General features: G+C 62.9%; 59 protein-coding genes and 1 pseudogene (1 of these 60 running past the window's edge). 30 read left to right on the top strand and 30 right to left on the bottom strand.

Translation table 11 applies throughout. The features are described 5' to 3' along the window. The 3 genes in view from SO180_RS28480 to SO180_RS28470 are tightly spaced (at most 8 nt apart) and all read right to left on the bottom strand, a layout consistent with a single transcriptional unit that may run on beyond the window. On the bottom strand, positions 1-335 hold the 5' portion of the coding sequence (locus SO180_RS28480) for an Isoquinoline 1-oxidoreductase subunit (RefSeq protein ID WP_449382151.1). It extends 283 nt beyond the left edge of the window; only the first 335 of its 618 coding nucleotides appear in the window; it begins with the start codon at positions 333-335; its stop codon lies off the left edge, out of view. 8 nt (positions 336-343) lie between these two features. Continuing rightward, positions 344-868 (bottom strand): (2Fe-2S)-binding protein, encoded by a 525-nt coding sequence (locus SO180_RS28475; protein WP_449382150.1) that lies wholly within the window; start codon positions 866-868, stop codon positions 344-346. Then, the gene (locus SO180_RS28470; protein ID WP_449382149.1) at positions 865-3,636 is read right to left on the bottom strand and encodes a xanthine dehydrogenase family protein molybdopterin-binding subunit; all 2,772 of its coding nucleotides are present in this window, start codon (positions 3,634-3,636) and stop codon (positions 865-867) included. Before SO180_RS28470 ends, SO180_RS28475 begins: the two co-directional genes overlap by 4 nt. A 246-nt stretch (positions 3,637-3,882) precedes the next feature. On the opposite strand from SO180_RS28470, the gene SO180_RS28465 reads away from it, so the two are divergent. Beyond that, complete coding sequence (locus SO180_RS28465) at positions 3,883-5,481, top strand: multicopper oxidase family protein (protein ID WP_449382148.1); 1,599 nt, start codon at positions 3,883-3,885, stop codon at positions 5,479-5,481. A 123-nt stretch (positions 5,482-5,604) separates the two neighbouring features. Further along, positions 5,605-7,227: an ABC-F family ATP-binding cassette domain-containing protein gene (locus SO180_RS28460; RefSeq protein WP_449382147.1), complete on the top strand. Its 1,623-nt coding sequence runs from the start codon at positions 5,605-5,607 to the stop codon at positions 7,225-7,227. Positions 7,228-7,259: 32 nt separating this feature from the next. On the opposite strand, the gene SO180_RS28455 is transcribed toward SO180_RS28460, so the two are convergent. Next, positions 7,260-7,721, bottom strand: a complete 462-nt coding sequence (locus SO180_RS28455) for a hypothetical protein (protein WP_449382146.1) — start codon at positions 7,719-7,721, stop codon at positions 7,260-7,262. 348 nt (positions 7,722-8,069) lie between these two features. Between SO180_RS28455 and SO180_RS28450 the strand changes: the two genes are divergently transcribed. After that, positions 8,070-9,560, top strand: coding sequence for an amidohydrolase family protein (locus SO180_RS28450; RefSeq protein ID WP_449382145.1), 1,491 nt, complete (start codon positions 8,070-8,072; stop codon positions 9,558-9,560). A gap of 3 nt (positions 9,561-9,563) precedes the next feature. Next, positions 9,564-10,499 carry a CobW family GTP-binding protein gene (locus SO180_RS28445; RefSeq protein ID WP_449382144.1) on the top strand — a complete coding sequence of 312 codons (936 nt, stop codon included), beginning with the start codon at positions 9,564-9,566 and terminating at the stop codon, positions 10,497-10,499. A gap of 100 nt (positions 10,500-10,599) precedes the next feature. Here the strand turns inward: SO180_RS28445 and SO180_RS28440 are convergent, their stop codons facing one another. The 6 genes from SO180_RS28440 to SO180_RS28415 form a co-directional block, all read right to left on the bottom strand. Further along, on the bottom strand, positions 10,600-10,848 hold the full coding sequence (locus SO180_RS28440; RefSeq protein WP_449382143.1) for a hypothetical protein: 249 nt from the start codon (positions 10,846-10,848) through the stop codon (positions 10,600-10,602). 88 nt (positions 10,849-10,936) lie between these two features. Next, a complete protein-coding gene (locus SO180_RS28435) occupies positions 10,937-11,815 on the bottom strand; it encodes a dienelactone hydrolase family protein (RefSeq protein WP_449382142.1) in 879 nt (292 codons plus the stop codon). Positions 11,816-11,882: 67 nt separating this feature from the next. Then, the gene (locus SO180_RS28430) at positions 11,883-12,845 is read right to left on the bottom strand and encodes an alpha/beta hydrolase (protein ID WP_449382156.1); all 963 of its coding nucleotides are present in this window, start codon (positions 12,843-12,845) and stop codon (positions 11,883-11,885) included. Positions 12,846-13,450: 605 nt separating this feature from the next. Next, positions 13,451-14,494, bottom strand: coding sequence for an HD-GYP domain-containing protein (locus SO180_RS28425; protein WP_449382141.1), 1,044 nt, complete (start codon positions 14,492-14,494; stop codon positions 13,451-13,453). Positions 14,495-14,584: 90 nt separating this feature from the next. Beyond that, positions 14,585-14,914, bottom strand: a complete 330-nt coding sequence (locus SO180_RS28420; protein WP_449382140.1) for a PilZ domain-containing protein — start codon at positions 14,912-14,914, stop codon at positions 14,585-14,587. Continuing rightward, positions 14,911-16,047: a DUF2336 domain-containing protein gene (locus SO180_RS28415; RefSeq protein WP_449382139.1), complete on the bottom strand. Its 1,137-nt coding sequence runs from the start codon at positions 16,045-16,047 to the stop codon at positions 14,911-14,913. The genes SO180_RS28420 and SO180_RS28415 overlap by 4 nt, the downstream gene beginning before the upstream one ends. Before the next feature lie 288 nt (positions 16,048-16,335). Here SO180_RS28415 and SO180_RS28410 point away from each other — a divergent pair, with 288 nt between their 5' ends. Next, complete coding sequence (locus tag SO180_RS28410; protein WP_449382138.1) at positions 16,336-17,259, top strand: helix-turn-helix domain-containing protein; 924 nt, start codon at positions 16,336-16,338, stop codon at positions 17,257-17,259. Between the two features lie 61 nt (positions 17,260-17,320). After that, on the top strand, positions 17,321-17,911 hold the full coding sequence (locus SO180_RS28405; protein WP_449382137.1) for an NADPH-dependent FMN reductase: 591 nt from the start codon (positions 17,321-17,323) through the stop codon (positions 17,909-17,911). A 2-nt stretch (positions 17,912-17,913) separates the two neighbouring features. Here SO180_RS28405 and SO180_RS28400 read toward each other — a convergent pair whose 3' ends face one another. Further along, positions 17,914-19,998 (bottom strand): methyl-accepting chemotaxis protein, encoded by a 2,085-nt coding sequence (locus SO180_RS28400; RefSeq protein WP_449382136.1) that lies wholly within the window; start codon positions 19,996-19,998, stop codon positions 17,914-17,916. Positions 19,999-20,097: 99 nt separating this feature from the next. Further along, complete coding sequence (locus tag SO180_RS28395; RefSeq protein ID WP_449382135.1) at positions 20,098-20,538, bottom strand: DUF1810 domain-containing protein; 441 nt, start codon at positions 20,536-20,538, stop codon at positions 20,098-20,100. Positions 20,539-20,677: 139 nt separating this feature from the next. Between SO180_RS28395 and SO180_RS28390 the strand changes: the two genes are divergently transcribed. Together SO180_RS28390 and SO180_RS28385 are read left to right on the top strand one after the other, a co-directional pair. After that, positions 20,678-21,712, top strand: a complete 1,035-nt coding sequence (locus SO180_RS28390) for a DUF2778 domain-containing protein (protein ID WP_449382134.1) — start codon at positions 20,678-20,680, stop codon at positions 21,710-21,712. Between the two features lie 67 nt (positions 21,713-21,779). Then, positions 21,780-22,037 (top strand): hypothetical protein, encoded by a 258-nt coding sequence (locus tag SO180_RS28385; protein ID WP_449382133.1) that lies wholly within the window; start codon positions 21,780-21,782, stop codon positions 22,035-22,037. A 75-nt stretch (positions 22,038-22,112) separates the two neighbouring features. Here SO180_RS28385 and SO180_RS28380 read toward each other — a convergent pair whose 3' ends face one another. After that, complete coding sequence (locus SO180_RS28380; protein WP_449382132.1) at positions 22,113-23,099, bottom strand: phosphotransferase enzyme family protein; 987 nt, start codon at positions 23,097-23,099, stop codon at positions 22,113-22,115. 443 nt (positions 23,100-23,542) lie between these two features. Between SO180_RS28380 and minC the strand changes: the two genes are divergently transcribed. The 4 genes from minC to SO180_RS28360 all read left to right on the top strand — a co-directional run bounded on the left by minC (position 23,543) and on the right by SO180_RS28360 (position 25,751). After that, positions 23,543-24,235, top strand: coding sequence for a septum site-determining protein MinC (gene minC, locus SO180_RS28375; RefSeq protein ID WP_449382131.1), 693 nt, complete (start codon positions 23,543-23,545; stop codon positions 24,233-24,235). Positions 24,236-24,256: 21 nt separating this feature from the next. Next, the gene (minD, locus tag SO180_RS28370) at positions 24,257-25,072 is read left to right on the top strand and encodes a septum site-determining protein MinD (protein ID WP_449382130.1); all 816 of its coding nucleotides are present in this window, start codon (positions 24,257-24,259) and stop codon (positions 25,070-25,072) included. Beyond that, complete coding sequence (gene minE / locus SO180_RS28365; RefSeq protein WP_449382129.1) at positions 25,069-25,350, top strand: cell division topological specificity factor MinE; 282 nt, start codon at positions 25,069-25,071, stop codon at positions 25,348-25,350. The genes minD and minE overlap by 4 nt, the downstream gene beginning before the upstream one ends. 215 nt (positions 25,351-25,565) lie before the next feature. Next, positions 25,566-25,751: a hypothetical protein gene (locus SO180_RS28360; RefSeq protein ID WP_449382128.1), complete on the top strand. Its 186-nt coding sequence runs from the start codon at positions 25,566-25,568 to the stop codon at positions 25,749-25,751. A gap of 16 nt (positions 25,752-25,767) precedes the next feature. Here SO180_RS28360 and SO180_RS28355 read toward each other — a convergent pair whose 3' ends face one another. The 5 genes from SO180_RS28355 to SO180_RS28335 form a co-directional block, all read right to left on the bottom strand. Then, positions 25,768-26,013 carry a hypothetical protein gene (locus tag SO180_RS28355; RefSeq protein WP_449382127.1) on the bottom strand — a complete coding sequence of 82 codons (246 nt, stop codon included), beginning with the start codon at positions 26,011-26,013 and terminating at the stop codon, positions 25,768-25,770. A 257-nt stretch (positions 26,014-26,270) separates the two neighbouring features. Next, positions 26,271-26,648, bottom strand: coding sequence for a hypothetical protein (locus SO180_RS28350; protein ID WP_449382126.1), 378 nt, complete (start codon positions 26,646-26,648; stop codon positions 26,271-26,273). A 163-nt stretch (positions 26,649-26,811) separates the two neighbouring features. After that, positions 26,812-27,048, bottom strand: coding sequence for a DUF6894 family protein (locus SO180_RS28345; protein WP_449382125.1), 237 nt, complete (start codon positions 27,046-27,048; stop codon positions 26,812-26,814). Positions 27,049-27,391: 343 nt separating this feature from the next. After that, positions 27,392-27,661, bottom strand: a complete 270-nt coding sequence (locus SO180_RS28340) for a hypothetical protein (RefSeq protein ID WP_449382124.1) — start codon at positions 27,659-27,661, stop codon at positions 27,392-27,394. A 92-nt stretch (positions 27,662-27,753) separates the two neighbouring features. Next, positions 27,754-28,737: a hypothetical protein gene (locus SO180_RS28335; protein ID WP_449382123.1), complete on the bottom strand. Its 984-nt coding sequence runs from the start codon at positions 28,735-28,737 to the stop codon at positions 27,754-27,756. A 323-nt stretch (positions 28,738-29,060) separates the two neighbouring features. On the opposite strand from SO180_RS28335, the gene SO180_RS28330 reads away from it, so the two are divergent. Both SO180_RS28330 and SO180_RS28325 read left to right on the top strand, forming a co-directional pair. Continuing rightward, complete coding sequence (locus SO180_RS28330) at positions 29,061-29,657, top strand: L,D-transpeptidase (RefSeq protein WP_449382122.1); 597 nt, start codon at positions 29,061-29,063, stop codon at positions 29,655-29,657. Between the two features lie 147 nt (positions 29,658-29,804). Next, positions 29,805-30,002, top strand: coding sequence for a hypothetical protein (locus SO180_RS28325; protein WP_449382121.1), 198 nt, complete (start codon positions 29,805-29,807; stop codon positions 30,000-30,002). Between the two features lie 16 nt (positions 30,003-30,018). Here the strand turns inward: SO180_RS28325 and SO180_RS28320 are convergent, their stop codons facing one another. Next, the gene (locus SO180_RS28320) at positions 30,019-30,450 is read right to left on the bottom strand and encodes a COG4315 family predicted lipoprotein (protein WP_449382120.1); all 432 of its coding nucleotides are present in this window, start codon (positions 30,448-30,450) and stop codon (positions 30,019-30,021) included. A 174-nt stretch (positions 30,451-30,624) separates the two neighbouring features. Between SO180_RS28320 and SO180_RS28315 the strand changes: the two genes are divergently transcribed. After that, positions 30,625-31,146 carry a DUF1993 domain-containing protein gene (locus tag SO180_RS28315; RefSeq protein ID WP_449382119.1) on the top strand — a complete coding sequence of 174 codons (522 nt, stop codon included), beginning with the start codon at positions 30,625-30,627 and terminating at the stop codon, positions 31,144-31,146. A 6-nt stretch (positions 31,147-31,152) separates the two neighbouring features. Here SO180_RS28315 and SO180_RS28310 read toward each other — a convergent pair whose 3' ends face one another. Then, complete coding sequence (locus SO180_RS28310) at positions 31,153-31,617, bottom strand: MarR family winged helix-turn-helix transcriptional regulator (RefSeq protein WP_449382118.1); 465 nt, start codon at positions 31,615-31,617, stop codon at positions 31,153-31,155. Positions 31,618-31,734: 117 nt separating this feature from the next. Here SO180_RS28310 and SO180_RS28305 point away from each other — a divergent pair, with 117 nt between their 5' ends. The 3 genes and pseudogenes from SO180_RS28305 (at position 31,735) to SO180_RS28295 (ending at position 35,805) form a co-directional block, all read left to right on the top strand. Next, entirely contained in the window at positions 31,735-33,660 is a 1,926-nt protein-coding gene (locus SO180_RS28305) for an FAD-binding monooxygenase (RefSeq protein ID WP_449382117.1), read from the top strand. A gap of 135 nt (positions 33,661-33,795) precedes the next feature. Beyond that, positions 33,796-34,653: pseudogene (locus tag SO180_RS28300) on the top strand (SH3 domain-containing protein); the annotation flags it as partial. 771 nt (positions 34,654-35,424) lie between these two features. Next, positions 35,425-35,805 (top strand): hypothetical protein, encoded by a 381-nt coding sequence (locus SO180_RS28295; RefSeq protein ID WP_449382116.1) that lies wholly within the window; start codon positions 35,425-35,427, stop codon positions 35,803-35,805. A 20-nt stretch (positions 35,806-35,825) separates the two neighbouring features. On the opposite strand, the gene SO180_RS28290 is transcribed toward SO180_RS28295, so the two are convergent. Both SO180_RS28290 and SO180_RS28285 read right to left on the bottom strand, forming a co-directional pair. Continuing rightward, positions 35,826-37,142: a hypothetical protein gene (locus SO180_RS28290; RefSeq protein ID WP_449382155.1), complete on the bottom strand. Its 1,317-nt coding sequence runs from the start codon at positions 37,140-37,142 to the stop codon at positions 35,826-35,828. 499 nt (positions 37,143-37,641) lie between these two features. Continuing rightward, positions 37,642-37,974, bottom strand: coding sequence for a GYD domain-containing protein (locus SO180_RS28285; RefSeq protein WP_449382115.1), 333 nt, complete (start codon positions 37,972-37,974; stop codon positions 37,642-37,644). A gap of 324 nt (positions 37,975-38,298) precedes the next feature. On the opposite strand from SO180_RS28285, the gene pdxY reads away from it, so the two are divergent. Beyond that, entirely contained in the window at positions 38,299-39,102 is an 804-nt protein-coding gene (gene pdxY, locus SO180_RS28280; RefSeq protein ID WP_449382114.1) for a pyridoxal kinase, read from the top strand. A gap of 159 nt (positions 39,103-39,261) precedes the next feature. After that, complete coding sequence (locus SO180_RS28275) at positions 39,262-39,741, top strand: hypothetical protein (protein WP_449382113.1); 480 nt, start codon at positions 39,262-39,264, stop codon at positions 39,739-39,741. Positions 39,742-39,843: 102 nt separating this feature from the next. On the opposite strand, the gene SO180_RS28270 is transcribed toward SO180_RS28275, so the two are convergent. After that, positions 39,844-40,467: a phasin family protein gene (locus SO180_RS28270; protein ID WP_449382112.1), complete on the bottom strand. Its 624-nt coding sequence runs from the start codon at positions 40,465-40,467 to the stop codon at positions 39,844-39,846. Positions 40,468-40,620: 153 nt separating this feature from the next. Between SO180_RS28270 and SO180_RS28265 the strand changes: the two genes are divergently transcribed. Further along, a complete protein-coding gene (locus SO180_RS28265; protein ID WP_449382111.1) occupies positions 40,621-40,884 on the top strand; it encodes a hypothetical protein in 264 nt (87 codons plus the stop codon). A gap of 197 nt (positions 40,885-41,081) precedes the next feature. Next, positions 41,082-41,246: a Flp family type IVb pilin gene (locus tag SO180_RS28260; RefSeq protein ID WP_449382110.1), complete on the top strand. Its 165-nt coding sequence runs from the start codon at positions 41,082-41,084 to the stop codon at positions 41,244-41,246. Between the two features lie 215 nt (positions 41,247-41,461). Here the strand turns inward: SO180_RS28260 and SO180_RS28255 are convergent, their stop codons facing one another. Together SO180_RS28255 and SO180_RS28250 are read right to left on the bottom strand one after the other, a co-directional pair. Beyond that, positions 41,462-41,635: a hypothetical protein gene (locus SO180_RS28255; protein ID WP_449382109.1), complete on the bottom strand. Its 174-nt coding sequence runs from the start codon at positions 41,633-41,635 to the stop codon at positions 41,462-41,464. Positions 41,636-41,671: 36 nt separating this feature from the next. After that, positions 41,672-42,022: a zinc ribbon domain-containing protein YjdM gene (locus tag SO180_RS28250; protein ID WP_449382154.1), complete on the bottom strand. Its 351-nt coding sequence runs from the start codon at positions 42,020-42,022 to the stop codon at positions 41,672-41,674. A 192-nt stretch (positions 42,023-42,214) separates the two neighbouring features. Here SO180_RS28250 and SO180_RS28245 point away from each other — a divergent pair, with 192 nt between their 5' ends. Both SO180_RS28245 and SO180_RS28240 read left to right on the top strand, forming a co-directional pair. After that, positions 42,215-43,621 (top strand): adenylate/guanylate cyclase domain-containing protein, encoded by a 1,407-nt coding sequence (locus SO180_RS28245; protein WP_449382108.1) that lies wholly within the window; start codon positions 42,215-42,217, stop codon positions 43,619-43,621. Positions 43,622-43,986: 365 nt separating this feature from the next. Then, a complete protein-coding gene (locus tag SO180_RS28240; RefSeq protein ID WP_449382107.1) occupies positions 43,987-44,133 on the top strand; it encodes a hypothetical protein in 147 nt (48 codons plus the stop codon). Between the two features lie 103 nt (positions 44,134-44,236). On the opposite strand, the gene SO180_RS28235 is transcribed toward SO180_RS28240, so the two are convergent. Continuing rightward, a complete protein-coding gene (locus SO180_RS28235; protein WP_449382106.1) occupies positions 44,237-45,199 on the bottom strand; it encodes a hypothetical protein in 963 nt (320 codons plus the stop codon). 213 nt (positions 45,200-45,412) lie between these two features. On the opposite strand from SO180_RS28235, the gene SO180_RS28230 reads away from it, so the two are divergent. Continuing rightward, on the top strand, positions 45,413-45,700 hold the full coding sequence (locus SO180_RS28230) for a hypothetical protein (RefSeq protein WP_449382105.1): 288 nt from the start codon (positions 45,413-45,415) through the stop codon (positions 45,698-45,700). Between the two features lie 628 nt (positions 45,701-46,328). Here SO180_RS28230 and SO180_RS28225 read toward each other — a convergent pair. Continuing rightward, positions 46,329-47,126, bottom strand: a complete 798-nt coding sequence (locus SO180_RS28225; RefSeq protein ID WP_449382104.1) for a transglycosylase SLT domain-containing protein — start codon at positions 47,124-47,126, stop codon at positions 46,329-46,331. Between the two features lie 216 nt (positions 47,127-47,342). Between SO180_RS28225 and SO180_RS28220 the strand changes: the two genes are divergently transcribed. The 5 genes from SO180_RS28220 to SO180_RS28200 all read left to right on the top strand — a co-directional run bounded on the left by SO180_RS28220 (position 47,343) and on the right by SO180_RS28200 (position 52,332). Next, positions 47,343-48,356 (top strand): acyl-CoA desaturase, encoded by a 1,014-nt coding sequence (locus SO180_RS28220; RefSeq protein ID WP_449382103.1) that lies wholly within the window; start codon positions 47,343-47,345, stop codon positions 48,354-48,356. 457 nt (positions 48,357-48,813) lie between these two features. Next, on the top strand, positions 48,814-49,017 hold the full coding sequence (locus SO180_RS28215) for a hypothetical protein (RefSeq protein WP_449382102.1): 204 nt from the start codon (positions 48,814-48,816) through the stop codon (positions 49,015-49,017). A 185-nt stretch (positions 49,018-49,202) separates the two neighbouring features. Then, complete coding sequence (locus SO180_RS28210) at positions 49,203-49,796, top strand: GDSL-type esterase/lipase family protein (RefSeq protein ID WP_449382101.1); 594 nt, start codon at positions 49,203-49,205, stop codon at positions 49,794-49,796. Positions 49,797-50,371: 575 nt separating this feature from the next. Continuing rightward, positions 50,372-50,638 (top strand): DUF2312 domain-containing protein, encoded by a 267-nt coding sequence (locus SO180_RS28205; protein ID WP_449382100.1) that lies wholly within the window; start codon positions 50,372-50,374, stop codon positions 50,636-50,638. A gap of 446 nt (positions 50,639-51,084) precedes the next feature. Further along, a complete protein-coding gene (locus tag SO180_RS28200; RefSeq protein ID WP_449382153.1) occupies positions 51,085-52,332 on the top strand; it encodes a lipase family protein in 1,248 nt (415 codons plus the stop codon). Between the two features lie 208 nt (positions 52,333-52,540). On the opposite strand, the gene SO180_RS28195 is transcribed toward SO180_RS28200, so the two are convergent. From SO180_RS28195 to SO180_RS28185, 3 genes are all read right to left on the bottom strand, one after another. Then, positions 52,541-53,056 (bottom strand): ParB N-terminal domain-containing protein, encoded by a 516-nt coding sequence (locus SO180_RS28195; RefSeq protein WP_449382099.1) that lies wholly within the window; start codon positions 53,054-53,056, stop codon positions 52,541-52,543. A gap of 281 nt (positions 53,057-53,337) precedes the next feature. Beyond that, positions 53,338-54,771 carry a chromosomal replication initiator DnaA gene (locus tag SO180_RS28190; RefSeq protein WP_449382098.1) on the bottom strand — a complete coding sequence of 478 codons (1,434 nt, stop codon included), beginning with the start codon at positions 54,769-54,771 and terminating at the stop codon, positions 53,338-53,340. A gap of 152 nt (positions 54,772-54,923) precedes the next feature. Next, on the bottom strand, positions 54,924-55,130 hold the full coding sequence (locus SO180_RS28185; protein WP_449382097.1) for a DUF2188 domain-containing protein: 207 nt from the start codon (positions 55,128-55,130) through the stop codon (positions 54,924-54,926). Between the last annotated feature and the right edge of the window lie 174 nt (positions 55,131-55,304).

Below are 55,304 nucleotides of genomic sequence, written 5' to 3'. Positions count from 1 at the left end.
AAATTGGCCTTCTGGTGGCAGGTATGACAGCGCATCGCCTCCAGGCCGTGGCCGTCGGCGCCGCGCGTGACCGGCGGCTGATGGAGACGCGGATTGTCGCCTTGCCGCGGGCTGTCGCCGGCGGGATGGCAGTTGGTGCAGCGCGGATGCGTCAGCACCTTGCCGAGCTCGGTGAAGATCGCGGCCGAGCGCTTCTCAGTGTCGGCAATGTTGGCGAAGCTCTCGGGCGAGGCCAGAGCATGGCTCGCGGTCTCGGAGGCGGCAAAGCCAGCGCAAAGGCTGCTGGCGAGCGCCGCGATCGCAGCCATCATCTTGAAGCGCGCGTCGGAGATCATGGCTCGTGTCACTTGGTAGCCATCAGGTAGCGATTTGAATCGGCGAGGATCACGTCGCGCACGGCCTCGTGATACTTGACGTAGCCGGTACAGCGGCAGAGGTGGCCGTCGAGCGCGTCGGCGATCGTCTGCTCCAGCGCGTCGCGGGCGACCGGCTTGCGTGCCAGGCGCTCGAGCAGGACCTGGCCCTCATTGAGAAAGCCCGCCGTGCAGTAGCCGCACTGAAACGCGAAATGATCGATGAAGGCTTTTTGCAGGGCCGAGAGCTCGCCGTCTCTGGCATGTCCCTCGACGGTGCGGATCGACTTGCCGTCGAAATTCACGGCCGGCGCGATGCAGGTCGGGCTGGTGTAACTGTTGCCGTCGGGTTCGTCGACGATGATGGCACAGCTCAAACATTGCGCGGCGCCGCAGCCGAATTTCGTGCCGGTCATGCCGAGCATTTCGCGCAAGAAATCGTTCATCGAGAGGTCGTCGCGCACCTCTACCGGACCATGCTTCTGGCCGTTGATGGTGAGGCTGAGGATCGTCACGCGAGCACTCCCTTCAAAAGGCTTTGCGTCACCGGCAGCGCGCGGAAGCGGTGGCCGGTGGCATCATGGATGGCGTTGATGAGCGCCGGCACGATCGGGATCATGACGACCTCCGCCATGCCCTTCGGCTCTTCGTCCGGCGTCAACGGTTTCAGCATCTCGATCTCGAGATCGCGCAAGGGGAGGTCCGAGCCGCGCGCGACGAGGTAGCGCCCGAGATTCCATTCGCCGTTGCCCGGGCCGCCTTCGAAGGGCGGCAGCGTTTCGAGCAGCGCGTAGCCGACGCCCATCGCGAAGCCGCCATGGGCCTGGCCCATGACGACCTCGGGCACGAGCGCGGTGCCGCATTCGAACACGCTGTAGGCTTTTGCGATGCGCAAGCTGCCGGTCGCGCGCTCGATCTCGACACGGACGACCGTGCCGCACATCGAGGTGTAGGCGGTGCCGATGCGATTGTTGTCGGTCGGGGGAAACTTGACGCTGGTGCGGTTGATGCGTTCGAACTTGCCGTTGCCGCGGCGGATCGCGAGGGCGTCGATGTCGGCGCGGTATTGCTCGCCGAACAGCGGGAAGCGGGCGCGCGACCAGGCCCAGCGGGAAAAGCTGTGCGCGACGGCGCCGGTGACGTAGCCGCGCGCATGGGCGGTTGCGGCGAGCGTGGGCAGCGCCAGCGGCTCCTGGCCGGGCATGATGAGCTGGCCATTCTCCCAACGCGCGCTAGCCCATTGCCGTGCGCGCGGATCGGTCTTTGGGATATGCCAGAGCTCCAGCGCCGCCGGCCACAGGCCGAAGCGGAAGATGACGCGGGCAGCTTCCGCAGACGAATGCGTGCCGACATGCGCGCCGATCGAGGCTGATGTCGCCGAGCTGATCGAGGGCACCCAGCGCGGATTCCTTTCGGCTGCATCCTGAGTCTTCTGATCCATCGTGTAGGGATCGCCGGAGGTGACGAGCCCGAGGGCGTCGTAGCTGTCGACGCGGGCGACCGAGACCTCGTCGGCGATCGTGCCGAGATGGCTCGCCACCCGGTTCGCCAGCGCCGTGCCGATGCCGTTGCCCATCTCGACGTGATCGCAGAAGATCGCGATCTTGCCGTCGGCGGTCAGCTCGACGCGTCCGAGCGAGCAATCCGCGCCGGAGCCGTAGTCCTTGGTCACGCAGGCAACGCCGGTACCGATCAGCCGGTCGGATGAGCCTTGCTTGAACCGCGCGCGCTGTTGCCAGATCGGATGCTTTTCGAGCTTGTCGAGGATTTCGGGCGTACGGACCGAAACGATGTACGGATTTCCCGTCATGGTCCGGCCGTTCTGCTTCAAGGCATTGCGACGGCGGAATTCGATCGGGTCGAGCTTCAGCTCGCTTGCCGCCTCGTCGATCAGCACCTCCAGCGCGGTCATGGTTTGCAGCGTGCCGTAACCGCGCATCGACCCTGCGGTGACGCCGCGCGAATGCAGTGCCACGGTCGTGACGTCGACCTTTGGAATGTCGTAGATGCCGATTGCACCGGTGGCGGCAACCACGGCGACGTTGGCCGAAAAATTGGCGAGACCGCCGCCGTCGAGCACGTGATCGGCGGCGAAGGCCTTGATCTTGCCGGTCGTGCGATCGATGCCGATGCGCGAGCGCATCTTGATCGGGTGGCGCTTGATGCCGCCCTGGAATTGCTGGTAGCGGTCATGGGCGAGCCGCACCGGCTTGCCGGGAAAGCAGATCGCGGCGAGCGCGACATAGAGAATGAATGGCGTGTGATCGCGGCCGCCGAAGCCGCCGCCAACATGGGCGAACTGCGCATTGATATGCGCCGGCCTGTAGGGCGCACGGGCCTTGGCCAAGAGATGCGCGATCGACTCTGCCGCCTCGTAGGGTGACTGGACGCCGAGCACCAGCTCGAGATTGCTGGCCTTGTTGTCATACCAGGCGAGGCCGCTTTCGGGCTCGAGGAACATCGGATCGACCGACTGCGTCTCGAATTCGCGGTCGAGCACGAGCAGCGAAGCATCTTCCGCCGCAAGCTCCGCGCGGGTTTGCTCGCCATGTTTGGCGGCCTTGGTGTAATCGGCCGGCATCTCCTTGGCGAGCGGCGACCACACCGGCAGCGCGGCGCTCTGGACCTTCTTGGGAGAGACCCAGCCGGCCTGGATCGGCGAGTAGATATCCGGCTTCTCAGGTGCGCTACCTGCCACGCGGGTGAAGCGGAAGGAGCCGTAATCAGGCGCGATCACCGGCCCGGTTTCCTCGCCGAATTTGACGAAGGTGCCATCGCGCAGCACGAGGCGCGCCTGGTCGAAGGCATCGAACTTTTCGAAGATGAGGAGCGCGACCGGCTGACCCAGATAGAGCGGCGTCTTGCCGACGGGACAGAAGAGATCACCGGCATAGAATTCGGGCACCTGCGTGCCGATCCGGTCGAGATCGAGGGCCGTAACGACAACGGACGGCTTCAGTGCGCCCGACAGGCGGGCGAGATCCATCCCGGTGTAGACATGCGTGGCGTCGTTGGCGCGAACCAGGATCGCGTGCGAGGTGGCTTTTGGCCAGCCCGGAAGGTCGTTGGCGCGGAAATCGGAGGCGTAGAGCTTTGCGCCCGTCACCTTGGCGACGCCGTCGACGCGGCCGGCACCCTTGATCGCAGGATTGAAATTGCCGCGTCCGGGAAGCGTCTCGTGCGAGGCGAAGGGAGACTCCTTCGCCAGACCGAGATGTGACAGGCTGACCGAGATGCCGCCTGCCGATAACCACTTCACGAGCTCGCGTCGCGAAGGCCGCATGTTCTGATCCTTGTACAAGATTTCGAGGACATCACGATGCTGACGGCATCGGTGCCCGGAGGGTACGCGCCAACGCTCGCGTGAAGCTGTCATGATTCGTCATGCAGGCATAGAAACGGCAGGGCGTTTACATCAGATGAAGACGCTGCGTGTCACATGTGCGCGGATTGAGAATTCCATTTCCGCTTGCCTAGCAGTCGAATCAAATTGATTGAGGGAATTGGATGACGAGGGGCGGGAACTCACATGCAGCAGAATTCGAACGATCTCTCTCCGGTTAGCACGTCGACCGGAATGACAAGGCGCCAACTGCTCGATTGCGGTCTCAAGATGGGCGCGCTGTCATTGTTCGCTGGCGCCGCGAACGCCCAACACGCGATGCACGACCATGCCGACGCCTCGCACGCCGCGGACATGTCGCCGACGACGGGCATGGTACCGGAAACGACGGTTCCGGCCATAGATCAGAAGCTGGTCGAGCCCGAGGTGCGCAGGTCCGTCAGTGGCGTTCTGAGCACCACCTTGCGCTGCGGCTACGCCTATCGCCAGATCGGCGGCGTCAGGCTCTATGTCAGATCTTACGAGGGCGGCAGTCCGGGACCGACCTTGCGCATGAAGCCGGGCGAGACGCTGCGGATCAAGATGATCAACGATCTGCCGCCGAACCGCGACGGGCTCCCCGCCGACATCAGCCACCCGCATCAGTTCAACAACACCAATTTCCATTTCCACGGCGCGCATGTCAGCCCAAGCGGCATCGCCGATAACGTCATGCGTTCGATGGCGCCCGGCCACAGCTACAATATCGAGATCACGCTGCCGGCCGACCACACCAAAGGCACCTACTGGTATCACCCCCACCACCACGGCAGCGCCGACATCCAGATGTCCAGCGGCATGGTGGGCGCTGTCATCATCGAGGGCGATTTCGCCGACGTTCCGGAGATCGCGGCCGCGCGCGAGCGCCTCCTGGTGCTGACCCAGGTCGTCTTCGATGCCAACGGCATGGTGGAGAATTTCGAGACGCTATTCCCGGAGACGGCGACTCGATTCCTCGCGATCAACGGCCAGCGGCGGCCGGTCGTCGAGATGCGCCCCGGCGAGGTGCAGCGCTGGCGGATCCTCAATGCCGCCTATCAGGACGACATGCTGCTCGCTCTGGAGCAGCATGATCTGCACGCGATTGCATATGACGGCATCCAGCTCGGCGCCGTGCAACCGTTGAAGCAGCTCCTGATCGCGCCGGGCCAGCGCGCCGACATCCTCGTGAAAGCTGGCAGCCCGGGTACCTATGCCTTCAACGCGGCGCCCTACGATCAGGGGCATCCGTCTCCGGTGGGGCCGCTGGCGCGCATCGTAGTGTCGGGCGCGCCGATGGACATGAAACTGCCGAAGGCTCTTCCGCCGGCGCCGCTCGCGACCATCAAGGACGCGGAAATTACCAACCGGCGCAAGGTGGTGCTGTCGGCGACCGCGCCCGAAGCCGATGCCGCGGGCCATTGGCAGGAGTTCGGCTTCTTCATCGACGGCAAGAAGTTCGATCCCGCCCGTATTGATCACCGGGTCAAACTTGGCGCGGTCGAAGAGTGGAGCATCGTCAACACGCACGAACATGACGACCATGTCTTCCACATCCACACCAATCCGTTCCAGATCGTCTCGGTCAACGGGAAAGCCTTGGCGGCGCCGGAATGGCGGGATTCCGTGATCGTGGAGCGCCAGGGCGGCGAGGTCGTGTTCCGCTCCCGCTTCCTCGATTTCACCGGCGTTTTCATGCTCCACTGCCACATGATGAACCATGAGGAGATGGGCATGATGCAGACGGTCGAGGTCTACAAGTCCTAAACCCAGGGGCGGATTGCGGGAATTTGGTGTCTCGCGGGGGGAATCCGGGTGCGGCCGGGCTTCCCCTGGCGACCGGCATGGCCTATTTACGCTGCAACGCAAAACTCCCCCAAAAAAGACCCCATGATCCGCCTCGACAACGTCAGCAAGCAAGCCGGCCACCAGATCCTTTTCATCGAAGCCTCTGCAGCGCTCAACAAGGGCGAGAAAATCGGGCTCGTCGGCCCGAACGGCGCCGGCAAGTCCACCCTGTTCCGCATGATCGCCGGGCAGGAGCTGCCCGATGAGGGCCAGGTCTCGATCGATCGCGGCATCACCATCGGCTATTTCAGCCAGGACGTCGGCGAGATGAGCGGCCGCAGCGCCGTGGCTGAAGTCATGGACGGCGCAGGCCCGGTCAGCGTGGTCGCGGCCGAGCTGCGCGAGCTCGAGGCCGCGATGGCCGATCCGGACAAGGCCGACGAGATGGACGAGATCATCGCGCGCTATGGCGAGGTGCAGCATCGTTTCGAGGAGCTCGACGGCTATGCGCTCGACGGACGGGCGCGTGAAGCGCTGTCCGGCCTCGGCTTCAGCCAGGAGATGATGGAGGGCGACGTCGGCGCGCTTTCCGGCGGCTGGAAGATGCGCGTGGCGCTGGCGCGCATTCTCCTGATGCGTCCCGACGTGATGCTGCTCGACGAGCCGAGCAACCATCTCGATCTGGAAAGCCTGATCTGGCTGGAGAAGTTTTTGCGCGACTACGAGGGCACGCTGCTGATGACCTCGCACGATCGCGAGTTCATCAACCGCGTGATCTCCAAGGTGGTCGAGATCGATTCCGGCTCGCTGACTACTTATTCCGGCGATTACGAGTTCTACGAGCAACAGCGCGCGCTGAATGAGAAGCAGCAGCAGGCGCAGTTCGAGCGCCAGCAGGCGATGCTCGCCAAGGAGATCAAGTTCATCGAGCGCTTCAAGGCGCGCGCCTCGCATGCCGCGCAGGTTCAGAGCCGGGTGAAGAAGCTCGACAAGATCGAGCGGGTCGAACCGCCGCGCCGCCGCCAGACAGTCGCGTTCGACTTTCTGCCTGCGCCGCGCTCGGGCGAGGACGTCGTCGCGTTGAAGAATGTCCACAAAGGCTATGGCAGCAAGCGGATCTATGACGGGCTCGATTTCATGATCCGTCGCCGCGAGCGCTGGTGCGTGATGGGCGTCAACGGCGCCGGCAAGTCGACCTTGCTCAAGCTGGTGGCCGGTGCGAGCGATCCCGATCAAGGCACGGTGGCGTTAGGGGGCAGCGTCAAGATGGGCTATTTCGCCCAGCACGCGATGGATCTGCTCGACGGGGACCGCACCGTGTTCCAGTCGCTGGAGGACGCGTTCCCGACCGCGGGGCAGGGGTCCTTGCGCGCACTCGCCGGCTGCTTCGGCTTCTCCGGTGACGACGTCGAGAAACGCTGCCGCGTGCTCTCCGGCGGCGAGAAGGCACGCCTCGTGATGGCAAAGATGCTATTCGACCCGCCGAACTTCCTGGTGCTGGACGAGCCGACCAACCATCTCGATCTCGCCACCAAGGAGATGCTGATCGCGGCGCTATCGGATTTCGAGGGCACCATGTTGTTCGTCTCGCACGACCGGCACTTCCTCAGCGTGCTCTCCAACCGCGTGCTGGAGCTGACGCCCGAGGGCATCCACCAATATGGCGGCGGCTACACCGAATACGTCGCCCGGACCGGCCAGGAAGCGCCTGGATTGCGGTCGTAGACGCGGCCCTCGCGTCGAGTCTCTTGAAGCGCTTAGCGACCGATCTTTCCTAGCTTCTGAGCGATCGTCGCGATCGTCCCTCCTACCGCCGTGCCGATGAAGGTCACAGTTATTTCCGGAGGGAGTTTGCCCATCGCGGTGAGCGGTGCGAGCATCAGGATCACCACAGCGCTAAAAATGAGGATGCTGTAGATGACCTTTTCCGTCGCGAATCTCGGCGGGTTGAGCTGCGTCATCAAGAGGCGGGTTTCCTCGATCAGCTTGAATTTCTCATCGAAGGAAAGCTCGGCGATACCGATGGAATCGATGATCACTGCTCTTTGCCGCAAGAGTTCTTGGATACCCTGCTTGCCGGCCTCGCCGATTTTCTCTGTGCGGCCGTAATCTGGGGGCGAGGTTGAAGAGGGCGACTCCTCTTCTTCCATTCGAATTTGAGGCGGCCCCGGATAAAAGCCGATTCTCCATCTTGGTCCGAGTGGATCGCTACTAATCATGATCGGATCTCCTGATACTCAGGCCTGTTGGCCCATGTCGCCGCATCCCGAGTACACGTCGCTCGGGGATCATGAAGCGAGGAACTCCGTCACACGGATCGTCTTGATCAAGTGCTTCTTGATTTGAAAACGTGCGCTTCCGTCACGTGTGCCGGGCGCCTATTGGTTGCAAAATATCGATCGTGCCATGTTAGTGCGAACCCGAGTTGCCGGCAATATGGATGCGGCGCCGCGGAGATGCTGATCAAGGTGCTGTCGGTATTGCGGAGCTAGCATTCCCGTACGTGCCTTGACGCGTTGATGGCGCTCGCTACGCTCGCGCCGCTTTTGGAATGCGGAGTAGCTCTAATGGGCGGCTTGGTGATCGCGGGTGGTCGGGTGGTCGATCCGGCCAGCGGGATGGATGCTGTCGGCGACGTGGCTGTCATGGATGGCCGGATCGTTGCCGTCGGCACCGCCCTTGGCGGCGCGGAGCGGACGATCGACGCGACCGGCCTGGTAGTGGCGCCCGGCTTCATCGATCTGCATGCGCATGGCCAGTCGATCCCCGCCGATCGCATGCAGGCGTTCGACGGCGTGACGACGACGCTGGACCTCGAGGCCGGCGTGCTGCCAGTCGCAGCCTGGTATCGCAAGCAGGCGGCGAAAGGGCGCGTGCTCAACTATGGCGCCTCAACCAACTGGGCTTTCGCACGCATCGGCGCGATGACGGGCTCCAACTCGGAAAGCTCGCTGGAGGCGTTCGGCAATGCCATGCGCGATCGCCGCTGGATCGACAACGTGGCAAGCGACACGGAGGTCAACGGCATCCTCGATCGTCTTGCGGGTGGGCTCAACGAAGGCGGCATTGGCATCGGCATCCTGAACGCCTATGCCCCCGGCGCCGGCGTGCAGGAGCTCACCGCGGTGTGCCAGCTCGCGGCCACCCAAGACGTTCCGACCTTTACCCACGTCGCCTTCATGTCGCGTGTCGATCCGGAAAGTGCGGCCGAAGCCTATATCCGCCTGATCGGCTATGCCGGCGCCACCGGCGCGCATATGCACATCTGCCACTTCAACTCCTCCAGCAAGACCGACATCGAACGTTGCGTGAAGCTGGTGGCCAAGGCGCAGGCGCAGGGCCTTCCGATCACGGTCGAGGCTTATCCTTACGGCACCGGTTCGACCGTGCTCGCGGCCGCGTTCTTCAGCGACCCTGAATTCGAGGCGCGCAACGGCACCGGCTACGACTCGGTGCAGCGGGTCGCCGATGGCCGTCGCTTCCGCGACCGGCAGGAACTGCTGGCGGCGCAGGCCGCAGAGCCCTCCACGCTGGTGCTCTGGCACATCCTCGATATCGAGAACAATGCGCATCATCGCGATCTCCTGGACATGTCGGTGCTTTATCCCGGCGGCGCGATTGCATCCGACGCCATGCCCTGGACGCTTTCCGATGGCCGCACCTACACCGGCGATGCCTGGCCGCTGCCCAAGGACGCCACGTCCCATCCGCGCTCTGCAGGCTGCTTCACCCGCTTCATCCGTGAGTGGGTGCGCGAGCGCCGCGCAGTGTCGCTGCTGGAAGGCATCCGCAAATGCACGCTGATTCCAGCGCAGATTCTCGAGCACAGCACGCCCGCGATGCGAGCCAAGGGACGGCTTGCGGCCGGCACTGACGCCGACATCGTGGTGTTCGACTACGAGACGCTGACCGACCGGGCGGAATTCTCCGCGATGAACCGTGCGTCGGAGGGCGTACGCCATCTCGTGGTGAGTGGCCATCTGCTGATCACCGATGGTGTGCTGGATGTGGCGGCAAGGCCCGGCCGGCCGGTGCGCCGGCCCGTCACCGAGGCTTGAGGCGTGTCCGTCCCGGTTCTGCTCGTGGCGGGCTTCCTCGGGGCGGGCAAGACCACGGTCGTGAACCATCTCTTGGCGCATGCCGGCGGACGGCGGATCGCGGCGGTCGTCAACGATTTCGGTGCGATCAACATCGACGCTGAGCTGATCACGGGCGCCGCCGACGGCGTGGTGAGCCTCGCCAATGGCTGCATCTGCTGCTCGCTCGAAGGCGATCTCTTGCGCACGCTTGCCGTGCTGCTGCGGCGTGATCCGCGCCCGGACGTGATCGCGATCGAAACCAGCGGCGTGGCCGATCCGGCGGATGTCGTGCGCAACCTGATGGACCCCCTGATCTTTCGCGAAGCGCCGCTGGAAACCGTGCTGTGCGTGGTGGACGCGACTATGCAGGTCACCATGTTGGACGACGCATTGCTGCGGTCGCAGCTACGGGCGGCCGACGTGGTGGCGCTGAGCAAGGTGGATCTGGCAGACAGCGCCGGCGCCGCGCAGATGCGGGATGCCATCCGCGCGATGCGCCCCTCGGCCGTCCTGGTCGATTCTGTCCATGGCGAAGTGCCCGCGGCGCTGCTGTTCGCGCCCGACGTCGATCGCGCGCCAGCGCCGCGCCAGCCGGGACCGAAACGACCGGCTGCCGAGCGGTTCGAGACCATGAGCTGGACGGCAGACAGGCCGATATCGCTGCCGCGATTGCAGGCGGCGATCGGACGCCTCGCGCCAAAGCTCGCGCGGGCGAAGGGGCTGTTCGAGACTGCCGAGCAGCCCGGGCGGCTGATGGTTTTTCAACTTGCCGGCGGTCGGGCGACGCTGGCCGCGGGCGGGACGCTGTCAGCGGGGACGCCGCGGACGCGGATCGTCTTCGTTGCCGAACTCGGCGTCCTCTCGCGAGAGGAGATCGATCGGATCATGGAAGGCTGCGTCGACGCTGCAGGTGCGTGACGGACTCCGGCGACCGTTTCAAGCGGGATGAGGTTGCTCAAAAACAAGATACGCCCGCGGTGGCGGGCGTATCGGGATCGAGGGTTAATCGCGCCGTGTCTTAAGCGCTCGTCTCGCACTTCTTCATAAAGCTGTTCTTGGCGGCACCGGCGAGCGGTTTGCCGTCCGAGCCAACCGCCTTGGGCGCGCACGCGTCTTCCTTGCACTTCTTCATGAACGAGGTCTTGGCGGCGCCGGCCAGCGGCTTGCCGTCCTTGCCGACGGCCTTGCTTTCGCAGGTATCCTCCGCGAAGGCCGAACCGGCCGCGAAGGTGGCGACGACGGCAGCCAGGAAAATCCGCTTCATCATGGGTGTCTCCCTAAACAATGGTTCGGGAATAGGAACTCCGAATCGTGGCGCAATCAAGCAAGATCAGGCGCTCAGCCTGGTGACCGTTTCAATTTTTCCAGCGTGCAACTGCGGCAATCGCCTTGGTCTGCACGTCGTTCAACGCGGCCTGGTTCGCGGCGACCGACTGACGCCGTGGCGAGGGATCGTCGAAGTCATGAGTCGCGCCCGGATAGACCGTGACGTCGATCTTGCTGCCGGCCTGGTGCGCCCGATCGGCGGCCTGCTGGCAGAACGTGGGCGACACCTCCTCGTCGTCGGCCCCCAGGAACATGGCAATCGGCGCGGTCGTGGAGATCGTCGGCTGCAACAGCGCCTTCGGCCCGCAACCCGGATAGAAGGCAAGCGCGCCGCGAAAGCCGGCTGCCAGGTTCGCGCCTTGCCGGATCATCACGTTCAGCGCGGTGCTGCCGCCGTTCGACCAGCCCTGGAGGAAGATCTGGTTGCCGATCACGTCGCCGCGGCTGCGCAAATAGGCAAGCGCGCCCTCGGCATCGAGCGGGCGCACGGTCTTCTCGTTGACGTCATCACGATCGGGATCGTCATGGGTGAAACGGCCAAAACCGTAGGCCTTGCCGCGCGGACCAAAACTGTCCGGCAGCAGCGCGAGATAGCCGCGTGCTGCCCAGTACTGGCCCCACATCGCGTGCCGTTTCGACAAGGTCGCGGCGTTGCAAGGCGAGGAGACCTTGGGGCCAACGACGGTGCAGTCCGCGTTGACGTTGCTGGAATAGGGGCCGCCGCGGCCGTGCAGCAGCACGATGGCGGGCGCGGGACCCGCCGCCTGCGGGCGGAATAAATAGCCGACGAGCTGCGTGCGGCCGTCGGCGCTTTGGAAATAGACAGTCTCCGGTGCGGCTGTCGCATCTGAGATCAGCCACAGTGAGGTGGTCGCGGCAAAGACAATGCGGGTGAAAAAGGCTGTCATGCTGGTCGGAATCCCCGGTCTTCCGGCAGGAGACGCTGGTAGAGGCGAAGATTCAACTCCGCCGCCCTCATGTGCCACGAACGAGCAAAGCCCTGAAATCGGCACGCGCGCGCTGGGCCTCGAGGCGCGCAACCTCGGAGGCTTCACCCATGCTGAAATAGCCGTGAATCAGGCCGGCGCCCTCGTGATGCCTGACGGGAACGCCGGCAGCTTCCAGCGCCCGCGCGTAGGCCGCACCTTCGTCGCGCAGCGGATCGAACCAGGCCGTCGTGACTACGGCCGGTGCAACGCCGGCGAGCGATTTGGCCCGCAGCGGCGAGACACGCCAGTCCTGCGCGTGCGAGGGATCGGCGAGGTAATGGCCAGCAAACCACTCCATCACCGCGCGTGACAGAAAGTAGCCATCCGCGTTTTCGATGCGCGAGGGAAAGCGCGCGTTCTCGACCGCATCAGCATAATTGCCGACCGCGTCGGTCGCGGGATAGACCAGAAACTGTCCGGCGAGCCTGATGCCGGCGTCTCGGCAGGCGATTGCGGTGACTGCTGCGAGATTGCCGCCGGCGCTGTCGCCGGCGACGCCGAGGCGCTTCAAGTCGCCGCCAAATTCCGCGATGCGCTCGAACACGTCGCGTGCTGCGGCAAAGGCATCCTCGAATGCGCCGGGAAAGCGCGTCTCCGGCGGACGCCGATAGTCGACGGAGATCACGACTGCGCCGGTCTCGATCGCGAGGAATCGCGCCTGCCGGTCATGGGTGTCGAGACCGCCTGCAACCCAGCCGCCGCCGTGGAAGAAGACCACCGTCGGCGATGTCGTCGAGCCGACGCGATAGACGCGTGCCGCGAGCGCTCCCGCGCCGCCCTTCACCTCGATATCGCGAACCTCGTCTACGGGCGGGGGCGGCACGGCCGCACGCGCCGCTGCGAGTGCAAGCAAGGACTCGCGGGCGCTCTGCGGTGTCATCGTCACGGGATCGCGCAGCGGCAGCGTCGGGATGATCTGGGCAATGACGGGATCGAGCGGTGCGGCCATCGGCAGGTCTTTCAAGGGGCTTGCAACGGTTCTTGGTCTTGCTTGCGCGCTAGCATAGGTTTCGAGCGCAGCTTGGGCAACCGGCGGCAACGTCACGACGACACGTTTGCCGCCAATGCCGTGCGATCCGATCGCGAGGAGAGCAGCGAGTTCGTGCGTTTCGTCGGGTTCGCTGACTAGAGGTTGTGTGCTCGAGACGCGCATTGCGGTTTGCAAACAGAATATTCTTCAACTGCCGAAATTTTTGGTGCGGACTCCCAACCGGCTCTTGCAATCTCGACTCGTCAGGAGGAACAATAAGCGCTGTGAAAGGTTTGTTGCTGGCGCGAGGGAATTCACATGCGGCGGCTGGCTAGCCTGGTGCGATGGTTGCTCGGACCGCGAGTGCGGTATCCCGTTGATGATGATCCAAGTCTCCCTTTCTCCCCCGAAGAATTCGGCCGGTTGATTTGCAGCGGCAAACATGAAGATATGAAGCGGCTGGCGGAGGGCTTGGCGTGCCGGTCGATCCCGCGTCGCGCCAAATATCGCGCGACGCATTGAGACCAACGCGCATTTAGGCCAACGCGCATTTAGACCAAAGCAATGAAGGCGGCGATGCGCGATCAGCGGGTCAGCGCGACCTGCTTGAACGAGGCGACCAGCGCCTTCTCCAGCTTACCCTGCATTCCCAGAAGAACGCCGTAGGCCTCCTCGCGCGGCATTGTCTGCCGGTACGACCGGTGCTCGATCAGCGCGGCGAAGATGTCGGAGATGGTGAGAATTCGAACGACATCCGTGATGCTATCGGCGCAAAGCGCGTCCGGATATCCGCTGCCGTCGAGATATTCGTGGTGATGACGGACCGCATCGAGGATCTCGGGCGAGATATTGGCGTAATCCTTCAGAACCTCGTATCCCGCGACCGGGTGGGTCTCGATCAGCGAGCGCTCCTCGGCGTCGAGGCGTCCCGGCTTGTCGAGGATCGCCAGCGGAATCTTTGCCTTGCCGATGTCGTGAAACATGGCCGCCGAGTACAGCCGTTCCAGGTCGTCTTTCCTGACGCCGAGACTTAGGCCAAAGTCGATGGCGACACCGGTGACCAGCAGGCAATGCTGGTAGGTTCCCTCGTGATGGCGCCGTACCGTCGTGAGCCATTCCGACAGGCCGTGTTCTGCGATGCGGTTGGCGATCTTGCGGCCGGCCTCTCTTGTTCCGTCGACGTCGATGGTCTCACCGAGCATGACCGAGCTGAACATCGAGCCGATGGCGGTCGCGGCCGCTTCGACGGCATCATCCGGCTGCGACTGGCCATCTGCGGACGTGGCATCGGACTGCGGCGTCCCGAGCAGCGCGGCAAGGAGCTTGGCCTGATTGGGCGCGCCCGGCAGGACGTGCGTGGCGCCGAGGGCGTAGGCCTGCGAGATGCAAACGTGGGAGGGCGGCTCGACCAGAAAGATGCGTTTGCCCGCCTTGGCCAGCCGTGCAGACCGTTTCTTCAGCGCAGCAATGTTGCCGACGTCGCGAAGATCTGCGCGCACGACGACGGCAAGCGGTGAGTGCGGCAGCCGTGCCTCGGCATCGAGCCGCTCACCCGCCACGGCGAATTTCCGTTCGACGATCGAGCAAATTCCGGAGAGTTTGTCCGAGCTGTCGGCCAGCACGTGCACGAAAGCCGCCCGAGACTCCGGGACGCTGCTTTGAGCTTTGACTGGTGCGACGAAACTGGAACCTGGCACGACTGTGGCTTTCGGCGACGGCTATTTGCTCGCGCCCTTCGCCGCGTGTTCGCTGTCGACCTTCGTCGGTCCTTTCTTCGTTCCCCCCTTGATGAAGTGAATCCCAGCCATAGTTCCGTCGATCCAAACCAGTTCGCAGCGGCGATAGGCGAGGCCTGTCGAGGACAGCAGCATGAAGAATTCCCTCGCTTGCAGAACGTCGAGAGTTCCTTCGACCTCGATCTTGGCGCCGCTGTCCGAAACATCGAGCAGCACGCAGGCGCGGCGCCAGGTGCCGTCCGCTCCCATCAGATTGACGGGTTGCTTGTGATCCATCCGAACGCGGTGTGATTTGCGACCGTCAAATTTCATCGGCTGGCCCCCGATTTCCCGCGCTTGTTGTTGTCAGTGGTCACGGCGTCGGCGCTTGCGGCCATTTCGCCCCAGCGCACCGCCCACTGGCTTGTTGAAAGATAGAGCTCGTCGAACAGTTTTTGGGCGCGCTCGCGCTGCTCGTAGGAAAGGCGCGGACCGCCGCGATTGCAGAGGATGGCGAGCGTCGTCTGCCAGTTCAGGCGGGAGGCGCGGCAGGCCATGACCAGTGCTTCGCAATCCTCGTCGGTGATGATCTTTTCAATCACGTCCATCGGCGCGCCCGACAGCACCGAGAGCGAGGCGATCAGATTGGCTGCCTCGCCCCGGATCGCGAAGCGGTTGACGGTTGAGTCGTTGAGCTTCCCGACGCGGTTGAGCGCGACGACGGAGAGCCGTGCTTCCGCATAGTCGGTCGATGATGGAAGCTTCGGCCGTGCCGCGGGCGGTGTCGGACTGAGCACGGTCTCGATCCGCTCGCGCAAAGCGGGGGCGGCAGCATCAAGTATGGAGGCCCTCGCGTCCGGGCTCAGCCGGGGGAAGAGCCCGCGGACAATTTTGTCGGGCGTGTCGGACCGGAATGCCAGCGCCCTGGCGATCTCGTTGTCATGTTCGGCCCTGGCGATCAGCATGGCGTAGCCCGTGGCGGAAAAAGCGGCCCCCGGATTGTTCACCAGCGCGCGACCGACATTCTTGCCGCCACGCTTCAGCAGGATGTCCGTCAGGACCGGATCAACCGAGTTCCTTCCAGAGATCGCCAGCAGATGCTGCTCCCCGCGCGAGGTCGCAATCGTTTCTAGGTCGTTTGCCGAAATCGTGCGCGATTTGAGAAGGAGCGGGCCCGCAACCATCGGGTCGTCATGGAAGGCAAGACGGCGCGACGTTTCCCTTGGAGCCAAACTCAGATCGACCAGCGCTGTGCTCAGCTGTGTGAGTGCCTTCGGCTCGATGCGTTCCGCAATGCGAAGCAGGACCTCGTCCAACGCGCTGATTTCGGGCTCCTGAAGACGATCGCGACCTGCGACGAGCAGGTCGGTCGTCCGCCGGAGCATGCGGACGCGGCGCTCGTAGGCGCAGCCTGCAATGGTGCTCTCGAGCTCGGCAACAATATCGGCAGGCAAAATGGCATTCATGGCGGGCCTGATCCGCTAAAAAACGACGGTGCTTCTACGGAGGCAATTGCGCGCCAAAGTTGTTAAACATCGGTTATGGTGGAGGCGTCGACGGTGCCATCGCACCGTCCTCCGAATTTGAATCGATATCGAAATTCGGCAAACGCAACTGCGGTATTTTTGATTTCTGCGCGCTCAGGCAAGCGCGCCCGACGGAACCGAAGATACAGTTGAGCGAATAGCCGGATTAGGGGACCGTTGTTGAACTGATTTCTTGATTCGCGATGAATGCCATTTTTTGGGATGCCGATGTCGGCGCCAAAGATATTTCGATTTGACGATGTCGATGAATTCCGCAGTGCGATACGAACCCTGGATGTGGAGTTCACGCCGCTCGTGCGGAAGATTGCGGCCGAGCAGACCATCCTGAATCTGCCGGGTTGCGACGTCAACTTCACGAAATCCTTTCCACGTATCGTGGATGCGCAGCTCGTGAAGAACTGCACCGCGGTTGGCTTCACGATGGACGACCATGAGGTTCCCATCCGTTTCAACGGAGCGCACCGGGATCGTGCGGCCATCGTGATCGGCGGCGGTGGCGCCGTCTTCAACATGGTCGAGGAAGTCGAGCGGCAATACGCCTCTGTGATGTTTACGCCGGAGGTGAGCGGGCGCGGCTGGCCGGAGACGAGGGCAAACTTCCGCATCTACGAAACGAGCGCGTTGGCGCTGACCTGGCTGCGCAAGCTGATCAGGGAGGTAATCGCTGCTGCCTCGGAGCCTGTCGATGCCGTCGAATGGCCGATGAAGGCATCGGCGATGAGGGAATCCCTGCTCGCCGCGATCGATGCGGCGTTTGCTGGCGTCGTTCCAACACGCTGGACCGCGCGGGCCAATGACGAGCGGCACTTCAGGACATTCCAGGACATCCGCGCGCTCCTGCTGGATGATCTCGCTCAGCCGATCTACAGTGAGGAGTTGGCCAGGAAGCTCGGCCTGTCCGTGCGCAGCATGCACGATGCAGTCCAGCGCTATCGAGGCATGAGCCTGCACCGCTATTTGCGCCTGCGGCGACTGTGGCTCGTTCGCAAGCGATTGCTGGCCGGGCCCGAGAGCGTGAAGGCGGCGGCGCTTGCCTTCGGCTTCTGGCACCTCAGCGACTTCTCGAGAAGCTATCGGCAACAGTTCGGCGAAACGCCGTCACAGACGCTGGAGCGCGCCCGAAAGGCCTGACCTTTCGTCGCGGCTTTCGTGAATAGGTCGGCATAACGCTTCATGCTAGGATGCGCCCGTCATGGGCAATCGCATCCTCGTCCTCTACGGCTCCTACCGCGTCGACCGCATGGGTATTCGTCTGGCGCATTTCGTCGTCAACGGCTTGCGGAGCCGTGGCGATGAGGTCACCTTCATCGACGCCAAGGCGGTCGGCCTTCCCATGCTCGACCGCATGTACAAGGAGCATCCCAAAGGGAAGGCGCCGGAGGCACTTGAGAGGCTGGCGACGCAGATCCGCGATGCCGACGGTTTCGTGTTCGTCACCGGCGAATACAATTGGGGTATTCAGCCGGGGTTGAAGAACCTCACCGATCATTTTCTCGAGGAATGGTTCTGGCGTCCGGCCGCAGTCGTCAGCTATTCCGCCGGTCGCTTTTCCGGCGCACGCGCCGCAACCGCCTGGCATGGCACGCTGTCGGAAATGGGCATGGTGGTGATCTCGAGCACGATCGCGGTCGGTCCGATCGCGCAGACGCTGTCGGCGGAGGGCGAGCCGACGGGCGAGGGCGGCAAGGCGCTGGAGCGCTCGTTCCCGCGTTTTGCCGACGATCTCACCTGGTGGGTCGAGGCTGCCAAGGCGCAACGGGCAAGGAAGGCGCCGCCTTACTGACGTTACGCGGCCCTGACCTCGCTGAGGAAGCGGTTGACCTGGCCGGCGAGGTCGCGTGACTGCGAGGAGAGCTGTTCGGCAGCACCCAGCACTTGATTGGCGGCAGCTCCCGTATCGTCGGCGGCGCGCTGCACGCCTGTGATGTTGGAATTGACCTCCTGGGTGCCGCGCGCGGCCTCCTGGACGCTGCGGGAGATTTCCTTGGTCGCCGAACCCTGCTCTTCGATCGCAGCGGCGATCGCGGTGCCGATCTGGTCGATCTCGGCAATAACGTCGGCGACGTTGCGGATCGCGGCGATCGTCTCGTCGCTCGCGGACTGGATCGCGGAAATCTGCTCGGAGATTTCGGTCGTGGCCTTCGCAGTCTGCCCCGCCAGCGATTTGACCTCGGAGGCGACTACGGCAAAGCCGCGGCCGGCGTCACCGGCGCGCGCCGCCTCGATGGTCGCATTGAGCGCCAGCAGGTTGGTTTGCTCGGCGATGCTCTGGATCAGCGTGACGACGTCGCCGATCTTCTGCGCGCCCTCGGCAAGGCTGCGCGCGGTATCGCCGGTGCGCCGCGCATTGTCGACGGCGCGCGCCGCGATCTCGGTGGACTGGGCGACCTGGCGGCCGATCTCGGCGATCGAGGAACTGAGCTCCTCGGTCGCGCTCGCGACCGTCTGCACGTTGGTCGAGGTCTGTTCGGAGGCGGCCGCGACGACCGCGGCCTGGCTGTTGGTCGCGGACGCCGTCGAGGTCATCGACTGCGCCGTGCTTTCCATCGTTGCCGATGCCGACGACAGGCCACCGACAAGCTCTGAGACCTTGGCCTCGAAGGCGCGGGCGAGCTCGTCGAGGATCTGGGCCCGCCGCATCTTGCCGTCGTTCTCCGCCTGCTTCTCGACCGCGAGCTGTTCGGCCTTGAGCATGTTGTCCTTGAAGACCTGCACGGCGGCCGCCATCGCGCCGATCTCGTCGGAGCGCGCTGCGCCCGGAATTTCCTCCGCCATCTCACCGGCGGCAAGGCGCGACATCCTCCTGGTCAGGTTGACGATCGGCGCGCAGACGCGGCGGCGGACCATGACGATAAGGCCGATGCTTGCGACGAGCACGGCCGCAAGGCCGGTCAGCGCGATCGTGAAGCTCAGCCGCGCGTCCGCAGAGGCCGTGCCGAGGATCTGCTCGGCATTCTCGTAGAATGCCTCGCGGACGCCGATGATGGCGCCCAGGCCGCGCTGCGAGCTCGCATACAACGTGTCGACGTCGATGTCGTATTTGCCGCTCGCCGCGCCGTCCTTGATGAGCTTGAGGTCGCGACCAAAGCTCTCGACATAGTCGGAATTCATCTTCTCGAGCGCGGCCGCGACGTTCGCCGGCGTCGTTGGATTGCCGCGTAATTCCTGGAGCGACATCAGGATCTGGTCGTTGCGGCCCTGCGCGCGGCTGATGTCGATCTTCTCGGCCTCGCTCGCCACCTTCTTGGAGCCGACGAGGTTCTTGTACTGGCTGGCATTGAAGCCGCCGACGTCACGCAGCGTCCAGGCGACATTGGCGTAGCTTGCCTGGCGATAGGCATCTCCGTTGAGGATCGCCATGCGGCGAACCTGCTCGCTGAGGAGTGCGGTGATGCCGTTGTTGAACACGGCGTTGTCGGCGACGATTTTGCGCGCAGCGTCCTTGCGGGCGTCCGCAGGACCCTCGATCGCCTTGTCGATGGCCTCGCGCAGGGCGGCAAACTTCGCATTCAGGGCGTCGATGCTGCTGGCAATGGTGTTGCCGTCCTCGAGGCTGCCCGGAAGCTGCTCCTTGCGCAGCGCGTTCATCCTGTCGCGCGCGCCGTCCGTCAGCTTGCGCAGCTTCTCGTGCTCGGCGCGCATCGCGGGATCGACCGTCGCCGGGCCGTAGAGAATGTTGGTGGCGTAACCGCGCTCGGGATTGAGATAGCGCGGGATATCGCCGACCGCGCGCACGATCTGGAGCCGGCTCTGGGCCTCCGCGATCCGGTCCATGGTCTGATATTTGGTCACCGCGACATAGACGGCGAGGCCGCCGCCGACGGTCGACAACGAGACGATGGCGGCAGTCAGAAGCGTGTTGATTTTCATAGCGGGTCCGGAAAAAGAGCCGAGGCGTGAAATCGCGTGAAGGGTAGGTGGGCTCGCTTAACTCCGGGTTTATGCTGCCGCGGCCGGCCGGTTTTGCGATCAGCCGGCCCTGCGGTCCATTGCCGCGAGGATCTCGAGCGTCGCGCCATCGCGCGCGCCGGCAAAATAGCGGGCAAGCGCCTGGCCGAAGATCGCCTCATCCGACACGGCTTCGAACAGCGTCATCGACGAGTGGAATTTGACGTCGTCGGGCGCGCCGAGGATCGCGTTGATGCTGCGATCCTTCACCGCGAGCACGAGGCCTGTGCATTCGAGGAGGCGCGGTCCGAGCACGGGGTGGGCGAGGTAGGCCTCGGCCTCCACCCGGGAGGCGATGGCATAGCGCTGCGACATGGCGCTGGCGCCGAGCCCGGCTAGTTGCGGGAAGATGAACCACATCCAGTGGCTGTGCTTTCGCCCCGCCGAAAGCTCTCCGACGACCCCCGGATAGATGTCGTTCTGGGCCTGGATGAAGCGTTTGAGGTCAAAAGGATCGCTCATTAACCGCCTCCGGCTGCCGCCCCGGCCGCGATTATGCCTAACTTTTGGCTCCTGATGTGGTAGCTGGTATAGAATCTCGACGGGGTTGGGTACCCCGAGGGGTTCGAGACGGGGTTGGGCGGGTCGATTTGGGGATCTGATGGTTTCCGACGCAGCACGGGCCAAGAAGCTCTTGTCGCGCCGCCGTATTGGGCGGCCGGAAACGCTTTTGCTGTCTTTGGCCGCCGTGGCGCTGTCGGTCGGCGCGGTCGCCTGGATCGCCTACGGCAACGGCACCGCCTCTCTCGCGTCGGCCGCATTGCCACCTAGCGGCCCAACGACATCCTTTGAGGACCGATTCCAGCCCAGTTCGCCGCCGCGCGACGCCGGCTTGCGCTCCGTCGAACGCTCGGCGGTCAGCATGATCCAGCTCAAGCTCCGCGACGCCAAGGCCCTGCTCGCCCAGCAACTCGTCCGTGACGACTGGCGCTCGACCCTGACCGAGGACGACAAGCAGGTGGTCGAGGCGACGGCGCCGCCATTGTCATCGCAGAAGCCCGACGTCCCGATGCCCCGGTCGCGCCCGGTGCAGGCCGATCTCGCCTCCCAAGTCGCCTCCAGCCAGGCCTTCGCCGATTCCCTGCCGAAGGGCGACAACCGCAGCCTGCTGCAAAAATTCTCCGACATGTTCCCGGGCAAGGTCAGGCTTGCCTCGCTGACGCCCGACAGCGGCCTGTTCCGCCAGGGGCCTGACCTCGCCGCGCTCGGCTACAATTCGCAGACCGCGGTGTACGACATCTCGGCGAAGGCGGTGTACCTGCCGGGCGGCGTGGCGCTCGAAGCGCATTCCGGCATGGGCGCGATGATGGACGACCCTGACCATGTCGACCAGCGCATGGTCGGCGCGACCCCGCCGGCAACCTACGAGCTGAAGCCTCGCGAAAAGCTTTTCCATGGCGTGCGCGCACTGCGCATGACGCCGGTCGACGGGACCAGCGCCCTTGGCCGCGTCGGGCTGCTCACGCACAGCTACATGCTCGGGCCGCGCGGCGACTCCAATGGCTGCGTCTCGATCAAGTTCTACGATCGTTTCCTGAAGGCCTATGACGATGGCGAGATCAACCGTCTGATCGTGGTGCCGAACCTGAAGGGCGCCACGTCGGTGTCGCAGCGCGCATCGGCCTCGGACTCCTAAAAGTCTGAACAAACGGCGGGCGCTGCCGTTTTCCCTTCGTTAAGCCGTTTTCGTGCAGAAGCAGCCCATGACCGATCCAACCAGTTCCGACACCCCGCTGCGCACGACGTTCAAGATTCGCCTGAACGGTAACACGCTGGCGATCGCGACCGTCGGCCAGGCCTATCAATTCCTCACCAACTACAATTCGATGGAATGGATGGAATTCCGTTCGCTGCATGAGGAGGCGGTTGCCGCACTCGAAGGCGCCGCTGACAACGCGATGCTTGCCGTGCAGGCGACGAACACAGTGCGCGCGCTTTTCGTGAGCGCAAAGCTGCTCTGAATGGCGTCCTTCTCCACGTCGCCGTTGCCGTGCTCCACGTCGAAGCTGCCTTCGTGAGGCTCGGCAACGCTCGACCTAAAACAATCGATCTGCCAGGCGGTCGGTCTCCCAGGCCCTCAAGAATTCGACCTCGCGTGCGACCCACTTGACGGGTTCGCTGCCCCATTCCCGCGTGCGGCTTGCATACTCGCCCATCAGCCAGAAGTGCCTGACGATGACGAACGCATGCGCGGCCTCGAAATCGTCTGGAGCGATAGGGCGGATCGTCCGATAGCCATCGATGAAGACGTCCCACATGGTGTACAGCTTGCGGCCAAAGGACAGCTTCGCCCAGAGGAAGACCGACAGGTCGTACGCCAGATAGCCGGGACCGCCGTCGTCGAAATCGAAGAAGACCGCATCGCCGGCGTCGCTGATACGCGCATTGAAGCCGTGACAATCGCCGTGACAATGGGTCCAGGTCAGGTGATCCAACGTCTCGATCCGTTCGGCGGTTCTCGCTGCAATGGCCTCGAGATCGCCGATGTGCGCGCCTGCGATCTCCAGGATGTTGCTGTCGCGAATTCTCGCAAGCGGCCGGCGCAACAGATGATCGAGATCGAGTTTGTAAAGCGCAGCCGGAGCACTATGTGACTCCGCGGCGTTGTGCAGCTTCGCCAGGGTCACGCCGTTCGCGCGGGCATCGGCGGTGGATGTTGCCTCGGGCACGCGCCCCGCGAGCTCGCGAAAGAGTACGCCCTCCCGCACGCCTTCCGGGGCCTGTCCCTGTACGAAGAGAGAGCCTTCGCGCGTTTCAACGGGCGCGGCAACCGGCACGCCGGATCTGTCCAGGTGGACCAGGAAGTCCGTTTCGGTCCGCACATCGGCGGCGCCGCGCGCGCGATGATGCGACAGGCGAAACACATAGCGTTCATCGGTTGCCGTGACGATGAGGTAAACATCGTTGAACCCGCGATTGAGCATCCGGCACTGAAGCGGAGCGGGCAGGGCGTAACGTTCGGCGACGAAGCGCGCAACGGTCTCTGCCCGGGACGTGGTGTAGACTGGCTCGAAATCGACCAAAGGCGGTGCTCAGGATTGCGTGCCGATCCTAATGCGGAGCGGTCATCTGTGGAAGCGAGAGCCGCCTCGAAAAGGACGATGCTGCGCCCCGCGTAGACGGGGGTCCAGCATCTTCTCGAGCTCATTGGCGCGGGAATCGGCGATTAGCGCCTATCCTCACCACGACCATCATCGTCATCGCCAGAATCATGATCAGCGCTCGGACTGCTGCCGGTCGATGCGGGCAAAGGTCGCCGCGTCGTTGGTCATGCCGCTGCCCTTGGGGCCGAAATCTCCGGGAAATTCATTGCAATCCGCAGATCCAAAAGTCCCCAGTCGCGTAGGGCGAGGAATAGTGCCTAGGGCGCGCTCTCCGAGTGGCGTAACCCGCCGAGAAATTAACTGGCCATTAACCATCTCGGTCGCATCGTTAACCATTCAATAACAAGGACGAGTCGGCAGCCATGGAGGCAGCAGCAAGACCTCAACGCCAATTGGTGCGCCTGCGCGGCCGATCCTACGTCGCCTTCGTCTTCGTGCCGACGGTTCCGATCGTCGATTGGCTCCAGGAGATCGACGCCACGATCGCGCGCTCGCCGGGATTCTTTGCCGGCCGCCCGGTGGTGGTCGATCTGTCCTCGGTCGATCTCAGCCAGTCCGGCATCACGCATCTGCTTGGAAGCCTTCAGGAGCGCAATATCCGCGTGCTCGGCATCGAGGGGGTGGAGGAGGCGCGGCTGACGCCGAACATGCCCCCACTGCTCTTGGGTGGACGTTCCTGCGGGCTCGAGCCGACCCCACCGAAGAAGGTCGAGGTCACGAAGCAGCCGAGCTCACTGCTGCTCGAAAACCCCGTGCGGTCGGGCCAGACCGTGATCTTCCCCGAGGGCGACGTGACGATCCTGGGCTCGGTCGGCTCCGGGGCCGAGGTCGTCGCGGGCGGCTCCATCCATGTCTACGGCGCGCTGCGCGGGCGCGCCATGGCCGGCGTCAACGGCCACTCCTCCGCGCGGATCTATTGTCAGAAGATCGAGGCTGAACTGCTTGCAATTGATGGATTTTACCAGACTGCGGACGACATCGACGCCGCCTTGCGCGGCAAGCCGGCGCAGGCCTGGCTACAGGGCAATACCATGCGAATTACAGCACTGAACTGACCAGCAAGGGAGATATTTGAGATGAGTAAGGTACTGGTCGTGACATCAGGCAAGGGCGGGGTCGGCAAGACCACGACGACCGCAGCCTTGGGGGCAGCGCTGGCGCAGCGCGGCGACAAGGTCGTGGTCGTCGATTTCGACGTCGGCTTGCGCAACCTTGACCTCGTGATGGGCGCCGAGCGGCGCGTCGTGTTCGACCTCATCAACGTGGTGCAGGGAGTTGCGAAGCTCCCGCAGGCCCTGATCCGCGACAAGCGGTTGGAGAATCTCTGGCTGCTGCCGGCCTCCCAAACCCGCGACAAGGACGCGTTGACGGAGGAGGGCGTCCGCACGGTCATCGCCGATTTGCGCAGCCGGTTCGACTGGGTGATCTGCGACAGCCCTGCCGGCATCGAGCGCGGCGCCTCCATGGCGATGCGCTTCGCCGACGAGGCCGTGATCGTCACCAACCCCGAGGTCTCCTCGGTGCGCGACTCCGACCGCATCATCGGCATGCTCGACTCCAAGACGGTGCGGGCCGAGAAGGGCGAGCGCGTCGAAAAGCACGTCCTGATCACGCGCTACGATCCCTCGCGTGCCTTGCGCGGCGAGATGCTGAACATCGACGACATCCTCGAGATCCTCGCAACGCCGCTGCTCGGCATCATCCCGGAGAGCCAGGACGTGCTGAAGGCGTCCAACGTCGGTACGCCGGTGACGCTGTCCAATGCGGACGGCGCGCCAGCACGGGCCTACATGGATGCGGCGAAGCGGTTGTGCGGTGAAAACATCCGCATGACCGTGCCATCGGAGAAGAAGGGCTTCATGGATCGCCTCCTGCGACGGAGGGCAGCATGAGCATGGGTCTGCTCCGGCTTCTTCGCGGCAACAAGGCCACTGCTCCCGTCGCGCGCGAGCGGTTGCAGATCCTGCTTGCGCATGAGCGCGGCCAGCGCGGCCAGCCCGATCTGCTCGGCGTGCTGCGCGAGGAAATCCTCGCGGTCGTCTCGAAACATGTCACGCTCGACCCGACCAAGGTGATCGTGCGGCTGGAACGTGGCGACGAAGTCTCGACGCTCGAGGTCGACATCGAGGTGCCCAACGACATCGAGCGCAAGCGGGTGGCGGTCGGGTAGAGACCCGGCCGGGTCGTCTAACTTGGGGTGGATGAGAAGGCAGTCCGCTGGCGACAGCGGGCTGCCTTTGTTGCATTCGCAATGACGCGCCATTCAAATTCCGGGGCGTGCCGATGTGATGTGACGCGCGGGAACCGGGCTCGCGCTCGACCGTTTGAGAGAGGCCGCGGCCGCATCGACGTCGCGGCTGCGACGCGTCAACCGGGAGAGCGCCCATGATGTCCGAGGTCCAGGTTCACACCATCGCACGTCAGATGCTCGAGAAGCATGGCTTTGCTGCGATTGCTCAGGCCGCACAGTTGGCGCAGGCCTGCGAGAGCCGCGGCGAGGCCGAGGAGGCGAAGGAGTGGCGTCACATCGAGGACGCCATGAAGATCATGAAGGGCCCGCACCAGAGCTGAACCGGCGGCCGCGGCCTCAGTGCGCGTCCGGTTCAGTGCCCGGCGCCGGCGGCTTGTGCTGCGTCTGCGCCTGGCTGCTGTGCTCGCCGGTCTCCTTGCAGGGAAGCTGCGTCCAAGAGCCGTCCGGCGCCTGCTGATAGGCACTGCACGTTGACGCGGCCGATTTCTCTTCGGCCTGCTGGGTGTTGGAATTCCTGGCAAGCACGGGCGCGGTCAACGCGCCTGCGAGCACGCCTATAAGCACGATGTAGGCAGTCCGCATTGTGGGTCTCCTTGACGAAGCCGCCCGTATGCTTGCGAGGATTGTGACGATTGTTGGCCAAGGCCACCGGTTCCATCGCGGCATGGCTAACGTTGGCACGAGCGCCTCACTGCCCCGCGGGCTCGCGCCTTCCCGCGACACACCATCAGGCGAGGGCGTGTCCGTGCCGCCGACATCGTGCGTTTTCCTCAGCTTGAAGGATTGGACGAATGAGGGACCCGAAGTTCACCGGGCGCGCCGGCTGTGCTGTGAGATCATTACTTGGTGTGAATGAGCCCGGCGAGGTTGGTCTTCTGGGCTTCGCACCAGCCGCTCATTCCGAGCCGTCGCTGGTCGAGATCGGTTGATTGGGTCGCGACCGCGACCTCGGCCATGAGATCGTCGTCCTGCTTCTCGCCCATCTTGCCGCCGGTGTGCATGAAGGCGATGGCCTTGCGTACTTTCTCGGTCGTGCCGTCGGGCAGCTGCATATCCTGCGCTCGCTTCACCAGGTCCTGATAGACGAGATCGGTGCCGGGGCATTCGACCTTGGCGGCGAAGGCCTGCAGGACCATCGTCACATAGACCGATCGCGGCGCGGCCTGGGCGGGTGCAGCAATCAGAATCAAGCCCGCGATCAACCAACCATAGCCCATTCCAAAATCCTCCCTTTTTTGAGAGGCTAGCGCTAGGGGCCCCGCCGCGCAATGGGGGTGGAAGATCACGCGCACTCGCGCGGGCCGTGAGGTCGGTGCGCCTCACGCGAGGAATGCCGCCCCGTCATGCGATGGCGAATGCGGGTTGGCGATGCGTGACGAGCTAACCGGACCGTTGCCAGCTCGGAACGGGATCGAGCGGCGTCCGATAAACCTCGTTGTGATCGCGGTCGGTGACGCGCACGGCGCATCCCCTATGCTGAAGATCGGGATTCACCTGAGACAACTCGTTGGCCAGTTGCTCAGCGCGATCCGAGGCGACCTCGAGGTCTTCGAGGATAATACCGCCCTGGTTCTTGAACTCTTCACCAACCACGAGATCGAAGTAGTAGTAAGGCATCCGAGGTCCCCAAGTCTTGACTACAAAGTCTTGCGTACTCAAGTCCGACGACAAGTCTCACGCAGGAGATGGTACCACTGAGTCGATCTTTCCCGAACGAAGTGTCCGCGCAATCTCTGTGCTTATGGGGCAAAAATCATGTGCACCACGCGAGATCGTTAAGATTTTATTAAGTATGCGCGCGTCATGCTCGCAGCATGGAATTGCAACAGAACCGGGCTCCGGGAACCGGCAGTTGCAAGAGAAGGCCGGCGGCATAGATCCCGACGGCCTTTTCTCCTTCCGGTCACAGCACAAAAATTCGCAGGCCCGTAACCGCCCGGACTCAACGTCTCACGACGACTCAGACAGCGTCACCTCTGTTTGGCCTGCGCTCGCGCACGAGCGAGGCGAACGCGTAGATCAGAATCGCAAGCGGCGCGAACAGCACCAGCATCGCGAACAGCGTCATGACGTTGGCGACGAAGTCGTCCGAGACCTGCGGACCTGCGACCGTCGAAACGATCCGGCTTGCTGTTCCGATCAGCGCGAACAATCCGACGATCGCGAACAGAATGACCAGCGGCGTTGCCGCAAGCCATAGATTCGAAACGAAGCGTCTGATCGTCGGCATGGTTGTCAGCTCGAAGCGCATGTCCGGTCGGTGAGCGAACCGGTTCTGCGCTCTGGTCTCGGTGTGCCGTCGAAGGGTTCACGAGCCCGAGGCTAGTGCACCGGCATCGGCGGACGCACCACCGGTCCGTCGTCATCGGCGAGCTGCGAGGTGGAAGCAGGCGGTAGCGGCGACGGAACGGCAGCAGCTTGTGGTGGAGGTGCGACCGGCACTGGTGCGTAAGTTGGTGCATAGGTCGGAGCGGCGGCCATCGGCCTGGGTTTGCGCACAGGCGGCGCCGGCGGCCGCGGCGGCAGAGCCGAGAGCTTCGCGCGTGGATCGGCAATCCTGGCCTCAGCCGGCTTCGGCGGTGCGGCCTTCGCGATCTCGCGCGCGATCTGCTCCTGGCTCGCTTTCAGTTCGGCCATGTTGGCCTTGAGCTGCTCGATCTGCTGCGTCATCGCGGCAAGATCGCGCGTCATCGACTGGAGCGACTGCGCCGCGTCGGGCGCCGTCGTCGGCGGGCTCGTGTTGCCGTTGTCCTGCGCCTGAGCCGGAATTGGCGGCTGCGCGGCGGGTTGATCGGCCACCGTGGCCTGCTGTTCGGTTGTGGCCTGCTGTTCGGTTGACGCAGCCTGCTCCGTTGCCGGCGGTGTCGCTTGTGACGGCGAAGCGACCACGGTCGGCATCCATGCAGCAACCATCGCTTTTGCGGTATCGCCGTGGGTCTGCCAGGCGATGGCTGCGGCGGCGCTGCCTCCGGCAAACAGCAGGGTGACGAACGCGCTGCGAAGCCATCTGCCGACCGACGAGCGCTTGCGCGTGACGCGGAGATCGCTGGCGGCTGCGCGAACTGCGGTGTCGACTGACGGCGCCGCGGAGGAAATCTCTTTCATCAGATTGATCTTCAGATTGATCTTGGGCTCCGGACGCGTTGCGCTGTCAGGCACGAGCGTGGGCGTGGTCGCGGCCTTGTCCGGGCGCGCGGCGAGGACGATCTCGGGCGCGATATCGAGCGCGTCGTGCGGATCGTTATCCTTGACCGTGTCCTTCACGATTTCATCGACGATTTGCTTGCTGTTCAGCGTCGCGAGCATCGAAGCTCCTTAAACCTTGGTCGTCCGCATTCGCGCGAGCCGATGGAAAGAGATCAGTCGGTCCTCCACCCCCAGTGCGCACGAGTCCAGCCGGGTTTGACGAAAGCAAGGCGGCAGGAAGGAGAGTGTGGGGCTGCCCCCTTGCGGGCGTGCCGGCGGAACCCCTGGCTCCCGGACACTTGTCAGTTTTCCCGCCGTGCCGCCATTTTTTCAGCACGATTTGGGCAGCAGATGTAGAAGGTTGGGGGCGCAACCTGGGGCAGGCTGTGCAAAAATCCTCTATCGCAATACTGGTAGCCGCGTTGCTGCCACTGGGCGGTTGCATGCAGGCGACCCTGTCGCCGTCCAACAGCGCGAGCATGACGCCACGCGACCGTCAGTTGCTGGCGCATACGCCTTACGCGCAGGCGAACGTACCCGAGCAATATCTCCGCCATATCGTCGACTATTCGCGCAAGGAGCAGCCGGGCACGATCCTGGTCGATACCGACGCGCGCTATCTCTACTACGTTCTGCCCGATGGCAAGGCGATCCGCTACGGCGTAGCCGTCGGCGAGGAGGCGATGGCGTTCTCCGGCGTGGCACGGGTCGGCCGCATGGCCGCGTGGCCGGACTGGATCCCGACACCGGAGATCCAGGAGCGGCTTGGGCCCTATCCTTCGCGCGTTCCCGGTGGCGCGGCCAATCCGCTCGGTGCGCGGGCGCTTTACCTCTATGCCGGCAACAAGGACACGCTCTATCGCATCCACGGCACCAATCAGCCGGAATATATCGGCCAGGCGATCTCCTCCGGCTGCATCCGGATGCGCAACGAGGATGTGATCGACCTCTACGACCGGGTGAAGATGGGTTCGACCGTGGTGGTGCTGCCACCGGGACGGACGGCGCAAAGCGGGGCAGGAGACGGCTTGCGCGGGTAAGCAGGTAGCTGCGGAGATCGTTGGCGCGGGCTCGGCGAGCGTTGACCGGGCCCTTCTACGTTCTGGAACCGCAAAACGTGAAATGCCTCACAGCGGATGTGCTGCAGGTGAGCTATGCCTCACGCGCTAGCTGCCAACGGAGGCACCATGCAGAAATTCTTTTATGAATTGAACGAGCACGACCGCCGCATTGCGCGAAAGTGGCGGTGGGCAAGTGTCAGCTTTTACGGCTCGATTCTCGCAGGACTGATCCTGTACGCGGCGGTGCACTTGAATCCGGAGGTGAACTACGCTTCCGCCGATTCCGTGCCGCATGCAAAGGTCGCGAGCAGTTCGAGGCACTGAGCTTCGAGCGGCCTCGCTACTCGTCGGGCCGGGCGATCCGCCATTGCAGGGTCGTGGCGTTGCCATTGGTGTCGCCGGGCGCCTTGTCGGCGGGAGACGTGTAGAGCGGGCGATAGCGGTACGCCCACATCTTGCTGCCGTCATTGCGTGTGATCACGGTGAAGTCGCCGACCGCCTTGGCGTCGGTGGGCGCTGACAGCGGTGTCCAGATCTGGGCACATTTGCCGTCGCAGTTCGATGTCTTGCCGCTGGTGTCACGCTCATAATAATAAAGCGTCATACCTTTGAGATCGACGAGCTTTGGGCCTTGCTTGGTCAGGATCACGCGCGCCGGCGCGGTCGTGGCGTCGGGCTTTGGCGGCGGCGGAGCATCCGAGCCATGTCCGTTTGCGAGCGCCTGCCCGGAAAGGAGCAGTGCGGCTGCGGCCACCATGACGAACCTGAACATCCAAGGCCCCCGATCACAAAATTAATCGCGCGTTAAGCGCAGAATGGGGCGACGGTAACAGTCGAAAGTTAGTTCCAGGTTTCGCCGCGCTGCGACAAATGTGGGCACTGGTTGCAATCGGCGAGGATTTGCGGGAACTCTATCCCACGCGACATCCAAGCGGGGAGTTACGCCATGGCCTTTTCGCTCTACGACGCAACGGTTGCCAATTATCTCCAGATTCTGGGCGCGGTCGGCGGTTTCCTCGACAAGAGCCTGGTCCATTTCAAGGAGAAGGGCATCGATCCGGCCGAGGTCGTGGAGACGCGGCTTGCGCCGGACATGTGGCCGCTGCGCGCCCAGGTGGTGTCGGTCGCGCATCATTCGCGCGGCGCGCTCGCAGCGGCGAGGGACGGGGTGTTCGTCCCGCCGAGCATCAACCCCGATCACGACTACGCCTCGCTTCAGGCGCTGGTGACCGAGGCTCGCAACGAGATCTCCGCTCTGACACCCGAAGCCGTCGATGCTCTGGTCGGCCGCGATGTCACCTTCAAGGTCGGTGACCGCACGGTGCCCTTCACCGCGGAGGGTTTTCTGATGTCGTTCTCACTGCCGAACTTCTTTTTCCATGCGACCGCGACCTACGCCATCCTCCGTCACAAGGGCGCGCCGCTGGGAAAACGCGATTTCATTGGCCGGCTGAAGCTGAAGACGTGAGCGCACTCACGTCGGCGCCTCGCGCATCGGCGCGCGGCTAAGGTCATTGCCCGCGGCGATCGCCTTGCGCAGCAGCCGCATTAATTCATCGGCTTCCTTGTCGGTCAGGCCGCGGAGCATGATCCGCTGCGCCGCCTCGACTGCTGGTGTGATGGCACGCAGCGTCTTGCCTCCTTCGTCGGTGATCTCGAGTTCGCGCGCGCGCCGGTCGCGGCTGCTGGCGCGACGCTCGGCAAGGCCCTTCTGCACGAGGCGATCGATCACGCCGGTGATGGTCGTGCGGTCGTACGCGATCAGGCCTGCCAACGTCACCTGGTCGAGCCCGGGATTGGCCTTGATGGTCGCGAGCGCCGCATATTGCACAGGCGTGAGGTCGAAGCCTGCGTCCTCCACCTCGGCGAGGAATACCGCCACGGCAATCTGCTGAAAGCGACGGGCCAGATGGCCGGGCATGTCGTTGTTGTCTTTCACCGGACGCTCCTCGGATGACGGGCATTGACAAGTATACTGATAGTCAGTATACTGATCAATACTGAAGAAGGACCTAACGCGGTCCACTTAACGCGCAACAGGGGAGGAGCAGGTCTCATGCAGTTCCATCTCAATGGATTTTTGGCCGGCGACCCCGATATCGCCGACCCGGCAGAGCGCATTCAGGCCTCCGGCGCGGCCGGCTCCGTTCCGGACGAGGTCGACGTTTTGATCGTTGGTTGCGGCCCGGCAGGACTCACGCTCGCGGCGCAGCTCGCCGCGTTTCCCGACATCAAGACCTGCATCGTCGAGCAGAAGCCCAGTCGCCTTCTCGTCGGCCAGGCCGACGGCATCGCCTGCCGCACCATGGAAATGTTCCACGCCTACGGCTTTGCCGAGCGCGTGCTGAAGGAGGCCTATTGGGTCAACGAGACGACGTTCTGGAAACCCGACGGCAAGCACAGCGCAAACATCGTGCGCAGCGGCCGGGTGCAGGACGTCGAGGATGGGCTATCCGAATTTCCGCATGTCATCCTGAACCAGGCGCGCGTGCATGACGGCTTTCTCGACGTCATGCGCAAGTCGCCAGCCAAGCTCGAGCCGCACTACGCACGGCGTCTGATCGATCTCCATGTCGACCCCGCGGCGCGCTTCGAAGATCATGCGGTGACGGTGAGGTTGGAGAGGATCGATCCGGCTCACGAGGGTGGGATCGAAACCGTGAAGGCGCGCTATGTCGTCGGCTGCGATGGCGCGCGCTCCGGCGTGCGCAAATCCATCGGCCGTGAGTTGCACGGCGATTCCGCCAACCACGCCTGGGGCGTGATGGACGTGCTCGCGGTGACCGACTTTCCCGACATTCGGTTCAAGGCACTGATCCAGTCGGCCAACGACGGCAGCATCATCGTGATTCCACGGGAGGGAGGCTATCTCGTGCGCCTCTATGTCGAGCTGACGACGCTCGATATCGGCGAGCGTGTTGCGAACCGCAAAATCACCTCCGACGATTTGATCGCGAAGGCGCGCCGCATTCTCAATCCCTACACGCTCGAGGTGAGGGAGATCGCCTGGTGGTCGGTCTACGAGATCGGTCAGCGCCTGACAGACAAGTTCGACGATGTGCCGGAGACGGAGACCGCGACGCGGCTGCCTCGCGTCTTCATCGCTGGCGATGCCTGCCACACTCACAGCCCGAAGGCGGGGCAGGGCATGAACGTCTCGATGCAGGACGCTTTCAATCTGGGCTGGAAGCTTGCCGCCGTGCTGCGCAAGCAGTGCGCACCGCACCTTCTGCACAGCTATTCGAGCGAACGTCAGGCGGTGGCAAAAGAGCTGATCGAGTTCGATCGCGAGTGGGCGACGATCCTGGCCTCGGCCAAGGGCGACGGCAAGGCCGCGGATGCAGCCAAGACCCAGGACTACTTTGTCCGCCACGGGCGCTACACCGCGGGGACAGCAACGCATTATCGGCCGGGGCTCCTGACCGGTAACACCACACATCAGCATCTGGCCAGCGGTCTCGTGATAGGCAAGCGTTTTCATTCCGCACCGGCGATCCGCCTTGCCGATGCAAAGCCCGTTCACCTCGGCCACGTCGCCAGGGCGGACGGCCGCTGGCGCATTTTTGCGTTTGCGGGCGCGGGCGACCCCGCGGCGGGCGACGGAGCGATTGCCTCGTTCTGCGATTTCCTGAGCCAGGGACGGGAGTCCCCGGTGCGACGCTATACGCCGGTAGATGCGGATATCGACTCCGTGATCGATGTACGCGCGGTGTTCCAGCAGGATCATCGCGAGCTCATCATCGGCGCGATGCCGCCACTGCTTCTGCCGGCGAAGGGGCGGTACGGACTTCGCGACTACGAAAAGATGTTCTGCCCCGATCTCAAGAGCGGTCACGATATCTTTGCCATGCGCGGGATCGGTCGCAATGCAGGATGCATGGTCGTGGTGCGGCCGGACCAATACGTCGCACATGTGCTGCCCCTCGATGCGTATGCAGAGCTGGCGGCATTCTTCGACAGCTTCATGTTGCAAGTGAATTGAGGGTCGCGCGATGAATGGCGGATGAATATTGAACCCGTCTGCCATCGGCCTCTTCATCTTTCGGCCAGTTCGACGCGGTGGCGCGGAACGCTCGCTCCGCTCGAACGTTCCTGCTCGCATGAGGAGGATCACGCTATGAAGCTTAGACTTGCGTTTGCCGCAGCCATGCTGCTCGCGCCGACCGCCGCACTCGCGGCGCCCGGCATCGTCACTGCGTCCGTCGGGTTGAGGGCGGGGCCGGGTCCCGGCTTTCCGATGGTCGATCGCATTCCCGGAGGCTCCCGCGTCAATGTCCACGGCTGCCTTGACGGCAAGGCCTGGTGCGACGTGAGCTGGTCGAACGACCGCGGCTGGGTGTCGTCGCAATATCTCGAATATCTCTACCGCAACCACTACGTCTATCTGCCCGACTATGTCGACGAGGTCGACGTGCCGGTGGTGCCGTTCGCGCTGAGCTCGTACTGGTCGAGCTACTATGCCGGCCGGCCCTGGTATCACCGCCGCGACTACTGGGCGAACTACTGGACATCGCATGAGCGCAATGCGACGCGGATGACGCTCGATCCGCGAGCCGCGCGCATCGGGCGAGCCGCGACGCGCGAAGGTGCGATCGCGGTCGGAGGCGGGCGCGCCGGCGAAGCCGCGCGTGTGACGCGCGAGCAATCGCAGGCTCGCGAGATCCGCGGTCGCCCGGCGGATGCACAGGCGCGGATGACGCATGAGAACGCGGTACGTGCGACGCACGAGAATGCGCGCGCCGCTGCCCATGAGAACGCTCGCGCCGCGGCCCGCGTGCAGCCAATGGCGCGCCCTCAGCCGCAGAATGCGCGCAGTCACGAGGCGCCGCGCGTCTCGGCGGCGCCCGCGGCACGTCCCGCGATGCCGCACGTCGCGCAGCCCAATGTCAGTCATGGCGCGCCGATGAACGCGCATGCGCAGATGCCGGCTCCGCGCGCAGCAGCGCCCGCGACACCCCATGTCGGTGGTGGTGCTGTCTCTTATACACATAATTACGCAGAGGTAGATTTCATCGAACGTAACAACTTCACCGGATGCTCCCTTTGTCCACTCGGGGCAAGGGGCTTACGGGAGGATGACGATGAGACAGCCAGGCCATTCGGAGACGCGCCGGCAAAATGTCGCGATGAAGTCGATGTCGAAGGAGGCGAAGCAGCTCGCGCGTGTGATCGCCGGCTATCGCGGCTCGCTTCTCGATCTCGACCAGCAGCGGACGAGGACGAAATTGTCCGACGCCGAAAAGGGTATTTTGGACGAGCGGCGCAACAATTTGCTTGTGACGATTGCAGCATTGGAAGACCGCCTCTCGGCGGTGCAAGGATTGATCGACCTCGGCCGGCCGCACGTCATTCGCGTGCATTGACCGCCGCCAGCGCGTCCGACATCCATGACGTGATGGTTTCGCGTGCCGCGGCGGCGGTCGCGAGGCTACACGATGCTCTGGACGGCACCAAATTGCCATGCTCCCGGCGAATTGCCGCCAAAGCCCGCTGGCACGTGAGAAGCGGGAGCAGGGGACGTGCGATGGGGACGACAGTGGCTTACAAGATGGTCGCAGAACGCGACAATGAGACGTATAGGTTCGAGCGTGAGAGCCGGCTCGTGATCGTGGCGAAGGCGCGCGTGTGGGCGAGCGAAGGCTGGCAGGTCGTGATAACCGACCAGGATGGCAAGGCCTACGCGCCGGCCGAATTCGAGGCGTTGCTGGCGGCCTGACCGGCCGCTTGATGGGGACAGGGGACAATTTTGACGTCATCTGATCGATCGGGGCGCGGGCTAATCGCGCCCCTGTTTGGCGTGGCCGCAGCAGTCCTGCTGACCGCGACCATTGCGCGCGCGCAAAATCTCGACGAGGGCAAGCCGCCGCAAAAACTGTTTGCCGATGGCTGCGCGAGCTGCCACCGCAGCCCGCGCGGTCTCGCCAAGGGGCGCTTCAGCTTCACGCTCTATTGGTTCCTGAAGGACCATTATGCGAGCAGCGCGGATTCGGCGAAGGCGCTCGCCGCCTATCTGGAGAGTGTCGACAGCCCGCCCGCGGGAAAGTCGCGCGCGGCGGCGAAATCGTCGAAGCCCACCGGTGCACCTCGGTCGTCGCTGCGACCGCCAGCGTCAGTGCCGCAGAGGTAACGGGTTACGCGGCTACCCGCTCAGCTCGTGCGCACTTTCGAAGCTCTGGCCGCCTGCGGCTGTTTCGCGGAGCCTCGCGCATCGCGCGCAACGGTGTGCCGGGCCGAGCGTGCGGCCGCGAGCTTCCTCGCAGCAATCTTTTTGTGCGGCTTCGCCTCAGCCGTGGCCTGCCTGGAGGTCGCGCCGCCCCGGCGAGACACATATTCCTGGCCGTCGATAGGGCCAACATGCGGCGGATCGTGGTCGAGATAGGGCCGGCCGATGCCGAGCGCCTTGCCGTTGGCATCGACCCACTTCCATAGCAGTTCGGTGGAGACCCAACGCTGCGCGCGGTTCTCGCCCTTGACGCTCACGATATCGGCGGCGAGCCCATGGCCATAACCGCCACGGGTGCTGCCGCCATGATACGACCGGTTGGAGGCGGCTTTCAGGCCGCTCGCGATCGATTGACGATAGTCGTCGCGGAAGGCGCTGGTAATGCCGGGCTCGAGACCGGCCGCCTGCGCGGCGTGAAGCGCGTGGAACAGCTTGAGCTTGAAGCTGCGGTCCATGCCGCCGATCACGTAATCCATCAGCGACATGCCGGCCTTGTCCGCGGCCTTCGGATCCTTCCAGGCAAAATCCTCGTCGACCAGCTTGGTGAACGTCCTCATGACCGTCACCATCTTGCCGCGACGCTTCACCGTCACGCTACGGCGCTCCTCCTCCTTGATCGAATCCTCCTTGGGCGTGCGCTGATAGAGCGCCCAGAGATAGCGGTCGATGCAGACGTCGACGACGAGGCATTCGTCGGCGACTTCGAGCGGATCCGGACCTTCGCGCGTGACGGCTGTCGCGTCGGTCGAGACGGGCTCCGCGCTCGCTGCGGCGAGTGGCGGCGTCTCCGCAGGCAGCACATCCGTCGGATCTGCGGAAGCAAGCTTGACGGTCGGCTCGTGCGTCTCCGTGGCGGTGATGCGCTCCGGCGTGCTTGAACTTGCGGGCTGCGGCGCTGTTTCCGCCGGCAGCATCTGTGCTGGATCGGCCGATGCAAGCTTGACGATGGGATCCGATGCGGTCGCGGCTGGCACCACGTCGGTCGTCGTCGTGCTCACCGCCGGCAGTGCGATCGTCGGCACGTCGATCACGGCGACGGGCTCGCTCACGGTCGCAGCGCGCGGGACGTCGGCAGGTTCGCCGCGCGCGGCGAGAGCAGGTGCGGAAGAGTCTGCAGCGACGTTGGCGCTGCTATTCTGGATTGCCCCAGGGGCGACTGTGGTGAGCCAAAGTGCAAAGGAGCCCGCGAGTACCGCCACGGGGCACGACACCGCCACGATGAGAGAGCGCTGATCGTTCATCATCCCAGCCTCCAAAGGCTCCCGCCGGAACCCGATTGCAACAGCCAAGCATGCGACGCAGCAATTGTTCGGGCGATGATATGGCGGCGCAATGGCACAAAAGACGGTTGCGGAGCTTTTCAGCGTGAGTGTGTCCCGGTGGACACGCGCGGGTTCCCTGCAGTTCCCATACGCCTCGCTGAGCGTCGCACGATCACGACGCTGAAAACAAAAAGGCCGCCCAACGGGCGGCCTTTGAAGTCATAAGCGCAGAGCCAATCAAAGTAGGTACCGCAAAGCCAGCCCCGGGATTCTCAAAATCGGCACGAGCTGAAACATTCTGCCCGGTCGCGTCGACCTTAATAGAAAATTGTTTCACGCGAAATGAGGAACTATGACTTCGCTTAATGCAAACCCTTAACGCGCGATGCAGCGTGAAAAGTCATGACTGGAGCGCGCCCGGCCAGGCCGATATGCAGATAGTGCCAAGGCGCGCCAGCATCGCGCACCATTACCGGCTCTACTTTCCCGGCGGCGTGTAAGCGGCGGCGAGGCGCGAGGCCTTTTCCGCGACCGACTTGAACTCGCCCATCTTCCAGGCGCGCACCGTTTCGATTTTCGCGATCGCACCGCTCGCAGCAGCCGCCATGCCGACCGCGATGGCATCGGAGCCGTCGGGCATATCCGTGATGATCACGGCATCATGCGCGCCGGTGGTCATGAACGCGCCAAGCAACTTGCCGCCGGCCTTCTCGACCAGCGTGTTGACGACCTCGGTGCGGTCCGTCGGCTTTTCGACAAGTCCCTTCACGCCCGTGTTCGAATAGGAGACGTAGGTGATGAACAATGGCATCGTTCCCTCCGTTGGGTGACTGAGCGCACGATCAGCTTTTTGAAAAAGGCGCCCGCAAGGGCGAGGATCAAGCCTGCCGACGGCATGCAAGCTGCCTGAAAAACGAAGCGGACTTCGGCACGTCCAGTGTGGCGGCAGCGAGGGACTATAGTCCCTTTTTCCCACGCGACAATGCGTTCACCTCGTGCAAGCGCGGTTGGGCTCTTGCGAAAGGTATCATCTTGGTGGAGCAATTGATGAGTATCGCTTTCGCTCCATCCACCTCCAAATTAAATCTTCCAAATCAACTCCTGCAAGTCGCATCCTCCAGGTCAAATCGCGCACATGCTCGTCATCTCCATTCAAAGTCAGGTCGTTCACGGCCATGTCGGCAACTCGGCCGCCGTCTATCCCATGCAGGCGGAGGGCGTGAATGTCGCGGCGGTGCCGACGACATTGCTGTCGAACCACCCGCGCTATCCGACGCTGCGCGGCCGCGTGCTGGACGCGGATCTGGTGGCCGATCTCCTGCTCGGCGTCGAGGAGCGGGGCCTGATCGAGCGGGGAAGCGTCCTTCTCACGGGCTATCTCGGCTCGCCTGCAAATGCAGAGGTCATCGCCGATTTCGTCGAGCGCGCGCGGCGACGAAATCCAAAGCTTATCTATCTCTGCGACCCCGTGATCGGGGACGACGGCAAGGTCTACGTCGCGGACGGCATTTTGGATGTGATCCGCAAGCGGCTCGTGCCGTCTGCGACCATCATCACGCCGAACCAGTTCGAGCTGGAACTGCTGTCCGGTATTGCAGTGAAGGATGCGTCCAGCCTGCTGGCCGCGAGCGTCGCCCTCGCGGCGCAGGGCCCCCGAGGCGTCATCGCGACCGGTTGCACGCTCGCCGACACGCCAGCAGCGCAGGTGGAGACGACCCTCTGGCAGGGCGAAAAACTGTCGCGCTTTGCGACAGCACGGCTGCCGATCCGGCCGTGCGGGACCGGCGACCTGCTGTCGGGACTCGTGGCGGCGGGGCTTGCGAAGGGAGTGACGGCCGAGACGGCGGTTCAGCTGGCAGTCGATGCTGTGTTTGCGGTGCTCGGACACACACATCAAGCCGGGTCGGAGGAGCTTTGCCTCGTCACACCTACAGATTGAGTAAGTGCTATTGTAATTATCTATGGATGCTAAACGTGGCGGTTCGGAAATGCGGCAAACTTCGGGCCGTCAACAACACATACAGTTAGAAGCCCTATTGTCCCCGTAATACATTGTGTGGGTTGGGGTTGTTCGGGCGCGTATCGGGAGAACCTATCCATGGCAAGTGTTGAGCAATTGCGAAGAAAGGACTCGGTAAACTTGGTTCAGCTAGAGGCGGACATTGCGTCGGTTCGCCCGGGAAGTTCATTAGCTTCAATTGCATTACCTGATTATGTCGAGCACACGGAGGGGGTCACGCGCGTAGGGGCCCTCAGCGCAGAGGCGGTCATTCGCGACTACGAGTCCGCCGCAAAAGAGATCGAGGCGATGGGGGCCGAGCTGATCGGCGCTGCGCGAAAATGCGAAGAGCTGACGGCCCAGGTGCACGATGCGATCGCGTATATGCGCGAAACGGCTGCGGGTTACCGGGAAGAAGGACGCAAGATCTTCAAGAGGATCGAAGAATGCGCCCTGTTCACCGAGGACGTCCGCAAGACATGCGAGCAGGTGAAGCGCAGAATGGAAGCCTCAGGCCGTGTTTCCTCCACGGAGGAGAATGAGCCGGCCGAGCAGGAGCAGGTCTCCGAAAGCGCGTAGATCCCTCTGGATCTGGTCCCCTTGATCCGAGGGATGTGAGACCGCCCTCGGGCGGTCTCTTTTTGCTTTTTTCGAGAGCTTCGCGATCTGCCGCATTATCGGCTAGTGGCGCGTTGCACGGACTTCCAGCGTGGTCTGGGTGATCCTGGCCACGAAGCCCTCAAAATTTACGACCCTCTGCTTGACCAATTGTTCGTGCAGGCCGGCGATTTTCTGCGATTCTGCGACGAAGCTATCATACGCCTGCTTGGCGAATTCCATCTGAAGCTCGAACGCCTCCGCAGGTGAGCTAGCGCTCGCAAGCTTCCCGACGAAAGACCAGGCGTGTTCAAACGACCTCCTGGTGTAGTCGCCATAGGCATCTGTGATCGCCTGAAGACTAACCGGTACGAGTTCCATCGAAGCGGCTGGCACGTCTGCTGCCTCGGTGGTTGAAATCTCGGTCGACGGGAGCTGCAGATTGAGGTCGACATCGGCCTCCAGCTCGGTCGCTTGACTGGTTTCCGGCTCGGCAGCCGGCAACTGATCCGTTGCGGTCGCGTGTTGCTCGTCGGCCTTGGTCTGCTTCGTCTTTTTCTTTCGGTTACGCTGGCCGGATTTTCCGGTCGGCTTGGTCTGGTCCGCGCTCAACATTACAAAATCACTCCCCAAATCGATGAAGCCACAACCCTCCGCCGTATTTGCGCTAAAATCGCGATTACGGCTTGTCGCGGGCGTGGCAGGCATGTGATGAGATTTGGCAGGATGAACGCCGGGCCCGGAGGTATCAGCTTCCGTGGCACCTGCGAAATCTGCATTGTTGCAATGCAGCAACACGGGCTACCGCACTGCAGCATAAGGACATAGCTCCGGATCTCAAATCTACCCAGGAGATTCGGTGTGAAGACAATTTCGTTAACCATTGCAGCTGCCGCCATGTCGGTTGCTGCTGCCACCGCAGCGTTCGCCGCGGAACTGCCGAGCTATGAAGCCAATGGCTTTCCGGTCTCGCCGGTGCAGGTGGGCCTGCTCGGCGCCGCGCACGTGAACCAGCAGGCGGCCGCCACCACCGCGCCATCTCCGCACCAGGTCAGCGTGCTGACGTCGCGCGCCAAAGTGACGACCGCAACGACCGCGCCGGTGACAACCGGCACCGCGCGCTGAGCACGATCCGAGAGAGCAGGGTGGGCCTGCGCCGTTAGCCAGCCCATCCTGCCGGCTGATCCCGCGACCACGGTCCAGGTGCAGCCCCGGGCTCGCGTATCGTCAAATTGACAGACCTAAATTAACTCAATCGTAGATTGCGCACACTATCCGGTTGCGCGCAGGCCAAGCCTGGCACAACCTGAAAGGATACGATCTTGAAGCGCATTTTCGCAAAATTTATCGCTGACGAGTCCGGCGCGACCGCGATCGAGTACGGACTGATTGCCGCCGGCATCGCGCTTGCCATCATCGAAGTCATCTATGCGCTCGGCACCAATCTGGTTGAGAAACTCACCGCGCTGGCGACCGCGTTGAAGTAGAGCGCTGAACGCGTGGCCCCGGATGGAGTGAAAGCGTAATCCGGGACCATGCCGCAGGGCCGAAGTTCCGGTTTGCGCTTCGGCCTTCGCTCGTTGAGCTACGGCGGACAAGTCGCTCCGTCCGGCTACTGAACGCTTTACCGATCGCGTTGATTGATAAATACCGCAAATCAGAAATTTTGTAAACGGGGAATCTGTCGGACCGTTGGGGCCGATCAACCGAACAGCGCGGCGTAGATCACGTAAATCCAGCCCAAGATGCCATGGATGATCGCCCACAGGATCGAATGGTTCTTGGTGTAGGAGATCGCGATGGTCAGCGCCGAGCCGAACCCGACGCCATATTTCGCGCTCTCGACCCGAACTCCGTAGTAGCGATTGCCGTTCATGGTCGTCCTCGCTTCGCTGGTCGTCGTGGTGCGGCTTTACGCCTTCCGCACGAACTCCGATTTCAGATTCATCGCGCCGATGCCGTCGATCTTGCAGGCGATGTTGTGCCCGTCGCTGGCGTCCTGGAGGCGGATGTTCCTGACCTTGGTGCCGCCTTTGACGACCGACGACGATCCCTTGATCTTGAGGTCCTTGATCACGATGACGCTGTCGCCATCGGCAAGCCCATTGCCGTTGGCATCACGCGCGCCCGCCTCCTGCGCCGCTTCCGAGGCCGCCTCAGTCGACGTGCTCCACTCATGGGCGCATTCCGGGCAGACCCAGAGACCGCGATCCTGGTAGGCATGCTCCGAACGGCAGTTCGGGCATTTCATGGCGTCGTCCATCGTCAAACTCATCCCCCTTCTCAGGCGGGCGCACCGTAGGGGCCGGGGAGGGGAAAGCAAGGGAAATCCGGGCCGTTTCCCTCCCATCATCGTGACGCAGCATTTGGCTGATACGGCTTGTGGCCTGCCTCACGAAGCATAGCTGATGGGGAGCGGATTACCGCTTGCGCCTCTTTCAGGTAACATCATTGCATGAGCGAAATCGAAACCCTGTTTGGTGTGTTGCGCCAGTCGGCTGACGAAGGCGTCGTCGACATGCTCGAGCGCATGGTGCGGGAGGCGCCGGACCATGCCTTGAACCGCATGAACGCGCTCGACCTTGCGGCAAATGCCGGCCTCGACGAGGAGCGCGTCGTCGCAGGCCTGCTGCACGCGGTGCAGCTCGGCATGGCCGAGCTGACCTGGAGCGTGATCTGCCCGAGCTGCGCCGGTGTGCTGTCCGCCAACAAGAGCCTGAAGACCCTCAACAGCCCGCACTATCATTGCGCCTTCTGCGCCGCGGGCTATGAGACGACGCTGGACAATCTGGTCGAGGTGACCTTCACGATCAGCCCGCGGGTGCGCAAGATCGCGGCCCACAATCCCGACGAGCTGTCGCTGGCCGACTACTATCGCCAGATCTTCTGGAGCTCGGCGATCGATCTCCCGGGCGACGTGGAGACGCTGCTGCGCGAGGTGACGCTCGAGACCTTCGACCTGCCGCCGGGCGAGCGAGCCATCCTGTCCCTGCACGCGCCGGAAGGCACGTTGATCGTCTTCGATCCCGTGACGCACACCGCCCAGTTCCTCGAGATCAAGGGCGAGGAGACCAGCGAGCGGCAAAACCTCTCGATGATCTTCAGCAAGGCCGAGACGCCTGCCGAGGCGGTCACACTGCGCCCGGGGCCGTTGCGGCTGGCGCTGGACAACCGCACCGATGGCCGCGTGCTGCCGGCGGTGTGGGTCGCAAACAAGGCGCTCGAGGATCTCCTGACGCGGCGCAAGCCGGCGCTGACGGCAAAACGCCTCCTCACCAACCAGACTTTTCGCGATCTCTACCGCACCGACACACTCGCCATCGGCCAGCGCCTGAAGATCCTCAGCCTGACCTTCCTGTTCTCGGACTTGCGCGATTCGACGGGGCTCTACGAGCATGTCGGCGATCTCGTCGCCTTCGATCTCGTCAATGAGCATTTTCGCCTCTTGCAGGAGATCATCGTCTCCGAACACGGCGCCATCGTGAAGACGATTGGCGATGCCGTGATGGCGACCTTCGAGACGCCCGACCGTGCCATTGCCGCCGCCATCCGCATGCGCGAGGCGATGAGCGACCTCGGCGCCGAGCGCCAGCATCAGGGCCTGCTGCTGAAGATGGGCATCCACGAAGGCTCGTGCCTCGCGGTCACGCTCAACGGCCAGCAGGACTATTTCGGCCAGACCGTCAACATCGCCTCGCGCGTCCAGGGGCTTGCCGCCTCACGCGCGATCGTGGTGACGGAGCCGGTGGTGGAGCACGCCAGCGCGCGGACCCTGCTCGAGGCCGGCGGCTTGCAGCCGACGCGCCGCAGCGTGGCACTGAGCGGCATCGCGGACCGGGTGTCGGTGTACGAGATCCCCTGAGGCGGGCAGGGCCGGGTGGGGACAAAACCAAAAACGCGAAAACAACCCCATGCAAAGTAGCCGGTGGCCGGGTGGGACGATCTACGGATTTGACGAATTCGGTTGACGCGTCGGGCAAATCACCGGCATGATGTCATCATCGCAGTTGACGGTCCGCAGCCCGGATGGAGCAAAGCGAAATCCGGGACTGGAGCCCACGGGACAATACCCGGATTGCGCTGCGCTCCATCCGGGCTACGCGACTCGTTATGTACGGCCGTTCAAGACGGACGTGATCTCTTTAATGGTTGCTTTGCAGATCGCGCTGCTTGATGCGGTCGCCGCATCTTGCGCGGCCATTTCTGGAAATCATACTGGAGGCCGTCATGCCCGTTGCGCAGAAAGCTGTCATTGCCACCACCTCGCTACGTGGTTTCATTCTCAGGCATCTGGCGCTGTTCGCGGCGGCCGCGCTGTTCGTGTTCGTGCTGGGCTTGACCTATGGGCTGGATCTCAGCCCGGGATTTTTCTGAGCGAAAGTGAACTCGTAGCCCGAATGAGCGAAGCGACATCCGGGGAACGGAAGACCCGGATGTCGCTCCATCCGGGCTAGGCTGCTCTACCCGTCGTACAGGCTCACCAATCCGGATAGCCGTAAAGGTCCATCATATAGGGCGGGGGCATCCAGGGTCCTCGCGGCGGCCGGGCCCGCCGAGGTGCGGCTGCCTGTACGTGCTGGCGCACAGGCGCATCGTTCTCCTTCATCACGGTCCGCGCAACTGGTTTCGCGGATGACGCAGCGACCTGCGTTTGCAGCGCCTGCACCTGCGCAGCGAGGCGCGCAGCGTCCCCCGCATCCTTCTCCCGCGCCGTCTTGAGTTGTTGAATGGCGTCGGCCTGCTCGCGAAGCGTTTGCTCGTGACTGCTTTTCAGTTGCTCGAGCTTTTCGTTGATGCTCGCAAGCGACTGCGTGATGGTCTTGAGCGATTGCGCGAGCTCGGCGGCTGTCTGGTCGGGCGGTGTGGCGGGGGCTGGCGGAACACTTTCCGCTTGCTTCTCCACTTGCTTCTCCGGTTCCTTGGGGACCGGCGGTGCCGGCACGGACGTCGGCCCATCCGCAGCAGCTAGCTGGACTACCGGCGACGTCGGAGAATTGCGAGGCTCCGACACCTCCGGGGGCGCAACCGCGGCCGGCGGGGCCCATCGCGCCATGATCGCTTTGGCCTCATCGCGATATTGCGAAGCGAAGGCAGCACCAAGGATGCCTATCGCCAGCAGCAGGCCAACGAAGGCGCGCAGCATGGGTCGATCCCCTTTCAGGCCTTGATGGTTACCTTGCTGGCTAACAGGGCTCTGCGGCGCCGGCGGCTTATCCGGGGAAACGTCGCTGCGTTCCGCATCGGCCTTTGCTTGCGGGGCGGGCGGGCTATCGCTGCCGCGTTCCAATCCGGAAACCACTCGGTCCAGCCGCGCAAGTTCTTCGTTAGCGCTTTTGATCTGCTCATAGGCCCGCGTCAGCTCGCCATCGGCGTGCGGTTCAGCAGGCTTCGGATCATCCGGCTTCGGGTCGTGCGTCTCAGCCACCGATGCGCTCTCCATTCAGCCTCGCGTCAACGGAACGAGTGCGGCAGTCCGATCAAGAGGATAGTTCTCGCCGCCGTCCAAGACAACGCGGGCGCGAGGGAGAAATTATGGCGACCGTCATCCGGGCTGCGGGTTGACTACAGGAGCTGTTCCCCGATCGCCTTGCAGCCGCGCGTTGTCCCCTAGGCATCCGTGCGACGTGCTATGTTATGGCGGGGAGGATGATCAATGAGAGTCCTGACAGCGCTACTCGCCCTGCTGCTTTCAAGTCCGGCCGCCGCCCAGGACTGCCAGACATGCTCGATGGCCGACGCCTGCATGAAGGAATACGGCAAGGCGACCTCGGAAGCCCAAAGGGCCACCAGGCAAGCCATCCGGGATTGGAAGCAGAATCTGGACAGAAAGGCCTCCGCGGAATTGTCCAGCAGGGGCATAGCCGCACTGCAAGACACAATGGAGACGCAGGTTCGTTCGGAGCTGGAGCGCCTGAAGGAATGCCTGGCGAAGATCAGGTAGCGGGGAAGCTCTCGACCCATCGCAGGGGCTTCGCACCCCAAATGTCGTGACAAGCCGGTTTGGTGCGCGCGGTGGCCGAAATCCGCCGGCGGCAACGGCGGTCATTCGAGCATGGCGAGAGCGAATTAGCTTGCCTTGCTTTGTGTCCTTCAGCACTCTTCGCGGGAAGGAGACTGACGCATGAAAATGATGACCGTCGCATGTGCTCTCGGAACGGCCCTCGTTGTGTGTAACCTTGGGATATCAGGTGCTGAAGCCCGGGCACGGAAGGCCCAGGTAGTTCGCGAACCACAGCAGCGGCTTGTTGTCACGGTGCCCGTGCTCAGGCCCACTCCGTGGGATTATAATGTTGTTCCACGCTATCGTTATCGCCCTGAGGACGACCGGGTCGATCCGTACGGTCCGCCGCTGGTGCCGTCGTGGGTCCGCTATGAGGGGTGGCGGTGGCCATACTGGTGGTGAACAACGATCGCATGATCGGCCACCGTACGCTCTCTACGCTCATCCGGGCTACTGTAGGGTGGGCAGAGCGAAGCGTGCCCACCTCTTTGGTCGCCACGGGCAGAAGTGGTGGGCACGTCGCTTACGCTCCTTTGCCCACCCTACGCGTTGCTACGCCCTCTAAGACTTAACCGCCGTCATCCGCCGCGAGGCGCAGGAATTGCCGCTTCATCGCGTTGACCCTGGAGATATAGCCCGCGACGAGATGATCGCCGCAGCGCTCGCCGGCCATCATCTGAAAGTGACGGCGTGCGTAGGCTAAGGCGGGGCCCGCGCCGCAGAGATGGATCAGAGCGGCCAGATCCTGCTTCTGCTGCGCGCTTGCCTTCACATCGCCCGCGAGGCCGAGAACCGCAACCACATTGCGGTCCAGATACACCGATGCCAGCTCGATCGCGTGGCTCGGGATTGCGCGGATATGGAAGCTGGTGAACCCGCAGCCGGTCTCCGTGACCGCGTTGCCGCGGATGCAGAACCGCGCGGCCTCGGCATAAGCCGGATCAGTCATCTGGTAGAGGCCGACGGCGCTCGAGGCGGGCCGGTAAATCGCGAGAGGATTGAGGCTCCATCGCCAGCGCCAGTAGGTGCGCGCCACCGGATTGCCCGAACTCTCGACCTGCGCCAGCGCGGCCAGCAATTCGGGCGTGATCGTAGCGGTGGAATAGGTGCGGAACAGCGGCCCGTATTGCCGCCAGTTCTCGGCCGGCTCCTTGTCGAGGGTGTTTCCGACAAAGACGAACAGCTCGGTCGGCTTGCGCATCACGTGATAGGCGATGTTGAAAAGCGCGATGGCCGCAAGCAGCATCGCGACGCCACACGCGATCCGAACCATCCGCGGTGCGCGCGCGAATGTCTTTCGCACCCACCGGGCGCCCCGCCGGAACTTGCGCAGGCGAGGGAGGAGGCTGTTGCTTTTCCTTGGCATGGCTTTTGGAGCTAGGGTTAATGCGGCTGGCGCTTGCGACCATCACCCGGCGAAGTCGATGGTATTGCCGTGAAATCTGGCGTCACCGCCCTCCGACTCCGTCTCATTGAATCCCGGCTCTGCGCTCACCCGGCCGATCGGGTCCTTGCGAGAAACAACATGCGTCTGTAGGTTGCGCCGCAGTAGCGTTAATTTTCCGTAAATGGATCGAGTGAAATGACCGCAATTCGGAGCGTGGCGTCGGAAGAAGGTTTGGACCGGAAAATGCCACCGGGTGTGCTTCTCGAAGGTCCGGTGGTCGACGCCAAGTTTCTCGATTCCTATATCGCGTTCGGCTTCATGATCGGCGGTTCGATCGCTGCGCTGATCTGGGGAGTCTGGCAAGGCATCGGCCGGGTGGAGGTTTCGGTCTTCGTCGGCATGTTCATGCTGACCACGGTCGGGATCGGCTTCATGCATCGCTACTTCGTGCACCGGAGCTTCCGGTGCAGTCCGGTCATGCGGACGATCTTCGCCGCGATCGCGACGCTGGCGGTGCAGGGCTCGATCCTGAAGTGGGTGAGCAACCACCGGCGGCACCATCTTCACTCGGACAAGCCCGGCGACGTCCACAGCCCCTACTATGACGGCGACGGCAACCGCTATGTCAACTTCGTCAAGGGCATGATGCATGCGCAGGGCGGCTGGGTGTGGGACCAGGCCACGACCGATGGCGAATACTACGCCAAGGATATTCTGGCCGACCCGATCTCCATGTTCTTCACCAGAACACGCTGGTACTGGTACGCGCTGTCGGCGGTGATCATTCCGGGTGCGATCGGCTACGCGTTCGGCGGCGTGCACACGATGATTGGCTGCATATTGTTCTCCGGCCTGTTCCGCAGCTACGTCATGACCATGGCCACCTCGCTGGTCAACTCGGTCTGCCATAGCGACGGTCGCTACGGCTACCGTCGCTTCGAGACCTCCGACGGCACGACCAACGAGCTGGTGACCACGATCCTCACCTTCGGTGAAGGGCTGCACAACAACCATCACCGGTTTCCGCGCGACGCCTACATCTCGCACGCCTGGTACGAGATCGACATCAACGGCCTGATCATCCTGGGGCTTGGGAAGCTCGGGCTCGTGCATGACATTTTCGTTCGCCCCGCATCTGTTAGAGCCGTCGCCGCCGAGACGCCGTTCGACGGCGTCGGCGAAGACCTTGGCTCGTCGGGCGCAAGGTAGACTTGTCCGCTCTTCCGGGAATCACGTAGGATGGGTTGAGCACCTGCGAAACCCATCAATCGGTGCGGCGACTAGAGATGGGTTTCGCTTCGCTCTACCCATCCTACGTCCTACGAGCTTGCTCGAAAATGTGGCTACAAGTGTGAAATAGCGCACAGACGGAAACCCGTCGGTCTGGTTGTGTGGCGCGCATGTTGGCCCTGCCTCCAGTACACTCTGTGAGAGGGGCATGCGGCAATCTCAGGAACCTCGTCATGTGCGTCCACAAGCTCACGGCCATGCTTTGCAGCTTTCGCATTGAGTCCACCTTGAGCGGGTGAACCAAAGAGGTTCGGGTGCGCGCTAAACAAGGCGCACAGGGATTTTTCTGGGCCCCGCCGGTGACGGACGGGGCTTTTCATTTGTTTGTCTTGCCCATGCCTGCCGGCGGTGGCCCTGCGAAGAAGGACGCGGGGTCATGTGGGAGTATTTTGGACCCGATTTCGCTTTTGACGTGGTGAAAGGGGTGGTCGCCGGAGTCGCCTCTATGGCATTTCAGGTGATCGCCCCGCGGACCTTTCGTGCCGCGAAGCAATTTCGCGCGCGCTGGGTTGCCAGGAAGGCTGCAAGGCAAGCCGCAAGACAAGCACGCCGCAATGCGCCGGCGAATGATGAGCGGTGAGAAGCCAATAGCGCGGATGGAGCTCGTAGGGTGGGTTAGCCGAAGGCGTAACCCACCACTCTTTGCCTGGGCGGAAACGAATGAAGTGGGTTACGCCTAGCGAACTGCAAGGCTAACCCACCCTACGCGCGCTGCATACGCAAAAGCCGGGCTCGGGCGTAATGCATATTGCTAACCGCGGATTGATGGAGAACATTGATGCTGCCAATCTCGGGGGGGGCATCCATTCAGCCCTGATTGAAGTGATTTTCAAAATAGATGGAGCTGGCATGAATTATTCGAATTTGCGAATTTTCTTCGTTGCTGTCGCGGGCATCGTTGTTGCCTCGGCCAATCCCGCTTCCGCACAAATCGTGGCGCTGGGCCATAGCGCCGTACGTGGCAACGTCTCCGAATCCGAAATGTGGCCGGCCGTGCTGGAGGGATTGCTGCGCGCCAAGGGTTCTCAGGTCCATGTCGCAAATGCGGGCGTTTGGGGAGAGACCACTGACGCGACACTTGCGCGGGTGTCGAGCGCAGTCCCCGCGGGGACCAGGATCGTCATCCTGTGCGACAATGCCGCCAACGACATCAGGCACAATATGAGCCCGGCTCAGGCCGCTGCCAATATCGCGGCGATCAAGAGCCAGTTGAAAGCGCGGGGCATCCGTGTCGTCGACGCCATGGGGATTTACATGTCGGTGGTGAGGCAGCCGGGCGGCACCGGTCCCGATGGACGTCATTTGAGCGTCGAGGGCAACAAGAAAGTCGCGGCGGCACTGGTCGGCATGGTGCGGTAGTTTGTTGGACAGCGCGTAGGATGGGTTGAGCCTTTGCGAAACCCATCATGCTCGCCGCGGCATTGATGGGTTTCGCTGCGCTCTACCCATCCTACGCGCTGGCGGACAAGTCGCTCCACCCATCACCGTGGGCAAGCTCATTCAAAGCCTCAGCAAGAAAATAGAACGTTAAGACTTGCTGGCGGTTGATTTGCGCGATTCCGATTCGTTCCTTGAGAACGAAGCAGAGTCAGATGCAGAACAAATTTCCTGCATAGCTCGGTGGGTTAGCCCTGCGGCTGCGCGAAGCGCAGTCCGCCAGGCGTAACCCGCCACTTCTCTCACCGTACGAAAGCAAAGTGGTGGGTTACACTTCCGCCTTCGCTCGTTGAGCTTCGGCGGACAAGTCGCTAACCCACCCTACGATCCCGCGCTCGATCCATCCTGCGGGCTGCGCGCTACGAGCTGTCGGCTGCAAGATCGTGAGGACGCTTGTCGGTTGCGCGGGTTCCCGCGTGCGGTGCGAGGTCCGTCGGTTAATACATTGGTCATTCCTTTGCAGTCATTTTCACGGCCTCATTCAACAGGGAGGCACCATGTCTGACGTCACCATTCCCGGCGGAAAAATTCGTTCGTTCGTCGAGCGGATCGAGAATCTGGATACCGAACTGCAGGAGTTGAACGAGCAGAAGAAGGAAGTGTTTTCGGAAGCCAAGGCCGAGGGTTTCGATGTGAAGATCCTCAAGGAGATCATCAAGCTGCGGAAGCAGGACGAGGACGAGCGCGACGAGCGAGAAACCCTGCTTGATCTCTACATGAGAGCGATGGAGACGGCGGCGCCGGAACAGGCGAAAGCGGCGTGAGACGATCGGCTTGATGTGTGAGGAGAGATAGCCGCAATCGGCGGATTGCGGCTACCGCTCCAGCACGTAGGATGGGTTGAGCCCTTGCGAAACCCATCATCTTTGCAGCGGCAATTGATGGGTTTCGCTGCGCTCTACCCATCCTACGAGCTACGACGAACTATTCCGCGCCCGAGTGGCCGGCATATTCGGCCCAGGACGAATGTGCTCGAGGCAGCGCGAGCGATTCTCGATCTTATTGAGGGCGGGCGAAGGAACTGCCTGGATTGAGTTGGCCGGCGCCGAGCGCCGTTTTTCAGGGCCCGCCTGTTGATCGTTCAATTCCATACGGTATCGGCGATCGATGCCGGAAGAATAGTGACATCCGCAAAATGACTCTGCTAGCCTTTGTGCACAATGAAACGAAGCGGGTAGGGACTATGTTTGGATGTGTGGGATTGACGCCGGTGCGGGTGCTCGCGGTGGTCGCAGCGTTGATCGCTTCACAGGCGCGCGCAGAGTTCGCGGCCCTTCCGGTAGGCCCGCTGTGGGGCGATCAGGATCTGTCTCCGTTCTATCGCTGGACGCAGGCGCTGCCCGAGCGCGCTGGAGTCATGCTGCGCGAGGAGCCGATGCTCGCGCAGCCGGAGATCACGAAGGCAGCTCTTGCCGAGCGAATTCTCTACACCTCGACCGACCTGCGCTGGAACGCGAGCGTCGTTCCCGTGAGCGGGACGCTTTATTTGCCCAAGGGGGAGCCGCCGGCCGGGGGCTGGCCATTGGTCGCGTGGGCGCACGGGACGCTGGGCGTGTCTGATCGCTGCGCGCCGTCCTGGACGGGCCACAAGCCGCGCGATGCCACCTATATAGAGCGATGGCTTGAAAATGGTTTCGCCGTGGTGGCCACGGACTACCAGGGCCTTGGTGGCCCCGGACCGCATCCCTACCTGATCTGGGAGGCGGAAGGGCGCTCCGTGCTTGACGCCGTGCGTGCCGCACTTGTTTCCCATGCCGAAAAGCTCGCACGCAAAGTCTTCGTCACCGGCCAATCGCAGGGCTCCGGCGCGGCTCTGGGCGCGACACGCATTTCGAGGAGTTACGCTCCCGATGTGCCGCTGCTCGCAACAGTCGCGACAGGTCTCGTCTCCACCTTTCCGGACGGTCCCTATAAGCTGCCGGAGCAAGCAATTGGCTCACCAGTCTATGTCTCGCTCACGATGCTGGGTGGCGCCCTGCCGGACGATGCGCCACCGCTCGACGAGCTCGTGACCGAAAAGGGTAGGGCGCTTGTGAAGGCTGCGCGCGAGGGCTGTACCGCCGAGATGCGCTCGGCGGCCCAGCGGGATGAAATCACGGCGGACAATGCCTTCGTGGAGCCTCTTGAGAAGATCGAGGCAAGACTTGTCCGTGTCACCGACATGTCCCCCGCACGCTTGCCCGTGCCGGTTCTGCTCGGCACCGGCCTTGCCGATTCGCTACTGGTGCCGCGTCGGCAATTTGCCGCTGTGGCGGCTTTGTGTGCTGCCGGCAGCGATGTTGTATGGCGGACCTATTCCGGCGCCAGTCACAACGGTGGACTGAATGCCGCCTTCCCGGATGCGCTGGCGTTCTTCCGCGATGCACTCGCGGAGCACAAGCCACAAAGTAATTGCGGTAGCATCACCGAGCCCGGTCTCCCAGCCTCGCCGGCGCCAGAGATTCCCTTCAACGACTAAGCGTCAAGCGGAACGACACCTCAGAGATCGGGTTAGCTTCGGGGCGGAGGTAACAGGCGCTTATGCGCGCGTCTCCACCACCGTAGGCAAGCTCATTCAAAGCCTCAGCGCGTAGGATGGGTTGAGCCCTTGCGAAACCCATCATCTTTGCAGCGGTAATTGATGGGTTTCGCTGCGCTCTACCCATCCTACGAGCTGGAGCCGACAATCAATAGCGGCCGCCGCTGCCCTTTTGCTGCGTGATCCAGTCCGACAATGTTTTCGGTGTCGATTTCGTAGTCCGTCCCGGTGATGCCTTCGGATTGTCGCTGACGCCTTTCGTCGGACGGGTGCGCGGCGCTTCCGTTGCGTTGACGCGCTTCGAGGCAGCTGTCGATGCCTCCGCGGCTTCCTTCTCGAGGCGCAACTGTTTCAATCGCGCCATCTTGATGCGCTCAGCCTCGACTTCTGGTCTGTCGGACAGCAGGGGCTTGTGTTGAGCAAGCTCGGCTGGGACCAAGACACCGATAATGGTTGTCTCGCCGAGCGCCTTGCAGGCTTCGAGCCGATGCAGTCCCTCGACCAGAACGAGGCGGTCTCCGTCGAGCCGAACGGAAATGGGGGCCTGTTGTCCGATGTCCAGAATGCTTTCCGCGATCTCCCCGACGGTTTCGGGCCTGATGGCTTTCTTCTGCTTCGTGGGAACGAAGATCTTCTCGATCGGGAAGCTTTCCGGTTTGGGCACAACTTGACTCCGCTTCTACCGGGCCCGTCGGAACCCATGCCGGTGGTGTCTGGAGTTTAGGAGGGAAGGGCTCGACCGCAAAGGCAATTTCTGGGGATTACGGTGTGCACCTAATCGCGGAGCATGCGAAAGTTAGCTGAAGCACGTAGAAAGTTAGCTGAAGCACGTAGGATCGGTTGAGCCCTTGCGAAACCCATCATCTTTGCAGCGGCAATTGATGGGTTTCGCTGCGCTCTACCCATCCTACGTGCTCTATGCAAGCGCAAGCGGCCACCTCGAAGTCATTTCCGTTTGCTTGCCGATTGTTTAGGCGTGGCATCAATCACAACGATTTCTGAAGCCGGTTCTCCAGCCTTCAAGCGCGCTTCCCGGATTGCTCGTATTTGGTTGAGTTTGTCTCCGACATCTCCATAGTCGATCACGACAAAGATACCATGGTTAGTACGAGCCGCCTCCTTATAGATCTCTAATTGCCTCTCGTAACCGTGTCGAACCGTTCCGTGCGACCGCTTCATTTCGACGAGTACTCGCGCTTCATAGCCGCCACTGAATTTAAAATCGACGGGTCCTCCTCCCATATTGGCTTCCGGTGAGATGTCGATGTTGTTTGCTTTGCAAAAGCTATCGGCCATCGCGAAGTAGATCAGTTGTGCGGCTCGCTCTCGTTTCGGCACTCCGTCAATCCAGAGCTCTTCCCACAAGTTTCCTTTTTCAACATGATGTTTGAAAAGGTCGAGGGTCTGATGAACCATATCGACGATCGTCGAAAAACCAGCTGAAAAATCGTAGCGCTGACCGGTCTTAAAGAGAGTGGTGTCGGTAGCCAGTATTTCTTTTAAGCGAAAGTAGCCGAGCGCATCCTTATTTGGATCATAGTGGGCGGCAGAGCCCTTTACGGACTGCAAAAACGAATCGAAAAGTTCGGCGGACTCCGTTGCAGCAGATCGCAACGCCGCCTTTCGTTCTGCGACGGTTGGTCGAGTGATCCCTGCCAAATACCTATTGACGCGGTCTCTAATCTGGCGGTTCGCAGTCGCCGCTGCTTCGATCTGTGACCAATCGTTTGCGATCGGCAAATCACGAACTATATCGCGAGGCACTAGGACGACAGTCTTTTCCACGGCAGCGGGATCGTGAAAGGAGGGCAAACCGTATTCGTCAAGCTCGTCTTGCTTCCTCACCGGGATGCCTTGCGATTGACAGAAAGCTTCCGTCACCTTGGCGAGCTGGCTGGCGATAACCCGCGTGGTAAAGTCACTAATCGTGTCTGGGCCGACTCGGTCTTCAAAAAACCCCATGAGCGAGATCATTTCCGGGTCGCGAGCACCCAAATCAACGATCTCCTTTGAAGTGCGAAGAATCGTCTCCCTGATCTCGTCGGGCCGCGAATTGCCTGACCTGCCGCTCCCTCCATAACCGAGGCCATTTTCTGGAGGTTCACGAAGATTGAGGAGACGTCGGGCACCGCGCCATGCGGCGTCTCCTTCTGCTCGCGAGATAACAAGCAAGCGTATAAAGTTCTCAAAATGCGCGCGAAAGGCCGGGAGAGCTTCGGTTCGAATGACGAGATTAGCCGACTTTCCAAGTAGAACTGGACAGATGAAAAGCTGCGTGTCGACGTTCAAGAAGGGGTCGATCAGACCAGCGTCGTGTAGAACTTTCGGTCCAATACCAAAATGCGTCGAAAAGAGAACCGGGTTCTTGACTATCGCCATATTTCGCTAGCCATCTTCCGGACGGCCCCAGACGTACCCGCAGCTCTTACGGCAAATGGTCCGCATGAACAGAGCGGCACGTGGGGTGGGTTAGCTAGATGTTGCCCGGACATCGCTGCGCTGATCTGGGGTAGGCGTGTTGGGCCGAGCAGCTACGGTTTGCGCCATTTGTCAGGCGTACCCCTCGACGTATGACGGACGCGCTCGACATGAGGCGTTGTATCGGTACTCAATTCCCGAGCCCGTTCGATGGCTTCACGTTGGGTTGGAAGCACGTCGCTGGCCCTATCGGAGTTGGCTCGTCGAACGGCATAGTCGCCCTCGTCTCGGCGCTCTACATATATCCGTTTGTCCTTCATTTGCTTGCCCTCATGTGATTAGGGCGGCCCAAACGGACCGCCCCAACTAGTAGTAGTGGTTCAATTTGTTCACGAACACACCGTCGTGCTGCCGTGATTATAGATCGTTCGGAGTTACGAAGTGTGTATGTACAAGGCGTTCTTAACTCCGAACGACGCCTACGACCGTTCCGA

The sequence above is a fragment of the Bradyrhizobium sp. UFLA05-112 genome (assembly GCF_053572325.1).
Note: the sequence above shows the minus strand (reverse complement) of the source record. Positions and strands in the feature narration are given on the sequence as shown.

Coding starts and splice junctions, on each gene's coding strand:
- SO180_RS28470 (WP_449382149.1), bottom strand. CDS start 3,636: ATGCGGCCTTCGCGACGCGAGCTCGTGAAGTGGTTATCGGCAGGCGGC.
- SO180_RS28465 (WP_449382148.1), top strand. CDS start 3,883: ATGCAGCAGAATTCGAACGATCTCTCTCCGGTTAGCACGTCGACCGGA.
- SO180_RS28460 (WP_449382147.1), top strand. CDS start 5,605: ATGATCCGCCTCGACAACGTCAGCAAGCAAGCCGGCCACCAGATCCTT.
- SO180_RS28455 (WP_449382146.1), bottom strand. CDS start 7,721: ATGATTAGTAGCGATCCACTCGGACCAAGATGGAGAATCGGCTTTTAT.
- SO180_RS28450 (WP_449382145.1), top strand. CDS start 8,070: ATGGGCGGCTTGGTGATCGCGGGTGGTCGGGTGGTCGATCCGGCCAGC.
- SO180_RS28440 (WP_449382143.1), bottom strand. CDS start 10,848: ATGATGAAGCGGATTTTCCTGGCTGCCGTCGTCGCCACCTTCGCGGCC.
- SO180_RS28435 (WP_449382142.1), bottom strand. CDS start 11,815: ATGACAGCCTTTTTCACCCGCATTGTCTTTGCCGCGACCACCTCACTG.
- SO180_RS28430 (WP_449382156.1), bottom strand. CDS start 12,845: ATGGCCGCACCGCTCGATCCCGTCATTGCCCAGATCATCCCGACGCTG.
- SO180_RS28420 (WP_449382140.1), bottom strand. CDS start 14,914: ATGAAATTTGACGGTCGCAAATCACACCGCGTTCGGATGGATCACAAG.
- SO180_RS28415 (WP_449382139.1), bottom strand. CDS start 16,047: ATGAATGCCATTTTGCCTGCCGATATTGTTGCCGAGCTCGAGAGCACC.
- SO180_RS28410 (WP_449382138.1), top strand. CDS start 16,336: ATGTCGGCGCCAAAGATATTTCGATTTGACGATGTCGATGAATTCCGC.
- SO180_RS28405 (WP_449382137.1), top strand. CDS start 17,321: ATGGGCAATCGCATCCTCGTCCTCTACGGCTCCTACCGCGTCGACCGC.
- SO180_RS28400 (WP_449382136.1), bottom strand. CDS start 19,998: ATGAAAATCAACACGCTTCTGACTGCCGCCATCGTCTCGTTGTCGACC.
- SO180_RS28395 (WP_449382135.1), bottom strand. CDS start 20,538: ATGAGCGATCCTTTTGACCTCAAACGCTTCATCCAGGCCCAGAACGAC.
- SO180_RS28390 (WP_449382134.1), top strand. CDS start 20,678: ATGGTTTCCGACGCAGCACGGGCCAAGAAGCTCTTGTCGCGCCGCCGT.
- SO180_RS28385 (WP_449382133.1), top strand. CDS start 21,780: ATGACCGATCCAACCAGTTCCGACACCCCGCTGCGCACGACGTTCAAG.
- minC (WP_449382131.1), top strand. CDS start 23,543: ATGGAGGCAGCAGCAAGACCTCAACGCCAATTGGTGCGCCTGCGCGGC.
- minD (WP_449382130.1), top strand. CDS start 24,257: ATGAGTAAGGTACTGGTCGTGACATCAGGCAAGGGCGGGGTCGGCAAG.
- minE (WP_449382129.1), top strand. CDS start 25,069: ATGAGCATGGGTCTGCTCCGGCTTCTTCGCGGCAACAAGGCCACTGCT.
- SO180_RS28360 (WP_449382128.1), top strand. CDS start 25,566: ATGATGTCCGAGGTCCAGGTTCACACCATCGCACGTCAGATGCTCGAG.
- SO180_RS28355 (WP_449382127.1), bottom strand. CDS start 26,013: ATGCGGACTGCCTACATCGTGCTTATAGGCGTGCTCGCAGGCGCGTTG.
- SO180_RS28350 (WP_449382126.1), bottom strand. CDS start 26,648: ATGGGCTATGGTTGGTTGATCGCGGGCTTGATTCTGATTGCTGCACCC.
- SO180_RS28345 (WP_449382125.1), bottom strand. CDS start 27,048: ATGCCTTACTACTACTTCGATCTCGTGGTTGGTGAAGAGTTCAAGAAC.
- SO180_RS28340 (WP_449382124.1), bottom strand. CDS start 27,661: ATGCCGACGATCAGACGCTTCGTTTCGAATCTATGGCTTGCGGCAACG.
- SO180_RS28335 (WP_449382123.1), bottom strand. CDS start 28,737: ATGCTCGCGACGCTGAACAGCAAGCAAATCGTCGATGAAATCGTGAAG.
- SO180_RS28330 (WP_449382122.1), top strand. CDS start 29,061: ATGCAGGCGACCCTGTCGCCGTCCAACAGCGCGAGCATGACGCCACGC.
- SO180_RS28325 (WP_449382121.1), top strand. CDS start 29,805: ATGCAGAAATTCTTTTATGAATTGAACGAGCACGACCGCCGCATTGCG.
- SO180_RS28320 (WP_449382120.1), bottom strand. CDS start 30,450: ATGTTCAGGTTCGTCATGGTGGCCGCAGCCGCACTGCTCCTTTCCGGG.
- SO180_RS28315 (WP_449382119.1), top strand. CDS start 30,625: ATGGCCTTTTCGCTCTACGACGCAACGGTTGCCAATTATCTCCAGATT.
- SO180_RS28305 (WP_449382117.1), top strand. CDS start 31,735: ATGCAGTTCCATCTCAATGGATTTTTGGCCGGCGACCCCGATATCGCC.
- SO180_RS28290 (WP_449382155.1), bottom strand. CDS start 37,142: ATGAACGATCAGCGCTCTCTCATCGTGGCGGTGTCGTGCCCCGTGGCG.
- SO180_RS28285 (WP_449382115.1), bottom strand. CDS start 37,974: ATGCCATTGTTCATCACCTACGTCTCCTATTCGAACACGGGCGTGAAG.
- pdxY (WP_449382114.1), top strand. CDS start 38,299: ATGCTCGTCATCTCCATTCAAAGTCAGGTCGTTCACGGCCATGTCGGC.
- SO180_RS28275 (WP_449382113.1), top strand. CDS start 39,262: ATGGCAAGTGTTGAGCAATTGCGAAGAAAGGACTCGGTAAACTTGGTT.
- SO180_RS28270 (WP_449382112.1), bottom strand. CDS start 40,467: ATGCCTGCCACGCCCGCGACAAGCCGTAATCGCGATTTTAGCGCAAAT.
- SO180_RS28255 (WP_449382109.1), bottom strand. CDS start 41,635: ATGAACGGCAATCGCTACTACGGAGTTCGGGTCGAGAGCGCGAAATAT.
- SO180_RS28250 (WP_449382154.1), bottom strand. CDS start 42,022: ATGGACGACGCCATGAAATGCCCGAACTGCCGTTCGGAGCATGCCTAC.
- SO180_RS28245 (WP_449382108.1), top strand. CDS start 42,215: ATGAGCGAAATCGAAACCCTGTTTGGTGTGTTGCGCCAGTCGGCTGAC.
- SO180_RS28240 (WP_449382107.1), top strand. CDS start 43,987: ATGCCCGTTGCGCAGAAAGCTGTCATTGCCACCACCTCGCTACGTGGT.
- SO180_RS28235 (WP_449382106.1), bottom strand. CDS start 45,199: ATGGAGAGCGCATCGGTGGCTGAGACGCACGACCCGAAGCCGGATGAT.
- SO180_RS28230 (WP_449382105.1), top strand. CDS start 45,413: ATGAGAGTCCTGACAGCGCTACTCGCCCTGCTGCTTTCAAGTCCGGCC.
- SO180_RS28225 (WP_449382104.1), bottom strand. CDS start 47,126: ATGCCAAGGAAAAGCAACAGCCTCCTCCCTCGCCTGCGCAAGTTCCGG.
- SO180_RS28220 (WP_449382103.1), top strand. CDS start 47,343: ATGACCGCAATTCGGAGCGTGGCGTCGGAAGAAGGTTTGGACCGGAAA.
- SO180_RS28215 (WP_449382102.1), top strand. CDS start 48,814: ATGTGGGAGTATTTTGGACCCGATTTCGCTTTTGACGTGGTGAAAGGG.
- SO180_RS28210 (WP_449382101.1), top strand. CDS start 49,203: ATGGAGAACATTGATGCTGCCAATCTCGGGGGGGGCATCCATTCAGCC.
- SO180_RS28205 (WP_449382100.1), top strand. CDS start 50,372: ATGTCTGACGTCACCATTCCCGGCGGAAAAATTCGTTCGTTCGTCGAG.
- SO180_RS28190 (WP_449382098.1), bottom strand. CDS start 54,771: ATGGCGATAGTCAAGAACCCGGTTCTCTTTTCGACGCATTTTGGTATT.
- SO180_RS28185 (WP_449382097.1), bottom strand. CDS start 55,130: ATGAAGGACAAACGGATATATGTAGAGCGCCGAGACGAGGGCGACTAT.